Source organism: Sphingobacterium sp. NPDC055431, assembly GCF_053644255.1.
In genome coordinates this window covers 1-57,671 of sequence record NZ_JBSHLH010000004.1, presented here as the reverse complement: position 1 = coordinate 57,671, position 57,671 = coordinate 1, and the positions used below count along the sequence as shown (strand labels likewise).

Genomic DNA, 57,671 nt, shown 5'->3' with positions numbered 1-57,671 from the left:
TCATTGATCATCATTGTGGGCATGGTAATGGTCACTTTTGGTGATAAATCAATCAGTCAAAACTAATTTAATTAAGATGGACGCAGAAGAAAAACAACCAGAAGTATGGATGCGAGGTCCAATCCCTCAAGTTCCAGCTTTGCTTCAACCTGTCGCACATGCCATATTGCAGGTCAATGAAGATATCCAAAAAATTGACTCAGACAAATATGAAAAACAATTATGGATCAAGCCTTATGGCATGGCATCAATTGCATTTCATTTACAGCATATAGCCGGAGTAATAGATCGATTGATGACCTATTCGCGGGGGGAATCCTTAAATGAAGAGCAATTTGATTACCTCGGTCAAGAGGGGCAACGAAATGACAACCTATGTTTGGAAGACTTAAAGGGTAATTTGGTAAGGACTGTTGAAGTTTTTATAGCGGCATTAAAGCACATCAATCCCGACAGTCTAACCGAAGAGCGGTTCTTGGGTAGAAAAAAGATACCTACAACGCAAATGGGTCTCCTGTTCCATGCTGCAGAGCATGCACAAAGGCATTATGGACAACTATTGGTCACCCTGAATTTATTACATCATATGGACCACACTGCATAGGCATAAGCCATACTCGTAAAGGAAATCCTAAAGCCAATGATCTTGACTTTAGGATTAACTTTTGCTAATTAAGCGATCTTTTCATCAAAGAAAACGATAAACTGGGTTGGATTGAATCCAGTTCGATCTTTAATGCTCTTAGCAAATTTTCCATAGGATGAGAAGCCTGAGAGTGCAGCTAAATACGTTAATTTAAAATTTCTAGCCTCTTCCACTGTTCTTAAATAATTGTTCAAGAAATCCAGTCTTAAATTATTTACATAATTTGGGAAATCAATTTTCTTGTTTTTATTTACTACGAAGGAAAGATATTTAGAATTACATCCTATCTCCTTGGACGCAGTGGTTATAGAACAAGAAGGATTTAAATATGATTCCTGTGCTTCCCATTGAGTAAGTGCTGCCAGAATCTTATTCTCCGTGTCTGGGTTCATATACTCCTTTTTGATAGTTGGAACGTTGTCAATCATAATAGAATAGATAGTGTTAATTAATTTGATAGTTATTCGGTTTGTTATTAATATGGTGATTTACCCTATTTGGTAGTTTATTTGTTTCGTTAGAGCTTCTTCAAAGAATGTGTCCGTTGTTGTTTTTTCCTGAGTTTCTGTATCACGGTGATTTCTAATGATTTTCATGGCTTGGATTAACTCTTCCTTTAGCGCACTGTCTTTGGATTCAAAGAAAATTTCATTCAGGAACTCCAGTCCAAATTTTGTTTTAAACTCAGTAACGGCCCTAATAATGGCTTTTTTCACCTTTTTGTTGCTGGAATGGTAACAGGCGATGATATGTGATTCACTCTGTTTGTGCTTTAAACAGATCAATGTTTCAATAATTGCCAAGCGGATATCATTACAGGGTTCATTATGCAGCAAACTGGCTAATATAGCTCCACAGCCACGTTGATTAAAAAATGAAATTTCTTTAATCATAAAAATCCTGAAAGCTGTATTCGTCGAGTTCCTCACCCATCTGCTCAAGAGCGGTAAACGGCCTGCATCAGCTTTCACCATTAAAAATTGGTGAACGAGAATTTCATCCAGCGGATTAAATTCATTGATAAAACTTTCGTCCAAGAACTTATAGGGTTCGTGATTCTCAGTTTTCGAAATCTTTTGCGGCCCTTTATTATTTAACCTGTTCGGGAGGTTATGCGCTGAAATATGAAGGATCTGTTGTTGATAATTGCTCTTCAGGTCATCCAGATTCTTTTTTGCCTTAAAAATTCTATTCAGATTATTGGATACAAGTTCTAATTCCCAGAAATTAATGAGTCCGTAGGTGTTCAAAATGATATTATAGTTATTATCATTAAAAGCGACCTTTCCAATTTTAGATTTTAGGTTGGCTTGGATCAATAACTTGGATAGGAACTTTAAGCCTCTTCTGGATCCTTTTATATTATAGATCGATTCAAATTCATTTAAGACATTCTGTTCCGAGAGATTATTTCTATTCATGAGGATATCATTGATAGAACTCTCCAGTCTCTCTTTAAAGGGTCTAAATGTTTGATCATCCTGATTATATTTTGCCTCGAAAAACAGGTTTCTCAATTGATTAATAATCAGAACTAAGATTAAGGATACGAAGATTACAATTGTTAACCTTGTTAAGGAAGGATAACTCCATAATTTTGCCTGTACATATAACAGATAAAATTGAAGGTAATAACCTAGATACATATTCTTTAATATTTGTTATTAATAGTTAGTTGGCGTATTAATAGCGGAATTAGCCTGCATTTTTCATGTTAGTTAATTCCTCGTTTGTGATTAATCAAAATTACATCTAGTCCCCAAAAAAGTATGTCCCATAAAACATTTTAATTGTCTAATTGCAATAATAAGACATGTCTTAAAACTATATAACAATCTGTTTGTCAATTTATTATAAGCCTCTATTTGATTTGATTATATTAATTGTTGATTTTCAGGAAATTGAAAATTTGCACAATATTTCCAGCAAATTATTAGACTTAAATGGAGGTGGACATACGCCCTTTTGGACAATTTATGATCATTATCAAGGAATATTTAACCATGTTTCCTTGATTTATCTGTTATAAACAGCTATAATTAGTTGATTTTAGCAAAAATTTAGTCTAAAGAGCTGCAATAATTTGGTTGCTTTTTAGATTGGAAGAGATCTGTAGAAGAAATTAGGTGAAAATGGTAGATGAATACCTGTTAAAATCAAGTAATGTCCACCCCCCTAACCCCTTTTATTTGATAATATTAACCTATAAATTAAATGTGAAGTTATTCATTCACCTGCTTGCACAAGCTGTTTTAAGAAAATAACAATGAACTATTTTAGTGCTTCTGTTTTAACTCCTCAATAAATAAGGATGGTGTAGTATCCATTACGGATTTAAAGGCTAGTGTGAATTTACTATGTGATGTAAACCCAGCCATATCCGCAAGGTAAGACAGTTTATAGTCCAATAGAGCCTTGTTGGACTCTAATTGCTGAACTATATATTGGATCCTCAAATTCAATATATAATCATTGAAATGTTGATTCTTATATTTTCGTATTACATAGGATATATACTTCTGATTGCTGTTCAGTTTATTGCTCAACCAGCCTAAAGTAATATTCTTGTTCAAGAAAAAATGGTCATCTTCCAGATCATTAAGCTTCTTGACCAGTCTCGTTTCGGTTTCCAGGGATATCTGTACCTCTAAATTAGTATGCAGATCCTTCGTATGAGGTTTGCTCGGGTTGGAAATTTCAGCCAAAGGAGCCAAATCAGCATAAATATTTTCATTTTTATTTGATTTAGGTTTTACCTTGATCATATAAAAGAGAATAAATACACATATACTGATAACAATCGACCAAACCAGAATGACATTATTTCTTTTTAGGGATTTAATTTCCTGTAAGTTTTCCTTAATCAGGTTATTGCTAATGATCTCCGCGCTATTTCTTTTTTGTTCTTCGATTTGGTTGAATTTGTCAACAAATTGTATAGCTAGATCATTCCTGTCGATATTTCTTTGATATTTTGCTTCTAAAAAGTAGTATTCTTTCTTAAGGTAGAGATTATTAGACCCATTTACATAAGGAATTACGAGATCTAAATACTTCCTGGCGTTTTCCAGTTGACCCAAATGAAAATAGCTGTCAGCCAGGAATTGATAGGTAAAAGCCTTAATGATATGTTCGAAGCCATAAACTTCATCCATGACCATTTTAAGGTACGTTAGGCTTTCCTCATAATTACCCATCTCCTTGTAACATTGCGCAATTATTAAATAGTTTTTGGATCTAATTAATAAGGATCGAGGATTGTTAAAGTCAATATAACCTTTTTTGTTAACGGCTAAATTCATACATTCTAAGGCATCAACATACCTTTTCTGATTTATGTATTGATAGGCTTCTTCTTGAAGCACCCAAATATCGAGCTGGTTCCTGACCAGGCTATCATTAACAGATTTAATATTGGCCTTGGCTCTATGGATATATCGGCTGACTTCTTCATGTATACCAATATCTCTGTATATTGATGCAAGAACTAATGCGCTGCTGGCTTCAAAATCCGAAAGACCTATAAGGTCAGAAAGTCGATCTGCTTGTTTAGCATAATTAATTGCTATAGAATAGGTTCCAACGCTTTGATGAACTAAAGCTAAAAGAGATTTTGATCGGATTTTAGAAGTTTCCGAGGTTGAAATTTGTTCCAATGAATCCGCAACGCGAAGGGCTTCTTCATAATTATTGGCAAGAAATTCGGAACGAACTGCAGCATACCTTTTCTCAAACACCGTCCTTTGGGAATAAACCTGAAAAGGAAGTATCCACAGCAATAAATAGCTCAAAATCCTAATGCATCCCATATTAATTCAAATTTGGAATAACCATTTCTCTATATTCAATAGGTGTACATTTCTTTTCTAGGTTAAAATTCCTATAGAATGAAGCCCTTGAACTAAACCCGCAGCGTAATGCCAGTTCATCAATATTCATATCAAAATCTTCTTTGCTCAACTCTTTACACACTTCCTCGACACGGAGGGCATTAATAGTTTTCAAAGCATTTTGATTAAAATAATCTTTAAAAAATTGGGAAATCAAAGGTCGAGAGATTTTCAAATCTCTGGCCATAACATCAATATTAAATTCTGGACTTAAATATCTTTTCTCTTCAAGGTATTGTAGGATCTTCTCTTTATATGGTGATTCTTTTACGTTTTGATTGACCTTTAATGAATACTCTGATGTTTCATTTTTCTTGAAACTGTGATTTGACAATGGAAATCCTTGAGGCCGAACCTGAGAAACCAAGGTTCGGAATAAATAATTGTAAATCATACTAACCCCTATCATCATGATCAAATACACGGTAACTCCTGAAACAGGTTTGCCCACATCAAATTTATCAATGAAGCTTGACATGATGGTGGGGATAATAAATGCCGCTAATACCAATAGAAGTATGATAAAGTAATAGTAAAGCCTTTTGGTGTCAAGTTGTAAGAAATCAGATATATTACCTTTCAACAATACTGAAATTGGATATAAGATCCAGGATAATCCGAACATGCTGTAAAGAACAACATAATACAATTTACCGTATTGGAATCGAATAAATTCACTGGATAAAAAAATGATAAAAATGACGGACATTATCAAAAAAGGAAAACCATGGATTAGGATAGTTTTTCCAGTTACCCTTTTATATTTAAATGCCAGATATCCAAAATATAGGAAAGGTCCATAGAGCAACCCAAATGGTGCTCCTAAATCTACATATTTATAACCTGGAATGATATCACGGAAAAGGGCGGCAAAAACAGTATGGATCAGAAGGGTAATGATCAGCAAAGACAGGATTTTCTCAAACAGACCTTTTTGGGGAAGGTTGCTGTATATCTGATAGCTGAGGAGGCATATGACGATAATTGCTGAGTAGATGAAAAAAATCAACATATGCTATTTTATTAGTTTATTCCTATAATTAGATGGAGATTCTCCAACATATAATTTGAAATATTTATTAAAAGTAGTTCTGGAATCGAAACCACTTAAATCCGCCAAGAATTCAAGTTTTAAATTTCCAGAATCTGCATGGATTAAGTTGACAGCATGTTGGACTCGATAAGACGCCAACCAATCTTCAAAATTGGAATCCAGGATCATCTCTAAATAATATTCAATCTTTTCCTTTTCAATAGAAGTTTGTTTGCTTAATCGGTCCAAGGTTAAATGGGCATCAAGATATAAGTGTTCCAGTTCCATGCTCTGGGCAATCTTGTTTTTGATCAGATGTAATTCTTGGTCCTTAATATTAAAATCATATACTGATGCAAGTGATAATGCTTGTTGGTTTTCTTGACTACTGCTCAGAAATCTATTGCTGACAAGAAACCAAGTCAAAACGGCAACATTTACCAATAGGATGGCAACAATAACTAATTGCGCATGTCTGTTAGAGAAGTTGTTAGATAAATGGTTGATGTAGATAATATTGATAAAGAAAAATATGGCAAAGCCCAGTAAGGCTAGTATCTCAAGTAGAATCAGATTCCTTTCATTTAAAAACAGACTTTCTTTTTTCTTGGAAAAGATAACAATGGAAGGATATGTAAACATCGAAATCAATGTCGAAATGAAATAAACATGTTGATAGATAGATGGAATGGAAGGTTTTACCAGAAAGAAAATGGCAGCAACAATGGTAAATGGAATAAAATGAGGCAGTGCTCTGCTTAAGGTTATATTTACATCAAGTTGATCTAAATAGGCTAAATATAGAAGAGGCCCAAATATTAAGGATATTGGAAATTCAATACTTTCCATCATCATTAGGATTTGGATTATTAAACCAATACAGAACATGGTTAATAAAATCTCAAATAGGTTCTTCTTCATATACTATTTACTAAATAATACCAGATTATTCAGCTGTAAGAAATTAAATGGTAGACTAAGCCTCTACCTCTTAGATAACACTGTTAATAATTGAACAATTCACATAGCAACAGATTCAATATCAGGTACGGTTGCTTCTATTTCAGCAAATATATCTAAATATTCATACATCTATAAAATGAACCCAGAGGCCCTTTTTTTAAAGAAATAGTCTATTTTCTGTACTTAGAATTTAGTTAATGTTTTTGAGTGATTTAAATAATTAGAAATAGTTAAAATATATAAATTGGCTTCGCTTAAAAACGACCTTTATTTATGTAAAGGAAAAATAAAATAATTATCAGCGTTTAAACATCTATATGTTTTCTGATATCAATCTTGTTCATTGGTTAACTTAAGTGGCAAATGACAATTAAACAAATCACAGGCCCTTTTACTTAATTTTTTTTCTATTTCAAAGATATTCAATACAATATATAATAATTTGTTGAGATTTATGAAATTATTATTACCAAATTTTAAAGTTAAATTAAATTGGCAGGAATGGTTTAGTGAGCTGTTTATCAATGTTTAAACATTAATTCAAACTATTTAGGCTTTAGATTGTATTACAATTACATATGTTACAAAATCTAGATATACCCGATTCGGGCACTCTCATTATATCGAATCGCCTGCCAGTAAAAATTGAACGAAAAAAATCAAAACTCAAGTTCACTCCCAGCGAAGGAGGATTAGCCACTGGCCTGGGATCCTTTTATAAAGAAAATGGATCTTGGTGGATTGGCTGGCCAGGGATTATCCCCAAAAATGAAAAAGAAGAAGAATTGATCAGGCAGGAGCTTAAAAAGCTGAACCTCATCCCTATATTTCTCACAGAAAAAGAGATCAAAGGTTACTATGAGGGTTTTTCGAATGCCATTCTTTGGCCATTATGCCACTATAGACCAAGCTATGTGGAGTTGAAACAAGAGTTTTGGCTAAGTTATGTGGAAGTAAATAAAAAATTTGCCGAAGCAGCATTGCCTTTTATAGAACAAAATACGCGTGTTTGGGTCCATGATTATCAATTAATGCTAGTACCTAATTATATTAGGGAACTTAAGGAATCCTGCAGCATTGGATATTTTCACCATATCCCCTTTCCTCCTATCGAGTTATTTAAGATGCTACCATGGCGAGATGAACTATTGGAAGGACTTCTGGGTGCAGACCTGATCGGTTTTCATACCTATGAAAACGTGGATAATTTCTTGGACTCCTGTTCTGGTGTTTTAAACCTCCAAAACAATATCAACTCCCTGAAAATAAATGGAAGAAAGGTGTTGGTCGACGTATTTCCAATGGGCATTGATTATGAAAAGTATAAAAGCCAAGCCCTAGATACAGAGACGAAAGAATATAGCAAGCATCTCAAAGAACTGTACCACAATCAAAAACTAATCCTATCTGTAGATCGCTTGGATTACAGTAAAGGAATCTTACAGCGATTGACAGCCTTCGAAATTCTATTAAATGACCATCCGGAGTTACATGGACAAATTTTATTATATATGCTCATAGTTCCTTCTCGGGACCAGGTGAATCAATATAAAAAATTAAGGAATGAAATCGACAGAAAGGTTGGTAACATCAATGCGGTATATGGGAAGCCTGGTTGGCAACCAATAGCCTATTTTTATAATTCCTTACCTTTTCATGTTCTTTCAGCATTATATGTAGCGGCAGATGTATGCTGGGTAACCTCTCTTTACGATGGCATGAACCTAGTTGCGAAAGAATATATCGCGAGTAAGCAAGAAACAAAAGGGGTTTTGGTGATCAGTGAATTCGCTGGTGCTTCCAAAGAGCTATCGGATGCCTTAGTCATCAATCCTTACGCGGTACATCGGACCAGTAGAACACTTTATGATGCTATTAGCATGGAGGATGAGGAAAAGGATGAAAGGATGCACGCTAGCCAAGCCATTGTTTCAAAATTCACGGTTCATCACTGGGTCAACCTCTTTATGCAGCGTTTAGAAGAAATCAAGAATGAGCAAAGGCATGAATTAGCCAGGAAAGTCCGTGAAAAAGTTGAAAATAATATTAAATCAAGTTATAATGCAAGTAAAAAAAGATTAATACTTCTTGATTACGATGGAACTTTAGTTGGATTCAATAAGAATGCAGATAAGGCGGTTCCCACTACGGAGGTCTATGCAGTATTGGACAAATTAAGCAATGACCCACGGAACTTGGTCACCATAATTTCGGGTCGGAAATATAGCAATTTAGAAAGTTGGTTTGGAGGCCGACCATATTACTTAATTGCAGAACATGGGATCTGGAGTAATTATCCCAACCATGAATGGCATTTAGTTCCAGGGCTGAGCAATAGTTGGAAAACAGAAGTCAATCAAATCTTGCAAAGGTTTACAGACAGGACCCCTGGATCATCAATTGAAGAGAAATCCCACTCCTTGGCATGGCATTACAGGAAAGTTGAACGGGCCTTTGGGCTTAGGCAGGCACAGGAGCTTTTACAGGAATTGAGGCATTTGAACCAAGTTTTGGACCTTCAGCTAATCAACGGTGATCGTGTCATTGAAATCAAAAATAAACTTGTGAACAAAGGAAAAGCGGCCATAAACCTTGCAAATGAAATTGACCCTGATTTTATTTTATGTATCGGTGATGATGCTACCGATGAGGATATGTTTATTGCCTTACCTGAGCATAGCATTACAATAAAAGTGGGTGACAAACAATCTCACGCGAAGTATTACGTTGAAAATAATAAAGAAGTCTTACAGTTATTGGCTTCTTTAGAAAAATAAAAAGATAAAATCTATGAATAAAAGACACCTTTATAATAGTGGTATTATTGGGAACTGTAATTTTATTGCCCATGTGCACAAAAGCACAAACATCAACTGGCTATGTTGGCCAACATTTGAAGATAGTTTCATTTTTGGATGTTTACTGGATACCGAAAAAGGTGGAGAATTTAACATAAAGCTTGACGACAGTCATATTACCTCCAATCAATATTATTTAGAGAATACCAATATTTTAGTTACTGAAGTCAATGGAGAACATTCTGGTTTCCGAGTTATTGACTTTGCCCCAAGGTTTGTACAATATGATCGTTATTACAAACCACTGATGTTGATCCGAATAGTTGAGCCACTTTATGGAAATCCAGCAGTAAGAGTAAACTGTAATCCAAAAGCGAATTACGGGAAAGATGATTTTAAAAAAAACAGAGGAAGCAATCACATTCATTTTCAGCATGCAGAAGAACATATGAGATTGACAACCAACATTCCCATCAGTCATTTTTTCGATCAGGAAGAGAGCAATATTATCCTTTCCGAGAAGAAATACATGATCCTATCGTATGGAAACAGTTTTGAAGCACCATTGATACAAACAGCGGAAGAGTTTTTGATCAAGACCAAAATATATTGGAGGCGCTGGACAAAAAAAGCAAACATTCCGAACTTCTATCAGGACCATATCATTCGATCGGCTTTAGTTTTAAAATTGCACCAATACGAAGATACCGGAGCCATCATTGCTTCGAGTACCACAAGTTTACCGGAGTCACCAGGTTCGGGAAGAAATTGGGATTATCGTTATTGCTGGGTCAGGGATAGTTATTACGTATTAACAGCCCTGAGCCATATCGGAAAATTTGATGAACTCGAAGAGTTTGCCAACTACATTACCAATATCACCCAATCGGATTCTGGGAGGTTGCAACCTCTCTATGGAATACTAGGTCGTAAAGTTTTGACAGAATCGACGCTTGACTATTTGGAAGGCTATAGAGGCAATAAGCCCGTTAGGATTGGGAACCAAGCTTATGAACATATACAAAATGATGTATATGGGCAAGCCATGATCGCCATGTTACCTCTATATACGGATTATCGCTTTCCTCAAGATGAAAGAAAAGATGCAAAAAGCTGGTTGAAATATATCTTGGAGAAGATACAGATGACGATAGATGAAAAGGATGCCGGTATCTGGGAATTCAGGAACATTGCGAACCATCATGCCTATTCCAATCTATTTCAATGGGCTGGTGCCTCAGCTGCCTTAAAAATTGCGAAGCAGAACAATTACAAAGATATTGAGGAACAGGCCAAGATTTTAATGGATAAAGCCGCGGATTATATTGAAAAATGTTATGATCCAGAAATGCAGGTTTACAGGAATTCAGATGAAGGTTCAAATTTGGATGCGAGTACTTTACAGTTAATTTTAATGAATTACCTGGATCCAAGTTCAGACCGAGCAAAAAAACATTTGGAAGCTGTGGAGAAAGAGTTAAAGGGCAAGAACGGACTGTTTTACAGGTACCTGCACCAAGATGATTTTGGAAAACCTAAAACAACCTTTTTAGTGTGTGCATTTTGGTATGTGGAAGCATTGGCATGTGTAGGTCGATTGGAAGAAGCTCAGGAAACCTTTGAGCAACTACTCTCCTATGGAAATTCCTTAAAGCTATTTTCTGAGGATGTTAACGAGGAAGATGGTAGTCAATGGGGCAATTTTCCACAAGCTTATAGCCATGTGGGATTAATGAATGCGGCATATCGAATCGCGGTTAAATTGGATAAGCCAATATTTCTAATTTAATTACTTAACATTAAATTCATAAATAGCTGAAATGGTACATGTTTTGCTAAAAATAGTGAAATAACGAAAATTACTATGAAAGCATTACTTGGATTATCGGTAGCTATGGTTGCCTTAGGTTTATCGAGTTGCAGTACTGATGACTCGAAAACAACAGATGGAACAACACCAGTAACCATTAAAATTACAGATGCACCTGCGTATTATGATCAGATTATCTTAGATATCGATCATATTGAAGTTATTACAGAAGGTGGTCGTCAGGTTATTGATGTTGATATTGAGCCTTTTGATATCTTACATTATCGTGAAGGAGATTACTTGATCCTTGCCGAACATGATGTACCTTCAGGGCGATTACAAGAAGTAAGATTGGTTTTGGATGATGATAATTATATTGTGGTAGATGGTGTAAGGCAAGATTTGAAGACACCTAGTGGTCAAACTTCAGGTGTCAAAATCAAAGTTCAAGATGATTTGATTCCCCATGTAGCCTATACCCTAGCCTTGGATTTTGATGCATCAAAGTCTATACATCAGACTGGAAATGGTAAATATATGATGAAACCTGTGATCCGTGCCATTCCGGTTGCAGTATCAGGAGCTTTAACTGGTGAGATTTCGCCTATTTCTGCAATGCCTCATGTCTTTGCCATTCAAGGAACTGATACCTTAGGTACATTGGCCGGCCCAACGGGTAAATTCTATTTTCCTGGTGTTATGCAAGGAACTTATAAGCTTGTAATTGAACCGACAAATGATAATTTTAAATCAGCAATCGTCAATGATGTTGTGGTAACTACGGGGCAAACAAAAAATTTAGGGGTCATTCAATTAGAAGAAAAGTAATTGAAATAGCTCTATTAAAAAGGGATAACGTTTATGTTATCCCTTTTTTGGTTTTATAAGGAATCCGCAATGGCATCCCAAAGACCAATTCTATATTGCAAAGCTAATTTGGCAACATCAGCCATCTCTTTCCATTTCACTTCGTTGTTATCTGCCAATTCGTGGATCATCTTCATGGCTAATGGTCCATGTTCATCCCCATCCAATTCGATATGACGCTGAAAATAATATTCAATCTTCTTTAAATCCGATTCAGGGAACTGTTCCTTTAAAGAAGATAGAATTGACGTGAACATATCTGGAATCAAATCCTCTCTACCAAATGTGAATGCAGAGGCAATCTTATGGGTCTCTCCTGCTTCAATGGTATCAAAGGAAAAATTTAGGAAATCTTTAATTCTGTTGTCCAATGTACTATTATCTAAAGCATCTTTAATCTTAATTCCCGCTTGAAGGTTTTGGATCAGGTCCAATATAGGATTCACATCCGCCCCTATCCCTTTCATGGCATCGATATACATTTCAAAATGGCTTAATCGTTGACCATCAATATATTCATCTGATTCTTCAGCAAGAACAATTTCATTGATCAAATATCTGGTTATGGGTGACGGGCTTGCAAACCAAGGAATCGTGGTACAGGTTAATTTGATCTGCAATGCTTTCAACAGAGACATGAAGTCCCACACTGCATAGACATGCCCTTCGGTAAATTTCTGTAAATCGGTAACCTTTTGAATTTTATGATATAATTCGTGGTTTAGTAGATGATTTCTTTCAGCTTGAATATACTCGTTTATTGCTTGAACATTATTTTTCATGGCCCAAAGGTAGGAATAGCACCTATTTTTTAGTCCATTAAAGGAATAAATTGCAAAAAGCTTACAATTATTAGTTTGATGTTTAACTATCTTATATTTAACTTTGTGCAAAATATTAGAAAATGGCAAAGGATCATAAAGTAGTTCAAGGTTTAATCAGAGATATTATTTCGTTAAGGGTTGCGATAAAACAGTTTTACTTTCAGAAAGTTAAGGAGTTGGAATTAGATGTCACCTATGAAATGGTCCAAGTTTTAGCTGTTCTATGGCGAGAAAAAGAGCTTAATCAACAGGATATTGCAGAAGAGGTACAAAAGAGTAAGGCAAGCGTGACACCATTAATTGACAATCTCTGCAAAAGGGATCTTGTTCAAAGGGTACCTGATGCCAATGATAGGAGAAATAATAAAATTGTCCTGACAGAGAAAGGTTGGGAATACCAGTCGCATTTAGAGCCAGTTCAAAAAGAGCTCAATGAAAAAATCATGAAGAACTCCCAAATCAAAGATATTTCAGAAATCAGTAATCAATTAAGATTGATCAAAAGCGCTATTGAATAGTGTTTTTTTGGAATAATAGTTCAATATCAAACTAATTTTAATAATATATTACATTAATAGATGAGCACAGAAACAAATAAAGCAATCAATCAAAAAGAAAGAAACCGAAGGATCAAGATCTATGGTATCAATATCTTTTCCGTACTGATTGTTTTGGCAGCTATAGGTTGGGGCTTATTTAGCTATTTACAGTTAAATAACAGTGTTTTCACAGAGGATGCACAAATCGATGGACATATCAATCCTGTAAGCACAAAAGTAACCGGCTATATAAAGGAAATCCGATTTCAGGAACATCAGACAGTGCATAAAGGAGATACATTAGTGGTCTTAGAAAATGATGAATTTAAAATTCAGGTGGAAAACGCCTTGGCTGCTCTTGCTGATGCCAAGGCAGGCAAATCGGTAGTAAGAACCGAGGTCGAAATAGCAAGAAATAGCCAAAACATCGCGGATGCGAACATAGAGGAACTCAAGGCCCGCTTGGAAAATGCTGAAGTCAATTATAAGCGGTTCAAGGATCTGATGGATAAGGATGCCATAGCAGTGTATCAATTTGAACAGGTAAAAACCGAATATGAATCCCTAAAAGCAAAATATAAAGCATTGTCTGCGCTAAAGGTAAGCTCCCATTTAACTACGCAAGAAACCAGTAGGAAAACAGGGATCAATGAAGCTGCGATCTTAAGGGCCAAGGCTTCGCTTGATCTGGCCAAACTTAATTTATCCTATACCGTGATTGTAGCCCCTTATGATGGCATTTTGGCCAGGGTAAGTTTAGAAGAAGGCCAATTGGTCCAATCAGGACAGCAACTATTCAATATCGTTAGGGATCAACAGAAGTGGGTAACAGCAAATTACACCGAAAATCAGATGAAACAAATTGTCCTTGGCAAGAAAGTAAAGCTATCTGTGGATGCTATTCCCCATGTTGTTTTTGTGGGTGAGATAAAAGCTATTTCTGAAGCTACAGGTTCAAAATATTCCAGTATTCCAGTGGACAACAGTACTGGAAATTTTGTAAAAGTTCAACAACGGATACCTGTAAGGATAGAATTTTCAAAGGACAACAATGTTGAAGATTTAAAGAAACTGATGGTAGGGCTAAATGTGGTGGTTAATTCGATATAGATGAGCAATAGTTTATTTAAAGATTGGGTCCCTCAAAAGTTTAAACTAAGCATACTGCTATTAATAGCGGTTTCCTTATCCTTTTGTAGCGGGATTCCTAACAGCATCTATATCTATATCATTTCAGATCAAGCTGCAAGTTCAGCTGATCTTTCCATGGCTATGTACGCCTATTGTGCTGGCATGGTCTGTTCAATTTCCTTGATCTTTAGGCTGACCATCTATATGCCGAAGAAAAGGTTAATTATATTCTGTTTGATCTTGTTAATGGTCATTAACATAGGCTTGGCAATAAATTCAGCACCATTGATCAACGTGATGTTGATGTTTGTGTTCGGCTGTGTGAAAATCATATTAACCATGGCTTTGATATCAGAGCTGATGCCATTCTTGATGCCCACTGGGGAAAGGTATCAAATGTATGCCATCTATTATCCGATGAACCTGATCTTTCCCATATTAGGAGGATTGATAGCTGCCTATCTTGCCAAGCAACATTGGGAACTTGGCTATTACTTTCAGACCTTAATGCTTCTTATATCCTTCCTGACCGTCATTATCTGCTTTAAAACACAACATATCAAGAAGGTGCCATTGTTTCAGTACGATTGGTTGGGAACCATCTTATTAGCATCCAGTTTGCTCTGTTTTTCGTTTGTTGCAAGCTATGGTTTACAAAACAATTGGTTGACCAGCAAGAGTATCATATTGGCAATAGTGTTGACCATTGTATTTTTTATCTTATTCTTTAATCGGAATTTCAAGAAAAAGAGAAAGATTATCAGCTTTTCAGTTATTAGGAACAAAGCCACATTCTTAACTCTATTTACTGTGTTTATTTTGGGAATATTTTATTCCAATACAAGTTTGCTGAGCAATCTAATGAATGTACTTTTACCCTCAAATCCTACTAAACAAGCAGAAATCAATGCCTATGTAATTGTTGGATATTTCTTGGGGAGTTTATTGGTGTATGTATATTTCAAGCAGACCAAAAAATGTAAAGCTATCTTTTTAATTTCTGCCTCTCTCTATTTAATTTCCAATATCTTATTGTACAATCTGATCAATATCAATACCCCTTTACATTATTTAATTCTACCAATCATACTGAGAGGAATGGCTGTGATAATCTCATTTATTTCGACGGCAGTTTATCTAGCAGGTAATGTGAATGGAAAAGCCTTTTTACAGAGCATTGTTATTTTCCTTTTGATCAGGACATTTTTTGTAACTGTTTTCTGGTCCAGTGTAATCAGTAATTGGTTTAATAAATTACAATTTATCCATCAGACAAGATTGGCGGAAGTTTTTGAGTCTGGAGAAAAAGTAGATCGAACGGTATTAATAAAATTCCAAAAACAAGGAAACCTATTGGGTCTACATGACCTATATCTTTATCTATGTATCATTAACATACTGGTTATTATTATTATAGCAGTAATCCCCTATCACTCTTCCACTGTGAGACATATTTTTAACTGGGGAACAAAGAAAAATGTAAAAGAATTGATTCAGGCTACCCCGATGTCTTAATTTTATTTTCAGTTAAACTTTAGATCGCTGGGGCAGTCCATACTGAAACAAGGTTATTTATTGAATAATAATATAAGTCGTATACCAAATCAATTCTATCGTATTATGAAAAATTCCATATTCATCAGCATCCTTTTTCTAATGTTTTCTTTAACTTCTATGGGTCAGGAAATTGAAAACCATCAATTGCCTGATTCCTCTGTATTTCATCGGAACAACCTTATCTTTGATCGAATCGTACAGCAGAAATTAATGAATTTTCCATTTACCAGGGTATATCCTAGCAGTGATTATGGCATCCTAGGTTTAATGATGGTTTTATCTGATGATGGGTATTTTGGATTTTCAGATAGTAAATACCTGAAGATATTCAATCGCTTTTATAATGTAATGGGCTTGAGAGATCTTGACGGGAATGAGGCTGAAATTGAAATTGAAAGTGATGGTACCTCTTTTTTCCGGGGTTTTAATGGAAATACCATGTCAAGTTTCAAAGAGGCTTATAATCAAATGGTGATTCGTGATGAAGCTGGTGAGGTTTATCATCTGACCTTTGATTGGATGTCCAATTTAGCAGAAATACATTCTGAATCAGGGTATCAATTAACGATAAATAAAATAAAATCGGGTTTCGAAGTAAAGGATAACCAAAATAATGTGGCAGAGATAAAAAAACAAAAGTCTTCAGTTTGGGTAGCTACCTATTCTAATGGAAGAGTCTTATCGACAAAGAGAGGAATCTGGAATACCTATAATTTTATTTCAGAAGATGGCAAATCTACATTGAACATTGATATTGACCAATATACCAATAACATCAAAATAAGAAACAATGTGGGTATGTATTTAGTGATTAGCAACTCCTATAATCCTAACCTCGTAAGGGATCATCATCACGATCATTTAAGTGGTAATTAAGGATATTAAATTAACATAGAAAGGGAACGAACTCAGATGCTTGTTTCCTTTTCTATTATTTTTTGTTAAAATCTTTGCTAAAATCTGTCCTTTGGATCCGTACGGCATTCAAAATGGCCAATAATGCCACACCTACATCGGCGAAAACAGCTTCCCACATGGTTGCTACACCTCCAGCTCCCAAAATCAGAACAATAGCTTTAACAGCAAATGCCAAACCTATATTCTGCCATACAATTTTCTTCGTTTTTCTTCCGATTTTAATGGACATAGGGATCTTAATTGGTCTATCATCTTGAATAACCACATCTGCAGTTTCGATGGTGGCATCCGAGCCTAAACCTCCCATGGCGATTCCTACATCACTTAACGCAACAACAGGGGCATCATTTACACCGTCACCTACAAAGGCAACGATTCGATCTCTTGCTTTGACCTCCTTCAGTTTTTCAACCTTATCTTCTGGTAGAAGATCACCATAGGCAGAATCGATCTTCAGGTTCTTTGAAACCTCATTTACAACAGTGGATTTATCACCACTTAACATGGTCACTTTGATTCCTTCGCTATGCAGCGCATTTATGGTGTCCTGTGCACCATCCTTTATTTTATCAGCTATGCTTATATAGCCTATATACTTCCGATCGACTCCAATAGCAATGGTGGTATAAACAATTTCTTTATCTGCATTAGGATAGGAAACCTGATGCTGGTCAAGTAACTTAAAATTACCTACCAATACTTCTTTGCCATCAATTTTTGCTTTCAGTCCGTGGCCAGCAATTTCTTCAACATGATCGAGGTTGAGATGACCCTTCACCTCTCCTACATATTCATGGATTGCCGTTGCTACGGGATGTGTACTTTTGCTCTCGATTTCATTGACATACTCCAATATCTGCTCCTGATTGGCGGATGGATCGAACTTGACCTCATTGACCTTAAAAACACCTTCGGTCATGGTTCCTGTTTTATCCATAACAACATGCTTCACAGCTGCCAAGGTATCCAGGAAGTTTCCTCCTTTGACTAAAATCCCATGTCTGCTGGCGGCACCTATTCCACCAAAATAGCCCAATGGAATCGAAATAACCAAGGCACAAGGGCATGAAACGACCAAGAATATCAATGCCCTATATAGCCAATCTTGAAAAACATAGTCTGCTACAAAGAAATATGGGATCAAGGCTATTCCAATTGCCAGGAACACCACTATAGGGGTATAGATTTTAGCGAATTTTGAAATAAACAATTCAGTAGGTGCTTTTTGGGTACTGGCATGCTGAACCATTTCCAGGATCTTGCTCAGCTTACTGTCCTCATATACTGTTGTAATTTCAACTTCAGAAACGGTTTGCAGGTTTATCATTCCGGCAAGCACGGAATCGCCTTTAGCTTTAGAGTCTGGTTTGCTCTCTCCTGTCAATGCTGCGGTATTAAATGTGCCGGATGCTGTAATTAACTTACCATCTAAGGCTAATTTTTCACCGGGTTTTAATTGGACAATATCTCCCACTTTCACCAATTCAGCTTTGATCAGTTCAGTTTTTCCATTCCTAAGAACGGTCGCTTCATCGGGTCTTTGATCCAATAAAGATTTAATATTGGCTTTTGCCCTGGAAACCGCCATGGTTTGGAAAGCTTCACCAACCGAATAAAAAAGCATTACAGCGACCCCTTCCGGATATTCACCAATGGCAAAAGCTCCAATTGTTGCAATCCCCATTAAGAAAAATTCTGAGAAAAAATTACCTTTTGAAATACTTTTAAAAGCGTCTTTTAAGACAGGAAGCCCAACAGGCAAATAAGCCGCTAAATACCAGGCCAAACGCAGCCAACCTTGAAACCAAGGGAAATGGAAAACATAATCGAATAAAATTCCGGAAATCAAAAAGACAAAACTGATTATAGCAGGTCTGAAAAGTTCAAATGTACTGGCATTAGTGTCATGAGAATGATCATGCTCATGATCGTGGCCATCATCTTCAGCATGTTGATGATCCAACTTATGACTATTATTTCCTTGATGGCTCCTATGGTTTTGGGTCTGTTTAAGTAAGTCATCAGCATTGGCATTTTTATAAACCTTCACCGTCTGACTACAGATTTCGCAATTGCCATCTTTATCAAAAATATGTTTGTGATCCATAAAGTATTATCCTCTCCTAAATTTAACCTATTTAAATCTAAAAGCTTAGCTTATCAACCAAATAAACCTTGAATTTGTTTTAATAGTGCATTTTTAAAGATGTAAACAAAATGTATATAGGTTTTATTTAGGACCTATTTCCAATAATTATAAATTGCATTAGCAAAAAAACACAAAAGAAAATCATGAAATATCATCAATTATATTATTGGATTACACTATTGTTGCTATCAATATTTAATCCGTTAGATTCCTGGGCACAACCATATCTTATTCAGAGTAAGGAGGGGTATTCGAATGTAAGGGAATCAGCAGATTCAAAAGGGAAAATTCAAAACCAATTGAAGAACAATACAGTTGTGTTGATAGATCAGGTTGAAGAACAAGATCTAGCAAAAGATCAATGGATCAAGATTCTATATTATGAAAACCTGCCTTTTTCCATCGTTGAAATAAAGGATGAAAAACCGCTTAAGGCAGGATTTATCCATAATTCCCAACTATTGGCACTAAACAAACTGGAGAAGCCAAGGAAAGCAGATTTTTCCATGCAATATTTAATAAAGCCAGCAAACCTGAAGGGGAAAAAGATAGCATACTATGATGAGAACTCCACTGCCATCAAGTCAATAAATGGAATCTATTATTATCTGGCGGATTGTGGAATTCCAAATGAATTAATTGAAAAGGCGGATGCAACTATCAAAGGAACCAAAGTTTCAATACCAACAGAACTATTGTTGGGAATTGGCTCAGCTAGGCAATCTTTTGACTATTATAAACTGGGAAATGTCTATCTGGCTGTGCAAGAGATTGGAGATGGGGCTTGCACAAATCATGTCGTTTGGGTGTTTGAGAGGAATAAGTTAACCCAGCGATTTGTAGGATGGGAATATTAAGAAAAAATAAATGCCCGATTATAATTTAATCGGGCATCAATATGTTGTTCAGTAAGTATTTATAATTATTTCATTAAGCTAACGCTATAGCTTTTACCCGCATCCGTAAGGAGCACAGTAGCATTGGAATAATCTCTACTTAATAAAATGTAAAATTCTTGAAAGTTAGATTTCATTGCTAGAGTAAAGATATCAGGCAATTCAGTGCTGCCTCTGTTCGCATTATTGATCTCAAAACCGTATCTAGATTTTGTTCCATTAGCACTGGTCATCTCAATCACAGTACCTACAAACTCCATTTTAGTAAAGTAACCTTGATTCGGCTCCAACATTACTGGACCTGTACTCTCGGAAGACATTTGAGCTTCATAAGCTGTAAACACTTTACCTTTAAGATCTGATAATACTTCCTCTTTTAATTTTTCAGGAACAACTCCATTGTCCTTTTCACAAGAGATAAATAATACAGCAAACAACAATAATATACTTAACTTTTTCATACCTTATTAATATAATAATGCTCAAAAGTAGAACAAAAATTAATAACAATTTAATATTCGGACCTGCTCTACCCTACTTAAAAATAATTTGTAGCTATATGCTTGCAAAAGTTCGATTTCAAGGAATTTGGCCTAAAAAGCCACTTTTAATCTAAATTTTAATTGCTAAACTAGCTTTAGCATATTTGCTATCTCCAGCTATGGGGGTTCAATTTTTTTAAGTAAAAAAAGCCTAAGAATTAATAGAAACGAAGAATTCAGGAAAAACCTTTTCAGGCTAACGCGATTTAGCTCATGACAGGCATAAGATTTTACTAGATTTAGCGTTAATTTAACATAACAGCAATAACTAGCGTGATTATAAACTAAACTTAAAATTATATGCTAAAAATGAAAACCAAACTACAAAGCTTGACTTTTGCCCTATTTTGTGCAGTTATCTACAGCAGTTGTAGCAAAGACAGTTTCCTGGACCAACCTGACCCTGAATTGGAAAAAATTGAAATTAAGGACATTACCACTGATGCTAGAGTGACCGTAAGCATAGAAAATCCAGATGGGGCTAATGGGCAGGAAGGCTCAACCAAATTAACTGACGGTGACAGCACGACGAAGTTCCTCGCAAAAAACTTTAAGACATTAGATATCAAATTCCAATTTGATACGGCGAAGCTTGTTGCGGGCTATGATTTTACCACAGGAAATGATTTTGACGGCCGTGATCCGATGGATTGGAAGTTTTATGGGTCCAATGATGGTCAGACCTGGAAAGAACTGGATAGCCATATGGGCATGCAATTCAGAAAAAGAAGGAATACCTACAGTTTCTTTTTCAAGAATGAGGAGAAATTCACCCATTACAAATGGTCTATCTCCAAGCTTTACAATGACAATATGTTCCAAGCTTCAGAGTTCAGGCTGATCCAGATGCCACCTTCAAGTCAAAAACAGGAACCTATCCAAAAGATTGATAGCTTGACCAAAAACAATGTCTCCTTGGTTTTTATCAATCATTCCAATAAATCACAATTGGAATATCAGGAAAGATTGATGAACACTTATTTTACGGTCTATCCAAAGCTTCTCAATGATTTTAATCCGAATGCGAAAAAGAAAATGTACTTCATCATTGATCCTACTTATGATGGTGCTGCTTATGCCTGGGGTGAGGTCGTGGTTTTTGGCTTCAAATACATGGAAGGAAATCCGAAAGACGGTGATGTCGTTGTCCATGAGACCATGCACCATATACAACAGGATTATAAAGGTTCGGTACCTGGATGGCTGGTTGAAGGCATTGCAGACAATGTAAGGTATCATTATGGTATAGATGAACCTGATCCATGGACATTACAAGATTACAAACCAGAACATAACTATGATGGTAGCTATGGAATTACCGGTCGATTCCTGTTATGGATTGAGACACATAAGAACAAGAATTTTGTAAAAGAATTGAACAATGCCTTGATCAATGGCACTAACTACAATGATTTCTTTGTGCAATCGCTTGGAAAGAACATTCAAGATGTCTGGAAAGAATATGCTCAGAATCCAGCAATCTAAATTCATCACATAAAAAATGGGCTATAATTTATAGCCCATTTTTTATGCTTCTAAAGTTGTTTTTATTTGCTCAAGGAATTTATTTCTGCAATTAAATCATCAATGCTTTGGTTCAACTTTTCATGACTTACATGCTGGAGATGGTTTGCCTGGTATTTTTTCAACTGCTCAAAAAATTGTACCAAGTTGTTTTTAAACTCTTCGTATGTCAAATCTGTAGGTATGTATTTAGTTGAGGCTTCAATACGTTCTACCCGAGGGTTCTCAATTGCAGGATATTGAATCCATTTTCCTGTATGATCCAGCTTAGGGATGTACTCCTCTTGCATCCATAAAATTATTTCATCTTTTGGTTGGGATAATCTCAAAAAATAATGTCTTGAATCTGATATTTTTAAACCAAACAAATTCACTGAGTAATCATATTCCTTTAAGAAATCAGACAACATTTGGTTGTTCATCAACACCTGAATAAGATTGAGTATCTTTTCATTTTCTTTCATCATACTATCAAAATATTATGTTTTTCACTTTCCTAAATATTTCTAAAATAAGGAATCCATTAGAGAAAGCATTAATTATTATTATTTTAACTATTGATTAATTTAATTGAACTACCTTATAGACAAATAAATATATAAGGCTATGGCAAGACAACACTATTTTAAGACCATTATTATTATCCTTTTCCCTATTTTTTTGAGTTCATGTGTTAAAGAAGGTATCCTCGATGAAGATATAGAACCAAAAAATCAAGCCTCAAAATTATATGTGGGGGAAACGCTTCAATTAAAGTCGAATGATAAAAACACGAAATGGAAAAGTTCAAATAAGTATGTTGGGACCATCGACGAAGAAGGTCTCTTTACTGCCCATCATATTGGAAAAGTAAAGATAAATGCAACAAATGAAGGTAAAAAGAACAGCACTGAAATAACCGTTATCCCTAAGATAACGGATATCCCAGAGCCTGTGATTAAATTTGGTGGCTCTAAGGAACAAATCAAAGATTTAGAAAAAAGGAATTTACTGAATGACTCAGGCCCGGCTCTTTCATTTGAAACTGATTCACCTTATGTGGAATCCTTGTATTATGTCTTTCAAGGAGGAAAATGCGCTTATGCAATTGTGCGGTTTAAAAATGATCCGAGTATCGACATTGATTATATTCTGGCCTTTTTTCAAGAGCGATATGAGGCAATAGGTACGGATAAAGATGATTATTACTTCACGGACCAAAAGCGGAAAATAGTGATAGCGGTATCTACTAAGGATCAGTTTAATGGGAGGTATGCCGTATATGAGAAAAAGAAAAGTTAACAATTGCAGAATTCATGCAATATTTCTTTTCAAAATCTGTTATTAATAAGATACAATTTATCGTCAATTATTAGGACTGTACATTTTATTGGATTTCACACTAATAAAAAATTAAACACGATTCAAAAGAAAATTCATTAAAGTTAATTTATCAAGCTTCTTGTTAGCGCTATGTTAACCTCGGATTATTTGTAAATTTTTTAATAACCTTTCTACATAATTGGCACAATATTTTCATAAGCGTATCCGTAGTTGTTGAACATTTGATAATTGTTTGAATCAAGGAGCACAATTCCAAAAGGTACTTTCCTTTTTCCAATAATAATCAACTTAAAAGGATTTTTCAATATGGTAAAGAACCAAAACTTTAATAGCGAAGCAATAATTAAAGAATTAAAGAAATTAGATGAAAAACACCGGGACTATCTTGAAAAAGATGGAAAATGGTTAATTGGGGGTTTTGAATCTATTATTAGCTATGATGGCAAAATCTCAACTATTCAGGGAGAACAAGTCACTTTGAAAAAAGAAATCTATATGATGTTACCGTCTGAAATTAGAGAAGAAATCGCTCAATTTATGGACGTAGAATAAGGTATTAGCCATTCTAAAAAAACATCTGTACTTAAGAGGAAGAACAGGCTATTAAAATTATAGCCTGTTCTTCCTTTTTCTGTATTAAATGCCCATTATTTAGTGGGAATTTATCCAATCCTCTCCCCTTTCTCCTATTAATCTGTATATTTATTAACACAGATGAATTTAATATATGGAAGAAACTAAATCATTACCAATTTTAAGCCCTGAAGAAATTAGAGTATTGGGATCATTATTAGAAAAATCTAAGACTACTCCAGAATATTATCCAATGACCCTTAATGGTCTGTTGACTGCCTGTAATCAAAAAAGTTCAAGAAAGCCCGTAGTTCAATATGATGAAAATCTGGTTATCCAAGTTTTGGACGGATTGAAGAAAAAAGGATTGATTTCAACTGTTGTTGGTGGTGGTAGTCGAGTTACAAAATATAAACACAACTTGGCGATTCAATTTCCCTTATTGCCCCAAGAATTAGCAATAATCTGTCTATTATTTCTTCGAGGACCTTTAACAGCTGGTGAAATCAATAGCAATTCTGGTCGTCTATATGAATTTGAAAATCTTGATGAGGTACAGGAACTCCTACAAAAACTAAGTACCTCTGAACCTTTGTACATCAAACAATTATCAAAACGTCCAGGCCAAAAAGAAGTAAGATATATCCATCTCTTTGCAGACTTTGATGAGGATTCTTATGAGGAAGAGGCTCCCTCAAGTCCATCAACAACCAATAATACGGCAATTGCGCAGCTAGAAGAAAAAGTAGCCCAACTAGAAGAGCAACTTAATACCCTTCGGGCTGAATTTGATGAATTAATGAAGCAACTATCATAGTATGAAAAGATATTTTCTAATTTCTGCAGTTTGTCTTTTCGCCTTTCAAGCTTATTCCCAATCCTTTCAAACCCTAACTTCTGGTAACAAGGCTAGTTTTAGGGGGTTGGAAACCTATAAAAATAAGGTTGTATGGGTAAGTGGAAGCAATGGGATGGTTGGAAGATCTATTGATTCCGGCAAAAACTGGGAATGGATTTCGCCGAAAGGATATGAAAAATTTGATTTCAGGGATATTGAGGTTTTCAGTGCCAAAGAAGCAGTTATTGTCAGCGCTGGAGCACCTGCAGTAGTATTACATACGAAAGATGCTGGGAAAACTTGGACAGAAACATATAAGAATGAGGATCCTGCTATCTTTTTAGATGGAATGGACTTCAAGGGAAAAACAGGTTATATATTAGGAGATCCCATCAATGGACAATTTCAATTGCTGAAGAGTGACAATAAAGGCAAGACTTGGACTGATGTGACTGAAGAAATTCATTTGTTTGCGGAGCCCGGGGAAGCGGCATTTGCAGCAAGTGGGTCTTCTCTTCAGGTCATCAATGATTGGTTATATATTGGTACTGGAGGCACCTATTCAAGTTTGATGAAAAGAAGTGAAAAGGAAAGAAAATTGGACGTTCAGGATGTTCCTATCTGGTCTGGTTCTGCCAGTACTGGAATATTTTCCATTGATTTCCTCAATGAGCGTGTTGGTGTTGTTGTAGGTGGAAACTATACCTCAGATAAGGACAACAGCAATAACATTCTTCTGACCCATAATGCTGGATTATCATGGGATAAACCTGAAATTCCAGTTCATGGATATCGATCGTCAGTAAAATACATTAGTCCTGAAATATTGGTTGCTACAGGAACATCGGGAACTGATATTTCCAAAGATGGAGGAAAGACATGGGAAAATATTTCGACTGAAAGTTTTAATGTCATTGCCGTTTCTTTCAATAAAAAGCTTATTTATTTAGCAGGAAGTAGTGGAAATGTTGTCGGATTGACTTTATAGAAAGATTATTAAAAATCAAAGCCCGATAAATGATATCGGGCTTTTTATATGTTCAATTTTCCTTTTAGCTTACGGGCTCCAAATATTGCGCATAGCAATATCCTTCTTCACCATCTTTGGTTCTTACCAACCACCATTGATCATTGGCACGGCTAATTAAAGTAATGATTTCATCCTTCGCAGCTTTACCTACGATTGGTTGATCCGTTCCTGGACCTTTACGGATATTCAAATTGCTACTTTCCGTAATTACACGTACTTGAGAACCTGCTACAGCAGATGATACATCCACATTCATGACCACATCACCACTTAGGAAATTAGGGTCAATTTGATTGTAGATATCCCACAATTTATTTTTTACATCTGCATTTGGTGCTGTACCTTGAACATGCAAAACACCATCTTGTTCTGCGATAGCCAAATCTGTCATTCCTGAAGCCTTTGCAGTATCAATTAATACCTGATATTTCGATTGTAAACTCATATTATTTTCTATTTAACAGTTAAACCACTCATGTCTACTTTCTTCGGATTCAATGCATCCAGACCCATTTTCAGAGCTTGTACACGTGCTTGTTCCAATTCACCAGTTACCGTAATAACTCCGTCAGATACAGCGGTTTTTACCGAAGGAAAGTCTTTGGTAAAATCGGCTACTTTTGAAGTTAAGTCAGCATCATTGGTATTGATTTCAACAGGAGGCATCGTATTCACTACGATATTGTTTTGTACAGACTTTACAGCTTTGCTATCAGCAGCTTTTGCAGCATTTTCGATCTGCACTTTCTCATCTTCTGAATTTGCCGTTCCGTTTAGAGTAACCACTCCATCTTTCACATCAACGGTAATTCCAGGATTAGCCTGAACAGCAGTTTCTACTTTTGCTTTCAAGTCGGCGTCCGATATTTTGGACTTACAAGCGATTGTTCCGGTCATCAGGGTTCCGGAAACCAATGCAATAGTTAAGATTTTTTTAAGATTCATAAATCACCTTGTTTTTGTTGGTAAATAATACTTAAATCTAAACAAAAATTACTCCTAAAAAGTTTTGACAATTATTTTTTTCATTTATTGTAAATCAATCTATACAAATTCTTCAACTTTCTGTTTCTCATTACTGAAAACTGCATTTACAATCACCTCTCCATTTAAAACCATTGTAACATAACCACTTATTTTACAAACAAAAAAAACGAGCCATAAGCTCGTTAGATCTTCGTTATATATATCCTAATAAATTTTATTGATGATAATTGTTTTATTATTGAACTGAATTGATTCATTTACCTTTTTCCCAAACAAGATGCTCCCAATAGGTGACTCTTTAGAAATGACCATAAGGGTTTTCTCCTTAATTTTAACTGCGCCAATAGAGATCGCAATAAAGTAATCAAATTGGTCTGTTTGAACAATGCTACCCATTCTCACCAATTCCGAGGGATTTAAGTCTAATCCATTGATTTTATCCAGGTCAATTTCAGCCTGTTTCAGCTGATTTTGCAAGCGACTTATTTCCTGTTGGGCCATTTCCCTGGATGTTTCATATTTATCCCCCATACTACTTTTAGTATCATTCAGGATAGCATCTTGCGCTGAATCCATGGCTGATTTTATTTCTTCTACCCTATTTTTGCATTTATTAAAGCAGTATGCGACAACTTCTTCTTTATTCCAATTCATTTTTTATTGTTAAACCAACAATATACAGCAATAAATAGAATTTCTAGGAGCCTATCCTAAAATCAAAATAAAAAAAGCGCCAATAGTATTGGCGCTTTCAATTAAAAACTTAATAACCATTCTATAAATGGATTTTATTAGTTTTCTAAAGCTTTTTTAACGTTTTCTGCTTTTCTTTTGGCGTCGCCAGATAATTCTTTTGTTTTATCACCTACTTTTTCTGCAGTGTTATCGATAGCTTCGCCAGTTTTTTGACCAGCTTCTTTTGTAGCATCTACTGCATTGTTTACACCTTCTTCAATTTTATCACCAGCTTTTTTAGCTGCTTCTTTTGTTTTTTCCCATGCTGATTTTGCATCATCTAATGCTTTTTGAGCAGCTTCTTCAGCCTTTTTATCGCCACTTTTTACTGCAGCATCTAAATCAGCTTGTGCTTTTTTTACATTTTCTTCAGCTTTTGCCAATTCAGCATCTGCATTTGCTTTCATTTCATCAATTGATTCATTTGTAGTTTCAATTGAATGATCTAATTTCTCACCGATTGAAGTATCTCCATCATTGTTTTTATCCATAGATGAATTATTGTTACATGCTGACAAGGAAAGTGCACATGCAACTGCTGCTAATACTGCGATTTTTTTCATGTTTCTAATTTGTTTGTGTAATAATAGTTTATTGTAATAATTATATACTGATTGCACTTCGCAATATTTATACCAATTTTTTGAAAAATATGGCAGCCATTCCCACTATGGCTGGACATTTTTGTTTTTCAACTCCTTTTCCAAGCGGTCGACATGATCCGAGAGTTGTTTCAGCAATTTTAAATGGTTCACCTGCGAATCAAATAGCTGTTTAACCTCTTCCTCTAATAGTACATCTATTTTCTTATGCAAACTCCTGATTTCTAATTCAGCCTTTAGGTTTACCAGATAGTCATTCTCAGCCCGTTTTCTATCCTTTTCCTCCTGTCGGTTTTGGCTCATCATAATGATTGGAGCCTGTAGGGCAGCCAAACAGGACAAGACTAAATTCATCAAAATAAAAGGATAAGGGTCAAATCGGTCTTGCTTGATCATGAGCGTATTGAACAATATCCAAACGATCAAAATCCCTGTAAATATTAAAATAAAAGACCAGCTGCCTCCAAATCGTGCTACCTTATCAGAAATAAGTTGCCCCCTATTTAGGTATTCACCTGTAGGATTAATAAGGTTATCAACGATTAATTTTTCTTCCTCAAATGATTTTCGAACGATTTCATGAAGCTTTTTTAGGTTTTCATCATTTTGGTTGATCATTTCCAAAATATCCTTATTCTTTACTTGATCAAGTTTAGCCATGGTTAATGAAATAAGTAATCAAATATATGGACTAAAACCATGGAGAATTCAAATAGTTGGAAATTAATCAAAAAAAGCTCCCAAAATTGGGAGCTTTAAATAAACATATTTCAATTCAATATTTTTTAAGCTTTGGGATACACTGTTCCTTTTGCAGCCTCTAGGGTGTTCTTTAACAAACCAATAATGGTCATTAATCCGACACCTCCCGGTACTGGTGTTATCCAAGAAGATTTCGGAGCAACATGCTCAAAATCCACATCACCATAAAGTTTAAATCCTGATTTTGTTTCGGTCGAATTCTCCCTATTGATTCCCACATCGATAACAATAGCACCTTCTTTTACCATATCCGCAGTTACAAAATTCTTTTTGCCAATGGCTGCAACCACGATGTCACCTTGCAAAACCTCAGCTTTCAAGTCTTTTGTCCTACTATGTGTCAGGGTAACTGTACAATTTCCTGGATTAGAGTTTCTTGCCAAAAGGATACTCATAGGGGAGCCAACGATATTGCTCCTTCCAACAATGACTGCCTTTTTACCAGCTGTATCAATTCCGTAATGTTCCAACATCAACATGATGCCATAAGGAGTAGCAGGAATAAAACAAGGTAGATTACGTTGCATTCTACCTAGATTGATTGGATGGAACCCATCAACATCTTTGCGGTAATCGATAGCTTCAGTAACTTTTTCAGGATCAATATGTTTAGGTAAAGGCAATTGAACGATCAATCCATCAATCGATTCATCTGCATTGATCTCATTGATCTTTTCCAACAATTCTTTTTCAGTGATATCCGTATCATAACGAAGATTGGTCGAATCGAAACCAACTTGCTCACAATTTCTCATCTTGCTCGCAACATAAGTTTCACTACCACCATCGTTTCCAACTAAAATAGCTACCAAATGAGGTTTGCGGCCTAACTTCGCAGTAAGCTCTGCAGCCTCTCTTTTGATGTCTTCTTTAACCTTGGTTGATACTTCCTTACCGTCCAGTAAATTCATAATATATTATATAGGTTGATTTTCTTAATCTAATTTCAGAACCGCCATAAATGCTGATTGTGGAATCTCTACGTTTCCAACCTGACGCATACGTTTTTTACCTTTCTTCTGTTTTTCCAACAACTTACGCTTACGCGAAATATCACCACCATAACATTTTGCAGTTACATCCTTACGCAATGCAGAAATGGTTTCCCTCGCAATGATCTTTGCTCCAATCGAAGCTTGAATACGGATTTCAAACTGCTGTCTCGGTAAAAGTTCCTTCAATTTCTCACAGATCTTCTTACCAAAATCATAAGCATTGCTTCTGTGGATCAATGAAGATAATGCATCCACGGGTTCATCATTCAAACGGATATCCAATTTCACCAAGTCCGATTGTCTATAACCGATTTGATGATAATCGAATGATGCATATCCTTTAGAGATAGTCTTTAACTTATCATAGAAATCAAAAACGATCTCTCCCATTGGCATTTCAAACACCAATTCTACACGATCAGATGTCAAATAAGATTGGTTCACAATCGTACCGCGTTTCTGAATACATAGGGACATTACAGGACCAACAAACTCAGCCTTTGTAATGATATTTGCTTTAATATAGGGTTCCTCGATACTGTCCAATTTACTTGGATCAGGAAGATCCGAAGGATTGTGGACTACGATCTCCTCATGATTTTTTGACAGGTAAGCTAGGTAAGATACGTTCGGCACAGTAGTAATAACTGTCATATCGAACTCACGTTCCAAGCGTTCTTGGATGATTTCCATGTGCAGCATTCCTAAGAAACCACAACGGAAACCAAAACCTAATGCAGCTGAAGATTCAGGTTCAAACACCAACGAAGCGTCATTTAACTGCAAACGGTGCATAGACTCCCTTAGCTCTTCATAATCTTCCGTATCTACAGGATAGATACCCGCAAATACCATGGGCTTAACTTCCTCAAACCCTTGGATAGCTTGGGCACAAGGACGATCCTTCTTCGTGATGGTATCCCCTACTTTTACCTCTCTAGCTTCTTTGATCCCAGAAATAATATAACCTACATCTCCGGTCTTAATTACTTCCTTAGGCACCTGGTTTAGCTTCAAGGTACCAACCTCATCAGCGATATATTCTTTGCCCGTAGCAACAAACTTTACACGGTCTCCTTTTCTGATCTCACCATTTTCAACTTTGAAATAGGCCATAATCCCTCTGAAAGAGTTGAATACGGAGTCAAAGATCAAGGCTTGTAATGGAGCTTCAGGATCGCCAACCGGCGCAGGGATACGCTCAATGATAGCAGTTAGGATATCAGGAATACCCATTCCGGTCTTACCGGAGGCAGGGATAATTTCTTCTCTCTTTCCACCTATCAATTCAACGATCTGATCTTTTACTTCCTCCGGCATAGCTCCTGGTAAATCCATCTTGTTCAAGATGGGGATAATTTCAAGATCATGCTCTAAGGCTAAGTATAGGTTGGAAATAGTCTGTGCCTGTATACCTTGAGAAGCATCTACGATCAACAAAGCACCTTCACAGGCAGCAATCGATCTAGAAACTTCATATGAAAAATCGACGTGACCCGGGGTGTCAATCAGATTTAACACATACGTTTGTCCATCTTTGGTATACTCCATTTGGATTGCATGGCTCTTAATCGTAATCCCTCTTTCACGTTCCAAGTCCATATTGTCCAACAATTGTGCTTGCGCCTCACGTTGGGTGATGGTATTGGTATACTCTAATAATCTATCGGCCAAAGTACTTTTCCCGTGGTCGATATGTGCGATAATACAAAAATTGCGTATATGCTTCATATAGGTTATTATGCCTTCAATTTAATTCGCAAATATAATTTTTTTAAGTGAGCTTTTTAGCTATTAAAATCATCTATTTCCGAATAATTGAAACATTTACCCCATATTTTTAGCAATACCGGAATTTACTGGGATTAAAGAATTTGCTTTTGACTAGGATTGAGAAGGAAGTATGAAAACCTCTTTCGGGAACAACAGATGGAAACATGTTCCTTTTCCTATTTCACTTTCCACCTCGATTGTAATATGGAGTCGGTCGGCAATCCGCTTTACAATGGTCAGGCCTAAGCCTGTTCCCTCATAACTATTGGCATTGGACATCCGCTTAAAGGAATCATAAATGGTACTCAACTCCTCCTTCGCGATCCCTATACCGTTATCTTGGATGGTATAACGGACAAATTCATGCTTGAGGCTAGAAGAAATGGTTACAACGGGCTTTTCTACTTTTGCACTATATTTAATGGCATTCCCTATTAAATTCTGGAACAATTGGTATACAATACTTCTTTCACCATAAACTGGAAGAATATTACCATATATCACTTCAGTTCCAAGGGCATTATAGCGCAATTGACTGAAGTTCACAATTTGCTTCAGGAATTCTTCCACATACACTGGTTCCATACTGTACTGATAGTCTTTCACCTTAGAAAAATCATGAATACTCTTCAGCAGTTCAGAAATGACTTCCACGGCCTCTTTCGTGTTCTTCAGCATCTTCAGTTTCAGGTCATTTGTCATTTCCGGTCGTTGAAGGAGCATCTGGGTAGAGAGGTTAATTGCTGATAAAGGGTTTTTAAGATCATGGCTCACCGTATGGGCATAGTTATCCAGTGCCCTATTCAGGTCGATCACCTCTTTGTTCAGCTTTACGATTTCTTGAGAAAAATTCTTATTGCTCTGGATGATCAGATTCCTTAACCGCTTAATAAAATAAATCTCATTATCGCGCCAAGGGTCACAGATCCCAACGGTAGTTTGATGCCAAATATCGAGGACAGGATGTTCTTCCCTTTCAAATGAATCATTCGGTAGGTTCATTTTAATCCTAGATTCGGGTTTGGCTACCCACTTCCTCTTGAACACTTTCTCCTTCCTAAACCAAAGCACACTGCAATTCTCCTCCAACTCAACTTTAAGCGCAGCTAAGCCGACAAATCGTTCTGAATCCAACCCTAACTCTTCACCATGATTTAATATAAACTCAGCATCAAAGAAGATTGAATCCTTTGATACTCTGGAAATAAGTCCTTTAATATCTAATACTTTATCAAAACCAATGGAGATATTGTAGGTATAAAGCTTACCATTAATCAAAATAAGCATAGCATCTGCTTTGGCATAATAGCAGAGCTCTTTATCCAAACTCATTAAAGCTTCAGCAAGGTTATTTTTCAGGATTAACTTTTCCTTCAGCTGAAGCTCAAAATTCCTAATATCATCCTGAAAGTCCTTGATCTTATTCTTTTGTTCCTCTTCATAACGGTAAATAGCCATTTGAATAAAGTACACCATGGCCTCCCGTTTTAAGAGGTTTATTTTCTTTCCCTTTTTACTTTGACAAAAAATATATCCCCAAATCTTTCCATCAATCTGCAAGGATACGCTAAGGTTTGAATTGACTCCATCGCGAATGAGATAATTTGCATGGATCGGAGAAATCATCCTGATATTTGTCTGTGATAGATTGGGCTTAAAATTATCTTTAGTTACGATCTTTATGGTTTTACCATTGACCTGAGCGGTATAGCGGTGGAAATTGACCGAATGAATGTTTTTAGCATGCTTAAAAATATCCATATCAGGATAATAACAGCCTAATATTTTTTCCAAGTCTGAATTCTCAATACTTTCCGCCAATACATAGCCATCTCCATCACCGACATATTGAAAAACCCTTACCCGATCAAATCCAGAAATCTTCGAAATATAAGAACTGACTACCTTCCAGATCTTTCCTTTGCTTTCACTTAATAGCTTATCTACAATTTCAAACTTTGGAAAAAAAACATTCGAGTCCTCAAATTTCTTTTCAAACTCTAAATAGATGTTGTTATTGAATAAATAGATATTTAGATAATATGGTTCTCCTTGGATGACCAATTCCAATAAAACCCGTTCATTGGTTTCATTAATAACTTGATCAACCGCAATTTTTATACTGACTACGTATTTCGAAAAATATGCAGTTAATATCTCCCATAAATTAATTCCTAGATAAGTGGAAACAGGATTGCTTAACCAAACATCACAGTTCTCACTACCTGCAATGAGGTAATAGTCTAAATCAACAATCAATAAATAACCGAACTCCTGAATCCCTTCACTGAGATTCAATTGTTCTTCCTCAAGAATAATCCGATTATCCATTTAATTAATTCATAGTTAGTTTGTACTTTTTTCCTGGTTTGGCCAGATGTTTTTCAAACAGCAGTTAAAATTAGAAAAAAGAAATCAAGTTTAAATATATTCAAACTATATTTTTATTGATATTGAGTATCAATAAATAACAACCTTTCAATTCAAGCTCCTTAATTGTTTATTTCCAACAGGTTATCGGAAGTATGGAATGAATATGAATTCATTAAATAAAACACTCAAGTTCAAAAGTTCTCATTCCATAAACAATGCTGAAAATCTACCTAAATATTGAATTACTAAATGAATACTCAAAAGAATTCATAGCATTGAATTCTTTGCAGTAGGCTATTGCACAATAAAAAAGGAGTTGCCAAAAGACAACTCCCGAATATTTCTAAATGAGGTTGGATTATTCTGCCAAACTAGGCACTTGTACCAATTCACTAGTATCTTTATCGTAATCGATATTATCAAAGTTAAAACCAAATAGTTGGAAGAAATCATTACGGTAACCAACGATATCAGAGATCTCTTCTAAGTTTTCCGTTGTTGCCTGTTCCCAAAGTTTTGCTACCTCTTCTTGAACATCTGCTCTCATTTCAAGATCGTCAACACGGATCCTGCCTTTTTCATCTAAAGGAGTTTCTACATTATTGTATAATCTTTCAGCAAACAATCTTTGCATCTGCTCGATTGTTCCCTCATGGATTCCTTTTTCCTTCATCACTTTATACAATAATGAAATATACAAAGGAACCACTGGAATTGCAGAACTAGATTGTGTAACCAATGCTTTGTTTACAGAAACATAGGAGATACCGTGCAAATCTTTCAAAATTTCATTGATGGTTGGAACAGTTCCTTCCAAATCATCTTTAGCACGACCGATTGTACCATTTCTATAGATAGGATAAGTCAATTCAGGGCCGATATAAGAATATGCAACAGTTTTAACGCCTTCTGCTAAGACGCCTGCAGCTTTAAGGTCTTCAATCCAGAATTTCCAATCTTCACCACCCATTACAGCAACCGTATTTTTGATGTCATCATCTGAATCAACAGGTTGAATGCTTATATCTGATACAACACCAGAATGGAAATCAACAGTTTTATTGGTAAAAGCCTGATCGATTGGCTTTAATACTGAAGCATGTTGAACTCCAGTTTTTGGATGTGTACGACGTGGGGATGCCAAAGAATAGACAACCAAGTCAACCTGTCCAAGATCTTTTTTGATCAATTCAATGGTTTGCGCTTTGATCTCATCCGAGAAAGCATCGCCATTGATACTTTTTGCATATAAGCCAGCAGCATGAGCTTCTTTCTCAAAAGCAGCGCTATTGTACCAACCTGCAGTACCTAATTTGCCTTCAGATGCTGGTTTTTCAAAAAACACTCCGATAGTTGCTGCTCCTGAACCGAATGCAGCACTGATGCGTGAAGCAATCCCAAATCCGGTAGATGCACCGATTACCAATACCTTTTTAGGCCCGTTTTTAATCTCGCCTTTAGATTTTACGTAATCGATTTGGTTTTTGATATTCTCTGCCGCTCCTTCTGGATGCGCTGTCAAGCAGATAAAACCTCTAGTTCTTGGTTGAATAATCATATTGCTAAATTCTCAATTTGAATAATTTTTACAAAAGTAGTTAATTTTTCAAGTAAACTGCCCCAAAATATCCCCCTTTAATCCTTTTGTGGACCTTGCAACCTAATGCTCAGAAGGTTAATGGCACTCGTTACTGTTTTTTTATGAAATCTTGATAGAGTAAGTTAATAACTTCTTTCGACATTACAATATCTTCATTTCGATCAATCGTTGGAATGCAACCATTGGTTATCACGACAAAACCGAACTTTTTATTAGGCTCAAAAAACATGTTGCTATAAAGGCCATAGGCTGAGCCAGTATGTCCGATCATATGTTCCCCAGGAATTAATTGATAGGTTTCCAATAATGCTAAGCCATAATTTTCCTTTGGAGATAAGCCCTTTTGCATTTTTTGTGAACTTGCTTTGCTGATGATTCGCTTCTTACCTAATTTCCCATAGTTCATATGCATCTGCATATATTTACCTAGATCATGTGCCGAGATCTTCATTCCCCCAGTTGGTGAAAAAACAGGTGTACTCACTCCCATCTTATAATTCCTGATCTCCTCAGATCTTGGATAGTAAGCAGCACTTTGTTCATCATATTCACCATCTATTTTATCATACAATTTTGCAAATCGACTTTGGTCCAATGAGTCTACGCAATATCCCGCATCCAATTTTAATGGATTCAGTATTTGTTGTTTGATATAGTTATCAAATCGAATTTCAGTTAATCTCTCCAATACCGCCCCAATGATATTGAAGTTCAAGTTACAGTATTCATAATCGGTTCCTGGTTCATAACTGTTATAGGATTTCTCCCATTCTTTGTTCTTTGTGGTATCTAGAACATCAAAAGTAAAATAACCATTATAATCATTTAAACTGGAACGATGTGATAGCATCATTTCCAATGTTATTTTGGTGTCCGGAAATTTAGGATTCCTTATTTTAAATCCAGCCAGATCACTGATATCATCATCTAACGAAACCTTTCCTTGTTCTACAAGTTGCATAATTGCCGTAGAACTGAACGATTTGGAAATAGATGCAATCCTGAATAGATCATTTGTGGTTAATGGAGCTTTTGTTTCTAGGTCCTTATAGCCAAAAGCCTTTTCATAAACAGGTTTTCCATTTTTTACAACCACAATGGCCAAGCCTACGGCATCATATTTATCCGTTATTTTTTTAAGGTCAGATTCAAATGAAGCACTTTGCGCCATGGCGCCAGTGCTCATAGAGACCGCAGCAAATAGACAAAATAGGCTCTTGAACCTTTTTAGATTTATTTTCATATTAGATTATATTATTGTTAGTAGATATTTTAAGCCAAATGCGACCAACATACCAAGTCCAAAACTTAACAAAGTTCCGATCAGTACATACTCCGTAAATTTTGTATCCTTCGCATTCGTTAGGTCCCCGAACCTAAATATTGATTTAGCTGCCAGCAAAAACCCAATCCCCTCATTCAAGCCAAGCAGCACAAAGCCCAATATCATTGCTCTTTCCAAGATTCCAATAATGGTCCCGGCATCAAATAAGGTTTCTTTTCGCTTACTGTTGAACTCAACTTCCTTATTCCACTTGCTGAAAAACACACGGATCACAATTGGTATTACAAATACGATCAACAATATGGCTATGGTATAGAGCAGCACATGGTTCCAGTTCATATTTGTTAAAATATCCTGGAAGGCAGCCATATTATTAAAATAATAGACAGCAAAAATACTCGCTATATGCAAGGCTTGGTCTACCAGGAAAATTCGGACAGGATTCGAGGGCCATTTTTGTTCCCAACCTATTTTTAGGCTGTCGATAGCTAAATGTGCCGCAACCAGGAAAAGGATACTTTGCCATTTATTGCCCAGATCATTGATAAAAAATAATATCAATAGACCTGCATGCACCGCAACATGATAAAACAAATATTGAATATGTGTCCTACGTTTATCAACCCACGATTTCGGCTGAAAAACAAAATCCCCTAAAATGTGGGATATCAACATTTTAAGCAGATCAATTAACATAGGCCTTTAAATCTTTTGTGCAATAATCGATTACTTGGTTCATCTTGGAATAATTCGCTTTACTAAGTTCTGTACTCACTTGGCTCTGGTGCTTTCTCCCGATGATCTTCGTCAATTCAGTCTGGTTGGCATTGGGATAGTCCATTGCTGCCTGAACTGTTTCAGCCATATTGGGAGTCCATTGGTCCGTTAAGCGGGTTGTCAAAGTTAATATTAAATTCAAGCGCTCATCCAGATCCTTCCATTGCGATTTGAATTCCAAACTTTCCTTAGTCAGGCTATCCAATGATTGACCTGAAAAAACAAAAGCCTCTCCGCTCGACTTCTTTATATCTTTATCAATGAAATCAACCTTCCCCACTCCTATTCCTATTCGGATATCCATTCCTTCCAATTGCCTCATTTCTGACTTTAAATAAAATATCGCTTGAAAGCAGGCCTCAATAGGCACTTCGGCCTGAAAACTATCCCCACGAAAAATATCATAGGTCAGTGCATGTTTCTTGATGCCCCGCTCTAACCTCGGAAGCCATTCTTTCGCATCATGCGACCTTGAATGCACTACATCTCCTGTTAATATGACATGGTAACTCATGGCTGTCTTTTTATTAATCATCCAATATAATGATATTTCTTATTATCATCAAAATAAATGATAAACAAATTTATCATTAAAAACGATGATATTTTTAATTATCACTGAAATAAATGATAATTTTATTTATCAGCTCATTGGATAATAAATTATTGACCCTAGGGCAAAACGTAGATTAAACAATTATTTATTAAATTGTGTTCAACAAAATAAAGCTTATGGGAAACTATGCAAAAAGGCTAACGGCAAAAAGCAATTTCAAACTAAATGAACATCCCACCAGTATAAAAGATGAGATAACAAAGGATGACGCAAAGCTTGAATTAAAGGAATTAAGAAAGAAAATAGCTGCTCTTCAGGACAAAATGTATGCAGATGACCGATATTCAGTTTTGATTTGTCTGCAAGGGATGGATACTTCTGGTAAGGATTCCTTGATTCGAGAAGTCTTCAAGGAAATGAATGTACGCGGGGTAGTTGTTGAAAGCTTCAAAACACCAACAGAAATCGAACTACAACATGATTATTTATGGCGACATGAAATCAAGTTGCCAGAAAAAGGGAAATTCACGGTATTCAATCGGACCCATTACGAAAATGTATTGGTAACAAGGGTACACCCTGAATACCTTCTGAACGAAAGGATTCCTCATATCACTGATCCTCAAAATTTACCAGATGATTTTTGGGAAATGCGCTTCCAGCAAATCAACAACTTTGAAGAACGATTGACACAAAATGGTATGATTGTCTTCAAGTTCTTTTTGAATGTCAGCAAGGAGGAACAACGTGACAGACTTCTGAGCCGATTGGAGGAGGAAGAAAAAAACTGGAAATTCTCTCCTGGAGACTTAAAGGAAAGAGCACTGTGGAGTAAATATATGGAATGCTATGAGGATGCCATCAAGAATACCAGCAAAAAACATGCACCTTGGTATGTTATTCCTTCAGATTCTAAACCAATCAGTAGATTCTTGGTCGCAAAGATTATTTACGAAGTACTTTCAACATATAAGGATATCAAATACCCTGAAATGCCAGAAGAGATCGAAGAACACAAGAAAAAATACAAAGAACAGTTGGAAGCCGAATAGCTTCCAACCGTTTATCTAAAAGACGACATTGGAAAGACCGCCATCCAATGGAATGGAGGCCCCAGTCAAGAAGTTGGCATAAGGAGAAGCTAAGAAAGCTGCTAAATAACCATATTCTTCCGGTTTACCCAATCGTTTGATAGGCATACTTTCAATCCGTCGCTTTTCAATCGTCTCTAAGGAAACTCCCTCATTTTTTGCCTGATTATTCATCAGGTCATAAAGTCTATCCGTTGCAAAATAACCTGTCAAAATGGAATTGACTGTAATTCCATCTGCAGCAACCGCTTTTGAAAGTGATTTACTCCAACTGACTAAGGCGACCCGCATCGTATTGGAAAGCACTAGGCTATCCTGAGGTTCTTTCACGGTCAGGGAGGAAACATTGATAATACGTCCAAAACCTGAGGAACGCATACCTTTCAAGGCTAATTCAGAGGTATAAACAGCGTTTTTGAACAACAGATCAAAGGCCTGCTGATAATCTCCGATATTTTTATGGGAGACATCTCCTGCTGCAGGTCCATTGGTATTGTTCACCAGGATATCTACCTGATGCGCATTAAAATAAGCCGTTAAATTGGCTTGGTGCAGCTCAAAGTCCATAAAGTCGGTTTGCAGATAACCATGTTTCTGGCCATTTACCGCCGAAAGTTCCATTAAAACTTCCTTTAACTTGTCCTCATTCCTGGACATCAGGGTGACTTCAGCTCCACATGCCGCCAATTCCATGGCAATTGCTTTCCCGATTCCCGAAGTAGCACCACCAACTAAGGCCTTTTTACCAGTTAAATCAATTTGCATATCAAAATTTTTGAAAGCCTAAATATAGCCATTCAATTAGAAAAACCGACTCAGTCAATAGGAATTAATCGCCTTCGTATTTAGGATAGCCTTCTTCATCCAAATCATCGCGCTCATCTTCAGCATCTCTCGACAACTCTTCATCTTCTTTAGATACCCGTACGATGCTCTCCCCTTCGACATGCATATTGTTATCCTCTAGATTTTCCTCCTGAAGTTCATCTAATGGGGCATATTCTTCACCTACATAGGGATTCGACGAGTCATAGGTAGAGTCATCGTCTGCAGCACCTTCACTGATAGTATCATAGTCCGAAGGATGCTCCCAATCTGGATCATTATCATTGACATCCAATTCGTAGGAGGAATCTTCCTTATTATAGGTCAAGTCCTTTGGATCTTTAGGTCCTTGGTCATCATCATTCACCTTATTTTGTTTTTTGTTCTCTTCTGAATTCATAATAATTAAATATTTAAAACCTATCCTTAAAACCATCCTAACATCCCAATTGTTTGCATAAACATCATAAGATTAACGACTTTGTGACGTTGTATTAAAAGAGATAATTAGTTATATTTACCTTTAACAATTTATAAACTTCTATTATGCAAACTAAAACTGAGTACCTAATTTGGGACAAAATCGTCTCAAGTGCGAAAAGTCGTTTTGATGCTGATTTATATGCCAATAAATTCAGAAATATGAATCCAGAATTGTTTGATAAACTGATCCTACATATCATTGTTGGATTTGCTTCTGGAGAAGATCATGATAGTATTTCAACCAACCTACATAACGAACTGGAACATTTAGGGATTGATGTCCGTGAGGGCGTCATCGACACCATTGTATCGGATAAACATGTCACCTTTTCGTGTGAAATCTATGCGGCTTACCTTACTTTTTCCATGCTGGAAGATGGAGCCTTGGAAGTTGAAGTATTGGGTTATGTTACCGACCTGCTGGAAAACCCTCATATTTATTAGGATAGCAATTTTCAATGCCTTCGGTTGAATTCCGATAAACCCCGTTTATCATCCGTACTAGCTGTATCAATTTTCCTGTTTTTTATGTAACTTCGCAGTTATATGGAAACCGTTGTTAGTGGTATTAGAAGTACCGGAAAATTACACCTTGGAAATTATTATGGGGCATTGAAAAATTTCGTCAAAATGCAAGACGAATACAATTGCTTCTTTTTTATTGCAGATTTACACTCTTTAACGACTCACCCTACTCCACATGGCCTCAAAGAAACTGTACGCAATGTGGTGGTAGAATACCTTGCCGCTGGATTAGACCCCGAAAAATCAACTATATACGTTCAATCTGATGTACCTGAAGTTGCTGAACTCTATCTATACATGAATATGAACGCCTATTTAGGTGAACTGGAAAGATCTACAGCATTTAAGGATAAGGTTAGAGCAAACCCTAATAATGTCAATGCAGGTCTATTGACATATCCTGTCCTTATGGCCTGTGATATCTTGATCCACCACGGAACTAAAGTGCCTGTAGGAAAAGATCAAGAACAACATCTGGAAATGACCAGGACCTTTTCAAACAGGTTCAACCGTCTGTATGAGGTAGATTATTTCAAAGAAGCATTTGCATTCAGTTATGCAGACAAGCTCATCAAGATCCCAGGACTATCTGGCCAAGGTAAAATGGGAAAATCAAACGGTGAAGCCGATTGTATCTATCTTTCCGACGCCGAGGAAGTTATCCGTAAAAAGATTATGCGCGCGGTAACCGATGCTGGTCCTACGGAACAGAACCAAGTAAAACCTGAAGCTGTACAAAACCTCTTCGATTTGATGAATGTCGTATCTACTCCTGATACCGTTCAACACTTCGATGGATTATATAATAAAGCCGAAATCCGCTACGGTGATTTCAAAAAACAACTTGCTGAAGATATGGTAAATGCCACCAGTGAAGTGAGAGCACGAATCCAAGAAATCAGTGAGGATGATGCTTACATTGCCAAAGTCATAAAAATGGGCGCTGAAAAAGCCCAGGCAAGTGCCCAAAAAACAATGAAAGAAGTTCGTGAAATTATCGGTTTAAAAAAATTGTATTAGAATATGCATATAGCAATTGTTGGAAATATTGGAGCTGGTAAAACAACCTTAACAGAATTACTTGCCAAACACCTTAACTTTGAGCCTCAATTTGAAGCCGTAGAGAATAACCCTTACCTAGAGGATTTCTATAGCGATATGAAACGATGGGCCTTTAACCTGCAGATTTTCTTCCTAAATTCTAGATTCCGCCATATTGTGGATCTACAGAATAGAGAGATCAACATGATCCAAGATAGGACCATCTATGAGGATGCTTACATCTTTGCAGAAAACTTATATGATATGGGCTTGATGAGTGCCCGCGATTTTGAAAACTATTCCGATATTTTTCAAAGCATTGTTAACTACATCAAACCACCAGATCTTTTGATCTACCTTCGTGCATCCGTACCTACTTTGGTAAACAATATCCAAAAAAGAGGCCGTGACTACGAATCTGGAATACGTTTGGATTATCTTTCTAAGCTGAACGAGAAATACGAAAAATGGATCAATAATTATTCTGAAGGAAAACTATTGATTCTAGATAAGGATAATCTGGATTTTGCCAATAATCAGGAAGATCTCGGAAAAATTATCCAAAAAATAGAAGCCGAACTCTTCGGTTTATTTTAAGAACTAAAAAGCCGATATTCTTCGGCTTTTCTTATTTTTAATCTATGAAAGTAATTGGAATAATACCTGCTCGATACGATTCAACAAGATTTCCCGGAAAACCGCTGGTGGATATCGCCGGAATGACCATGATCCAGCGTGTTTACAACCAAGTAAAACATGCCGCCTCACTCAGCGAAGTCGTTGTCGCTACGGATGACCAAAGGATATTCGACCATGTGAAAAGTTTTGCGGGCAATGTCGTCATGACTAAAAAAGAACACCAATCTGGTACTGATCGTTGTGCTGAGGTCATCAATAACATCTCGGGTTTTGATATCGCCATCAATATTCAAGGTGATGAACCTTTTATTGATCCTCAACAGATTGATTTACTGGTTTCCTGCTTCCAAAGACCTGAAGTAGAAATTGCAACCCTTGTCCGTCCGATTCAAGAACTTACGGATCTGGAAAATGTAAATAAGCCGAAGGTGGTATTAAACCAAAAAAGCGAAGCATTGTATTTCTCTAGGCAGGCAATCCCCTATATGAGAGGTGTTGACATCAAAGAATGGCTCTCCAAAGAAACCTATTACAATCATATTGGCATCTATGGTTTTAAGGTTGAAACTTTAAAGGAATTAGCCAGGTTACCTATATCTAAACTTGAAACGACAGAATCTTTGGAACAGCTCCGCTGGTTAGATAATGGCTACAGGATCCAAACTGCGGTATCTACCCATATTAACGATGCCATCGATAGCCCCGAAGATCTACAGGATATCCTCAAAAAATATTTCAGCAAATAATAAAAAATAAGGTCAAGATTTATTCTTGACCTTTATCCTATATCTCTATTCCTCCTGCCCTTTCTATTAGATCAGAAGTATAAAATTCCTTTAATAACTAACTTCGGGCATATTAGCCAACAATTCCTGATAGTCCTGTAATTTAATCTTATTCATTTCGTCAACAACCAGGTCCAACGAATTAATTTGCTCCCTAGTCCTTATCCCGAGTACACTGCAGGCTACAGGATGATGTAATAATGGATATTTTAAAGCAAGTGCCAAATTATTCACACCTAATTTATTTGCTATCTCTGATATTTCACGTTGGATCTCCAGAACTTCATGAACGGAATAGCTCAAGTATTTCTGGGCAGCTTTTTTTAACAATAACCCTTGGGCAACAGTACCACGAGCTAATACAGAAATTCCACTATCCGCAAGTTCCTGAAAATACGCCTCTGGCCTCCGATCAAAGATACTGTACTGCATCATATCAGAAACAATATGGCTATTCTTGGCATAATTTAGGAACACCTTTGGTCTAATGGATGAAATACCGTAATAGCGGATCTTTCCCTGCTGAACCAATAATTCGAAGGCTTCAACTATTTCATCAAATGGATCCTCAATGGTACCTCCATGTAATTGATAAAGATCGAGGTAATCAGTCCTTAGACGACTTAAAGATTCATCAACAGATTTTAAGATATAGGCCTTACTTGGCGCCCAATCCCAGCCACTTCCATCCTCTTTCCACTTATTCCCGACTTTAGATGCTAAAATCCATTTATCACGATTTCCTTCAAGCAACCTGCCTATCAATTCCTCATTCTTCCCTTTGTCATAAAGGTCCGATGTATCGAGGTAATTGATACCAAGCTCTTGCGCATGCTTGATAATATAAGAATTCGTTCCATCATGACCTTGCACCAACGACATCGCGCCAAGTCCAATTTCAGATATCTTTAATTCCGATTTACCTAAGTTATTATATTGCATTCTCATTTGGGGATTTTATATCCAATAGTTCCACATCAAAGATCAAGGTACTGTATGGAGGAATTGGACCACTGCCACGTTCTCCATAGCCTAAATTATAAGGAATGAAAAATCTATATTTTGCTCCTTTTTTCATCAAGGGGATACCGATTTTCCATCCTTCAATTACATTATCCAATTCAAGGTCCAATGGCTCACCACGTTCATAGGAATTATCAAAGGTTTCTCCAGTATGGACCTTTCCAATATAATGAACCTTTACCGTATCGGTCAATGAAGGGTTCAATCCTGTTCCCTCTTTTAGGACTTCATATTGCACTCCCTCAGGAGTCACCTTTACTCCAACTTTGCTTTTATTTTTTGTCAAGAATTCTTCCGCAGATTTCTTTAATCCTGCACTCTTTTCGTCCTGGATCTTCTGTAATCCATCACGGATTATCTGCTCTCGGTCTTCATCCTTAAATAATGGATCCTTACCTTCCAGCACATCTCCTATTGCTTGTAACAATTTCGCCTTATTGATAGGCAGATCCATCCTTTTGATATAAGATCCTAAGTCTTGGCCTAAAGCATAAGACAAAGAATCGTTGGCATTTGATAAGGCCTGTGCCTGACTTTGCGAACTTATTGCTAAACAAAAAAAGATTCCTAAAATGTACTTCATTATGGTTTATGGTTTTTTATTATTTTATCGATTATCTCTGCCGTACAGTCTTGGTAATCCACGTTTACCTTAGATTTTGCATTTAACCAAGATTCAATGTCCAATTCAGATTTCTTCTTTAGACTTTTGATCACAGGTACGCCAATTTCCTCCAGAGATGCTGCATTTAAATGTTGCTCATATTGGTTCTTCATTGGAATCACCAATAATTTCTTCCCTAAATATAGGGCTTCCGCAGGAGTTTCAAATCCTGCACCACATAAAACGCCTGAAGATTCTGCCATACTCTGTACAAAAGCATCCGAATTGATAGGATTGATGGACACATTCTTTAGTCTAAATGGCTTCTTGTTATGTTTCGAAAAAACCTCCCATTTTACATCCGTAAAACGTGATAGGTGCTTTAATAAATGGGAATCATCATAAGAAGGTAAATATACGGTATAATGCCCAAGATCCTTAGGTTCCAATTCTCTTACTGACTGCCTGATTACTGGAGTGAAGATATGGGATGCATAGGACTTAAAGTGAAAACCATAGGAGATATTCGATGGAGCATAATTCTTCATGATAAATTTCCCCAACATGTCCGACTCCTCAGGTTTAGGACTCGAAGGATCAAAAGCACCGATCTGATGACTTAGTCCAATACAGTTCTTTTCCTTAAAATAACATCCCCAAGCAGAAATGGGTTCAAAATCATTGATTACCAAATCATAGTCTTCCACTGGAACAGAATTCACTTCCTTGACAAATTTCCGGACGGTTGAACTCATAAAGGTCTTCCAAAGGTCTACACCACCAGACTTGCCAAAAATAAAGCTCAATCCATGGTATCGATATTTGACTTCAAATGGCAAATCGATATCGGCTTGTATGCCACTGATTAGAACATCGACCTGACCGTATTCCCGAAGACATGGAATAATATCGATAGCTCGACATAAATGCCCATTTCCAGTCCCTTGAACAGCATATAATATTTTCATCGAATCAGTATTTGACTTCAGCAAAGTAACAAATTTCAGTTAACATGTTTCGACAAAATCTTATATATCTTAACTTAAAATTATTATTTTTCGATAAATCTCTACTAACCAACATGAAACAATGTTGTATTTTGTTCATCTCAGGAATTATTATCCTTATCCTATCTGCATGGGGTTTTAAACCGCATAAATTGATGAATCAAAATGCCATTTTCACCCTTCCTGCTGATCTCAGTGTCTTTTATAAGAAACACCACTATCAAATCCGTGAGTATGCCATCAATGCCGATAAAAGGGTTTACATTGACCCAGCGGAGTCACCACGTCACTTTATTGATCTGGATCGTTGGGATCAGCACGATTCTATCCAGATCCCATGGAATAAAGCAAAGGAAAAATATCAGGAAAAATATTTGATCAGCCGTGGAATTGTTCCTTGGCAAATCGAGAAGTCATATCGTCAATTAAAAAAAGCCTTCTTCGAAAAGGATATTGACCGAATTATTAAGATCTCTGCTGATTTAGGTCATTATGTAGCTGATGCCCATGTTCCATTACATACCAGCAGTAATTATAACGGACAGTTAACAGACCAGATTGGAATCCATGCCCTATGGGAAACCCGATTGCCTGAAAGATATAGCAACAAGTATAGTTTATATGTCGGACCGGCAGTCTATATTGATGATGTTCTGGGTTTTGCGTGGCAGGCAGTCCTTGAAAGTCATTCCCTCCTCGATTCCGTATTAAAAGTTGAAAAGGATTTGTCAAATAAACTTCCAAAAGTCCTACATCGATCCTTTATCCAGCGAGGTCAACAATTACAAACAAACTACTCCGACTTCTATGTCACAAATTATCATAATCAGTTAAATGGTATGGTCATGCGACGAATGAAAAAATCAATCCATGCCATCGGCTCAATATGGTTTACAGCTTGGGTGGATGCAGGACAGCCTGACCTTGCCAACACTCAAATCCTAGAAAACAAAATTGATAGTATAGACCTTAAGATCAATCATATCCCTAAAGGTCGAGAAGAATGGCATTAGAATATTCGTTCAACTAAACATTTTAACTAATTTTGGCAAAAATTTAATTAAAATGTCAACCAAAAAGTTATTATTCCTTTTTTGTTCTATACCTACATTCGCCTTTACACAAAGCTTGAATGATACAACCAAAATCTCAGAGGTCATCATTCAGGAAAACAGATTTCAGATTCCTTTCAATCAACATAGCCGCAATATCCAGGTCTTGACGCAAAAGGACCTTAAGAAATTACCAAGTACAAGTATCAATGAGGTCTTAAGGTACGTGTCTGGCGTAGATATCCGTCAGCGTGGTCCTTTCGGAACCCAAGCTGATATCGGCATCGATGGTGGTAGTTTCGACCAAACGCTGGTATTGATCAATGGTGTTAAATTATCTGATCCACAGACAGGTCACCACATGCTCAATATCCCTATTCCATTAGAAGCAATCGAAAGAATTGAAATCCTTCGTGGACCTGCCTCCAGGATGTATGGAATCAACGCCCTAACCGGAGCTGTCAATATTGTAACCAAACAAGTGGAACATAATTCAGTATATACCCATCTATATGCAGGGACTTCTTTTGACAAAGTGGAAGAAACGGATAAGGATGGCATCTACTATGGAACAGGTATTCAGGTTGGAGGAACTTTTTATAATAAAAGCAACCAACATCAATTATATGCCAGTAAAGAGCATAGCAATGGTCAACGATATAATACAGGATCTGATAACGAAAGAATCTATTATCAAAACAACCTAGTCATAAATTCGGACAACAGGATCCAAATGATGGCTGGCTATATGAACAACAGGTTTGGTGCAAATGGTTATTATGCAGCACCCGGGGATAAAAATTCAGAAGAGTTGGTAGAGACATTTTTATCAAGTATTTCCTCTCAACACCAGCTGAACGAAAACTGGTACCTGAATCCTAGGTTCAATTACCGCTATAATGATGATGATTATAGATACTTTAAAGATGATTTGAGCAAAGGAAGAAGCCATCACTATACACATAGCCTCTCAGGGGAATTAAATGCATACAGACAATTTAAATACGGTGATTTGGGATTAGGGATTGAATCAAGACATGAAAAGATCAATAGCTCCAACATTGGAGATCATAGTCGCAATAACCTTGGATTTTTCACTGAATTCCGTTCAACCTATTTTAGGAAGTTTATTTTCAACCTAGGGGCCTATATCAATTACAATTCTGATTACGATTGGCAGGTATTCCCTGGACTAGATATCAGTTACCTGATCAATGACAACTGGAAGATTTCGGCAAGCAGTGGGACCAGCCAAAGGATCCCAACCTTTACAGACCTGTATCTAAACCAAAGACCCGGAAATATTGGAAATCCAGATCTAAAAAGTGAAAATGCTTGGCAAAACGAAATCGGAACTTCCTATTCTAAAGGGGACCTCAGTATAAGGGCGGGCTACTTCTATCGTGATATCGATAACTTTATTGATTGGATGCGTGAAAGTACGGATGTACCTTACCAAGCAAATAATTTAGGGAACAATAAAACCCACGGAATCTTTTCCAATCTATTATACAATTACCAGATTGCCGAAAGAAAAAGCTTGAACTTCAACTTTTCCTACAGCTATTTAAACCCTTCTATTGTAAACAATTACAAGAACAGCATAATCAAATACGGAATTGAAAGCTTAAAACATCAGGCTATCGCAACTATTAGCTTCCATACCGGAAATTGGAATTTTATTACTGCAAATCGTTGGCTAGAAAGGACTTCAAACAACTCATATTTTGTGTCCGATGCCCGCATCGCATTCCAAAAATCTAAGTATACCATCTACGGCGATATCCAGAATATATTTGATGCACAATACATCGAAGTTGGAGCAGTCCCAATGCCAAGCCGCTGGGCTACATTGGGATTTAAGTATAACATTAAATTATAGATATGAGATGTGAGATATGAGATGTGAGAAATTTGGAATGAAGGCATGCTCATCGAGCAGCACCTCGGCTTGGCTAGATAACCGCCGAGATGCTACCATGCCATCGGAATAATCTTGGCCCATCCTCTTATCCTTTCCCTCCTGGTTCAAACCCAGATCTTGGCCTATCCTCCCATCCTTTCCATCCTGGTTTTAATCCAAATCTTGGCCCATCCTCTTATCCCATTAATCCTGGTTCAAAAAACAGGGCGATTATTTCTAATCGCCCTACCTTATTTTGTTTTCTAGTCTTAAAGTTGTTTCTCTAATTTATCAGTCAATACTGATTTTGGAACAGCACCGATTTGTTTGTCAACAATCTCACCATTCTTAAAGAACAACAAAGCCGGGATATTACGGATTCCATAACGAACAGAAATATCTGGATTGTTATCAACATTAACTTTACCTACCACTGCTTTACCTTCGTACTCCGTTGCAATCTCATCCACCAATGGACCTACCATACGACATGGGCCACACCATTCTGCCCAAAAGTCAATTAGTACTGGTTTATCTGATTTTAATACAACTTCATCAAAGTTGCCATCTGTAATTTCTAATGCCATTTTGATTATGTTTTTATGATTTTACAATTTAAATGAACACAAATATAAGCATTCGCTTATACATGCTATTTACTTACAACTATTATTTTTTTTATATGCTATCAATTTAATTTATATCGCACACTCTCTAAAGCTTCCAATCCATCCAAAAATTCATTGGTGATAAAAATCTTCTTACGCTTTACAGGCATTTCAATGGACAATTCATCCTGAAGATCCATGATCATAAACTTTAATTGACAGTTTGCCTCTTGTCCTTCTAATTGAGTATAACTCACTAACTCTTCTAATGTTTTGACAAATTCCTGATTTAAGATATGCAATGGAAACTGAATAGTAAAGCTTTTTGCCATCTTTTCGCGTAAATCAGATAGCAATTGGATTCCTTTCAGCTCAAATCCCCAGTTACCAACTTGTTTGAAACGCTCTTGCACCAATCCCCTGATCTGGACAAAATAGCCTTCCTGCAAATAACCTTTAAATTTCACATAATCTTCACCAAAAACCATGATCTCATAGGAGTCTGAATAATCTTCAATAATAAATGAACCAAAAGGTTTGCCCGATTTGGCAACCCTATGGTTTGCCAAGGCCACAATCCCTCCTAAAACAACCTCCTTGTTCTTGATCCGGTTAAATTCAAGTAATAGCTCCTGCTCTACTTCCGCAGCTTTCACCTTATTGATCATCTGTAGGTCTGTCACATTATTTGGACAGAAATGGCGCATTTCGAATTTATAGTTATCCAAAGGGTGACTGGTCAGATAAATTCCGATCACATCTTTTTCATATTTCAACTTCTCGATCAATCCCCATGCTGGACATGGATTCAAGGTCGGTTCAGGCAATTCAACAGCTCCACCCGCTCCAAATAAACTTACCTGCGCGGAGTTCTCATTCTCTTTAAATTTATGAGCAAATTTAATGGCCTTCTCAATCCCCGAACTACTATCGGTGTCCGAGAAAAAGTATTGTGCACGGTGGGTATCCGAAAAGGAATCAAATCCTCCAGCATAAGCCAGACTTTCGAATGCTTTCTTATTGATCATCCGAAGATCAACTCGCTTAGCTAAATCAAATATTGACTTGTATGGACCATCAGTTCTACTATTTACAATCGTTTCTACGGCTCCTGCTCCTACACCTTTCACTGCTCCAATACCAAAACGGATAGCCCCTTCATCATTTACCGTAAATTTATAATGCGACTCATTAACATCTGGACCTAAGACAGTTAAACCCATTCTCCTACACTCTTCCATAAAGAACGTTACTTGTTTGATATCGTTCATGTTATTGGAAAGTACAGCAGCCATATATTCCGCTGGATAATGTGCTTTTAGGTACGCAGTCTGATAGGCGACCCAGGCATAACAGGTGGAGTGGGATTTATTGAAGGCATAGGATGCAAATGCTTCCCAGTCAGTCCAGATCTTTTCCAAAACCTTTGCACTATGTCCATTCGCTTCTGCTTGGGCAACAAATTTAGGCTTCATCTTATCCAAGACCGCTTTTTGTTTCTTACCCATCGCCTTACGGAGAACGTCGGCATCACCTTTTGAGAATCCCGCAAGCTTCTGGGACAGAAGCATTACCTGCTCCTGGTAAACTGTAATACCGTAGGTTTCACTCAGGTATTCCTCACAGGCATCCAAGTCATAGGTGATAGGTTCAATTCCATGCTTACGTTTTACGAAACTAGGAATATATTCCATCGGACCTGGACGATATAATGCATTCATGGCAATTAAATCCGCAAAGACTGTCGGTTTTAATTCCTTCATATATTTCTGCATCCCCGGAGACTCGTATTGGAAGATACCAATGGTCTCACCCCTCTGGAACAGTTCGTAGGTCTTTACATCATCAATAGGGAAATTATCGGGATCCAAATCGATGTCATGGCTCAATTTTACGTTGATAACGGTATCCTTGATTAAGGTTAACGTTTTTAAGCCTAGAAAGTCCATCTTCAACAGACCCGCACTTTCAACGACCGAGTTGTCGAATTGGGTGACATATAGATCTGAATCCTTCGCTAAAGATACTGGAACGAAATTCGTAATATCATCCGGTGTGATGATTACCCCACAGGCATGTATACCCGTATTACGCATCGATCCTTCCAAGACCCTGGCTTGTTTGATGGTCTCCGCTTCAATACCGGCACCATCAGCCAAAGACTTCAGTTTATTGACGGCTTCCAACTCTTCACTACGCAAAACTTCCTTCAGCGCTTTGTCCTCCAGATTGAAGATCTTACTTAGTTTCAAGTTGGGAATCAATTTTGCAATTTCATTGGCATCAGAAAGTGGAAGATCCAAAACCCTGGCAGTATCCTTGATAGAAGATTTCGCTGCCATAGTTCCATAAGTAATGATCTGCGCTACTTGTGATGCTCCATATTTGTCGATTACATATTGCATTACCCGACCACGCCCCTCATCATCGAAGTCGATATCAATATCGGGCATGGAAACACGGTCAGGATTCAAGAAACGCTCAAATAGCAAATCATATAAGATGGGGTCTATATTGGTAATCCCCAAACAATAGGCAACGGCAGAACCTGCTGCTGAACCACGACCCGGACCTACTGATACTCCCATTTCACGGGCGGCAGCAATAAAGTCCTGTACGATCAAGAAATAACCAGGATACCCTGTTTTCTCAATCGTAGCCAATTCAAAATCCAATCGCTCCCGAATGGAATCGGTAATCTCAGGATATCGTTTCTCCGCACCGATATAGGTCAGGTGCCTTAAGAAGGCATTCTCACCACGCTTTCCACCATCAACCAAATCCTCTTCCGATTGGAACTGTTCAGGGATTTCAAATTTTGGAAGTAAGACATCCCTGTTCAAGGAATAAATCTCAATCTTATCCAAAACCTCCTGTATATTGATGATGGCATGTGGTGTATCTTTAAAAACCTGCTTCATTTCATCAGCAGATTTGAAATAGTATTCTTGGTTTGGTAAACCAAATCGGAATCCGCGACCTCTCCCTTTCGGTGTAGAGAGCTTTTCACCATCCTTAACACATAATAGAATATCGTGCGCGTGCGCATCAGCTTTATTGACGTAATATGTATTGTTGGTCCCGATTACCTTCACCTGATGTTTTTCTGCCAGTTGGACCAAGGTATCATTTACCCTGTTTTCGTCCTCCTGACCATGTCGCATCAATTCAATATAGAAATCCTCGCCAAACTGTTCCTTCCACCAGATCAGCGCTTCTTCTGCTTGGGCTTCACCTATATTTAAAACCTTGCTAGGAACCTCACCATTTAGGTTACCTGAAAGAACGATCAAATCTTCTTTATAGCGTTCGACAGTTTCCTTATCGATCCTCGGCACATAATAAAATCCTTCAGTATAAGCTACTGAAGCCATTTTTGCCATGTTGTGATATCCATTTTTGTTCTTGGCCAGAAAGACAATTTGATAACCATTGTCTTTTCTGCTTTTGTCTTTACGGTTCTCACATACAAAGAATTCACAACCCACAATGGGTTTGATCATCCGACCATCATAGGTCTCGCCATTTTCTTCAGCTTCCTTAATTTTTGCTTCTACATCCTTATTGTGACCTAAGGTCTTGCTAACAAAGTGAAAGGCTCCCATCATATTACCATGGTCCGTCATGGCAACTGCCGACATTTTATGCTTGGCTGCTGCTTGGATCAGGCTATCAATGGAAATTGTGGACTGTAAAACTGAAAATTGGGTATGATTATGTAAGTGGGCAAACTCAGCTGCTTCAAATTTAGCTAGAGTTTCAGGATCAATGACAACCTTTTTAACCCCCATGCTTTCCTCTTGACGGATTGCGTCAGAGGCCGCCTTCAGGTTTACATGCTTCAGTCCTACCGATTCAACAACGGAAGGATTCTCTTTTCTAAATTCTACAAAATAGCCGGTATCAACCTGTAAATCACTTGGCGTAAATACATCTTTTCTGATCAGCTCAAAAAAGCATCGCGTAGTTGCTTCCACGTCGGCTGTAGCATTGTGCGCCTCAGCAAATGGAACCCCAAACAGATAACTGTGTAATTCTGTTAGGTTAGGCAACTTATATCGGCCACCACGACCACCGGGCAGTTTCAATAGCTCTGCCGTGACTTCCGTACAGGTATCAAGGATTGGCATGGAAGCCATTGGACTATCCACCTGATAACGGTAGAATTCACAGCCCATAATATTGATATCAAAACCAATATTCTGACCTACCACAAATTTCGCCTTTGCTAATGCTTCATTGAATTTAACTAAAACATCAGTCAGGGGTATACCCTCAGATTCTGCCAATTCAGTAGAAATACCATGGATTTTTTCAGAATCATAGGGAATGTTGAAACCATCCGGCTTGATCAAATAATCCTGATGCTCAACCAGCCTTCCCATTTCATCGTGCAATTGCCAAGCAATCTGAATACACCTCGGCCAGTTATCTGTATCCGTAATTGGTGCATCCCAACGCTTTGGCAAACCCGTAGTCTCCGTATCAAAAATTATATACATCTTTCTCTTCTCCCTAAAACTTTGAACTAACAAAAATACTTAATATTATCCTAATAAACTCCCAAATTCTAGGAACTAAAATCTCCAATTCTTTAAGTAAATCTAAACTAGGATTTTAAAGGCAAAGCTCTGTTTTTAAAAAGTCATTTTGCAATTTTAGCTTTCCATATCGATCAATTAATAAATTAGCAACCTATCAAATTCCAGCAAACAAAAAACGCAGCCCATTTACTGCGGACTGCGTTTTTATATATTTTTAGAGGTTCTTTATTTCAAGATCACCACTTCTACTCTTCTGTTCTTTTGTCTTCCTTCTGGAGTTTTGTTGTCAGCAATTGGTTTGGTCTGGCCTAAACCTTTTGTTGAAATTCGAGCGTCAGATATCCCCGCATCTACCAAAAACTTCTCCACTGAAGCTGCACGCTTGTCTGACAGCCAAACATTGTACTCCGGAGTACCTGTAGCATCAGTATGTCCATCAACTCTGATCTTGGAACTGGCGTTGGAAGTCTTCAATACCTTCACCAATTTGCTCAATTCAGTTTTTGCTCCATCTGTTAAATAGGAAGAATTCGTCGGGAACAATAAATCGGATGATATGGAAACTAAAATACCTTCATTTGTCTGCTTCGCGTCCTCAAATTCTCTCTTCACATTTTTCAATCCATCATTGGTTCCATCTTGACTGACTACAGCCCCTGGGTTCACAACCAATGCTTGTTGTTTACAAGAAAATAAAGTAAGACCCGCTAAAAAAATTAAAGTTAAATAGTTGATTCGCTTCATGAGTTTTTATAAAGTTATTATTCTGTAAATATAGTGATATTACTATTAAAAATGTCACTTCTTGAAGATTCTTTGTTCCGCAGATCTGATTTCTGGAATTGCCTGATATAAGTTCCAGATCAGCCCTGTTCTGGCGTTCTCCAACAGGATGGCAAGGTTGGATTGGTTGTTGGCAATATACTCGTCAGAAACATCATCTGTCCGCAAATCCATCCATGCTCTAAAACCATATTCGGTAAAGAGGTATTCTCCAAATTGATTGTACATGGCATACATGGAACGCTTAGAACGGCTCTCATCCAAAAACATGGACGAAATCGCTATGGCAGGATTGATCCGGAAAGTACCAATACTATCTCTATATTGATAGAATCCCCAAATATCAGAATTTGAAGTACCTACGCCAATCTCATTATCCCTGCGTTTTGCCACTTGTGTATATTTTTGGAGAACTGATTTCAGGTCATACTCTCCTACCTTACTTAGATTCGGGTTGATCGTATTAAAAGGCCTGTACATATCCAATAGACTCGTGGTATAGTTTCCGAATGGAAGTTTGATACCGTACATCAGGGTATCATGCGCTGAAGCCACTTTAAATATGGAATCCTGCCCAGGAACGGAAATCAATACCTTTTCAGCATCCATCATCAGATTAACGGAATCCCCTAAATTGGATTCATGATCGGTGCCCATCCGTCGGATCGAATTTCTTCCCCTTGGCTTTTCAAATCTATATTTTAAAGCGTTGGCAAAGGCCTCAGGTGGCAAGCTTGATTTTGTGGAAGCAATGGCTAACATGTAGGCATTTAGGCCTCCATTGATACCAACCAAGGGATCAAAGGTAAAATACTCATCTACCATTTCGATTGCTGATCTTAACACCAATGGATCAGACGGCAAGGTCACTCCTCTCCAATCCAATCTTTCCCACAACTGGGTAATATCCGCGCGTAACTTATTTTCATCTGCTGCATCGGTAGTCAGGTACTGACGGATGACCAATAAGGCTTCCATCAAGGAACTCGTGGCTTGCACGTCATAACGTGGAATATCGTCTAGATATAAAGGCAGTCCTTTTCTACCATCAAAATAAGCAGGAAAGAAGCCCTTATTGTTTTGGGCCTTACCCAAAAAACCTACAATCCGTTTAACCCGACTTAGGAACAATGCTTTGCTTACAAATCCTTTCTCTACACCCACCAACATGCTCAGCATGGCACCTCCGGTTTCACGAACAGAAACCACTGCCTTATCTTTCATGCGATAGGGCATGTACATTCCTGAATTGATATCGTAATTCTCAACGAAATAATTTACGTTGGCAAGTTGGATCAGATCCAATAACTGATCTTCATTAAGCTGTTTGGGTTCTACCTCTAGCACTTCTGAAAATGGCGATTCACGGTAGTTGTAGTCCACCCAGGCAATCTTATAATAATATTTCTTATCTAAAACAGGCACATAGTCCAAGCTCCTCAGCATATAGGTTGGTCGGATGGCCACTGCTTTAAATTCTTTGTTGTCCAAGGAGCGATAGATCTTAACATAGCGGATACTAGGTGTCAAGGGAACCTGCCACTGTAGGTCCACATGCTTCCCATAAGCAGTAGCTTTGGATAATACCGCATTGGATGTCAAGGGAGCCTCTGAATATTTGGTAGGAAGGAATTCTATCTGATCCAGAAATAATTGATTGGTAACCTCACTGGAGTGATGTTGCCTAAGTATAATCCCAGAGATATTATGATCAATATTCAAGCCTGCAAATTCCTTCAGTGGAATCTTCACGCTCATCCAACTGCTATGGTTATAATCTTCGATATAATCTCCCAATGGGATAGAAACTGATTGATTCATCCCTTGTTGGATAGAAATTGAAGGTAAGTTTTCAGCTTTTGTACCAGCAGAACCTACAAAGATCTTTAGGCTCAGGATATCATCGAAGGACACCCGATAGTGAAATTTCTGCCTACTATACTTGATCAGCACATCCCAATCTCCCATTTCGGAGGAAATGTATTTTAGGGAAAGCGCATTCCCAGGAGTAAAAAATAAGCTGTCCGAAACCAAAAGGTTTTTTTGGACATTCTCCACCCAACTATCGCCCGAATAATTAACGATACTGCGGGCATAAGTTCCTTTCACCAAACTATTATCAAATACCACCTCAGGATAGGATTCAGCTTTACTGTTCAAGCCCAGAAAGCATAAAAAGAGTATAGTAAAGAGTCGAAGTTGCATAAACAAGAATTAATCTACGAAAATAGATAAAAATCGCGCCAAAAGCTATTATTATGCCCTTTTTCTGGCTTCGTGATAAAATTATTACGCACATTACAAGCACATTGCATTTTTTATCAGGATATTATTTTTCAACTTTGTTAAATCTCTCTATATTTGCAGCACGTCAAGCGAAAGTAGCTCAGTTGGTAGAGCACAACCTTGCCAAGGTTGGGGTCGCGAGTTCGAATCTCGTCTTTCGCTCAGTTGCCTAGGTG

General features: G+C 37.0%; 52 protein-coding genes and 1 tRNA gene (1 of these 53 running past the window's edge). 23 read left to right on the top strand and 30 right to left on the bottom strand.

The genetic code is table 11. The annotated features are described in order from the left end of the window. Both ACWIB3_RS05880 and ACWIB3_RS05875 read left to right on the top strand, forming a co-directional pair. A protein-coding gene (locus tag ACWIB3_RS05880; protein WP_454291150.1) for a hypothetical protein crosses the window boundary here: on the top strand, positions 1-66 show its 3' end. It extends 273 nt beyond the left edge of the window; the window shows 66 of its 339 coding nt (coding positions 274-339); its start codon lies beyond the left edge, outside the window; the stop codon is at positions 64-66. Positions 67-76: 10 nt separating this feature from the next. Further along, positions 77-604 (top strand): DinB family protein, encoded by a 528-nt coding sequence (locus ACWIB3_RS05875; protein WP_454291149.1) that lies wholly within the window; start codon positions 77-79, stop codon positions 602-604. Between the two features lie 68 nt (positions 605-672). On the opposite strand, the gene ACWIB3_RS05870 is transcribed toward ACWIB3_RS05875, so the two are convergent. The 5 genes from ACWIB3_RS05870 to ACWIB3_RS05850 all read right to left on the bottom strand — a co-directional run bounded on the left by ACWIB3_RS05870 (position 673) and on the right by ACWIB3_RS05850 (position 6,490). Next, positions 673-1,074 carry a helix-turn-helix domain-containing protein gene (locus ACWIB3_RS05870; RefSeq protein WP_185214414.1) on the bottom strand — a complete coding sequence of 134 codons (402 nt, stop codon included), beginning with the start codon at positions 1,072-1,074 and terminating at the stop codon, positions 673-675. A 60-nt stretch (positions 1,075-1,134) separates the two neighbouring features. Then, complete coding sequence (locus ACWIB3_RS05865) at positions 1,135-2,067, bottom strand: HEAT repeat domain-containing protein (protein ID WP_185214413.1); 933 nt, start codon at positions 2,065-2,067, stop codon at positions 1,135-1,137. Between the two features lie 855 nt (positions 2,068-2,922). Further along, a complete protein-coding gene (locus tag ACWIB3_RS05860) occupies positions 2,923-4,455 on the bottom strand; it encodes a hypothetical protein (protein ID WP_313259165.1) in 1,533 nt (510 codons plus the stop codon). A 1-nt stretch (position 4,456) separates the two neighbouring features. Then, positions 4,457-5,548 carry a helix-turn-helix domain-containing protein gene (locus tag ACWIB3_RS05855; RefSeq protein WP_454291148.1) on the bottom strand — a complete coding sequence of 364 codons (1,092 nt, stop codon included), beginning with the start codon at positions 5,546-5,548 and terminating at the stop codon, positions 4,457-4,459. Between the two features lie 3 nt (positions 5,549-5,551). Next, positions 5,552-6,490, bottom strand: a complete 939-nt coding sequence (locus ACWIB3_RS05850; RefSeq protein WP_454291147.1) for a helix-turn-helix domain-containing protein — start codon at positions 6,488-6,490, stop codon at positions 5,552-5,554. Between the two features lie 620 nt (positions 6,491-7,110). Between ACWIB3_RS05850 and ACWIB3_RS05845 the strand changes: the two genes are divergently transcribed. From ACWIB3_RS05845 to ACWIB3_RS05835, 3 genes are all read left to right on the top strand, one after another. Next, the gene (locus tag ACWIB3_RS05845) at positions 7,111-9,309 is read left to right on the top strand and encodes a bifunctional alpha,alpha-trehalose-phosphate synthase (UDP-forming)/trehalose-phosphatase (protein ID WP_454291146.1); all 2,199 of its coding nucleotides are present in this window, start codon (positions 7,111-7,113) and stop codon (positions 9,307-9,309) included. Between the two features lie 13 nt (positions 9,310-9,322). Then, positions 9,323-11,119 (top strand): glycoside hydrolase family 15 protein, encoded by a 1,797-nt coding sequence (locus ACWIB3_RS05840; protein ID WP_454291145.1) that lies wholly within the window; start codon positions 9,323-9,325, stop codon positions 11,117-11,119. Positions 11,120-11,194: 75 nt separating this feature from the next. Beyond that, complete coding sequence (locus tag ACWIB3_RS05835) at positions 11,195-11,968, top strand: DUF4382 domain-containing protein (RefSeq protein WP_313259155.1); 774 nt, start codon at positions 11,195-11,197, stop codon at positions 11,966-11,968. Positions 11,969-12,021: 53 nt separating this feature from the next. Here ACWIB3_RS05835 and ACWIB3_RS05830 read toward each other — a convergent pair whose 3' ends face one another. Further along, on the bottom strand, positions 12,022-12,789 hold the full coding sequence (locus ACWIB3_RS05830) for a DUF3050 domain-containing protein (protein WP_254527072.1): 768 nt from the start codon (positions 12,787-12,789) through the stop codon (positions 12,022-12,024). 122 nt (positions 12,790-12,911) lie between these two features. Between ACWIB3_RS05830 and ACWIB3_RS05825 the strand changes: the two genes are divergently transcribed. From ACWIB3_RS05825 to ACWIB3_RS05810, 4 genes are all read left to right on the top strand, one after another. Continuing rightward, on the top strand, positions 12,912-13,349 hold the full coding sequence (locus ACWIB3_RS05825; RefSeq protein WP_454291144.1) for a MarR family winged helix-turn-helix transcriptional regulator: 438 nt from the start codon (positions 12,912-12,914) through the stop codon (positions 13,347-13,349). A 60-nt stretch (positions 13,350-13,409) separates the two neighbouring features. Further along, positions 13,410-14,480, top strand: coding sequence for an HlyD family secretion protein (locus ACWIB3_RS05820; RefSeq protein ID WP_454291143.1), 1,071 nt, complete (start codon positions 13,410-13,412; stop codon positions 14,478-14,480). Continuing rightward, positions 14,481-16,016: a hypothetical protein gene (locus tag ACWIB3_RS05815; protein ID WP_454291142.1), complete on the top strand. Its 1,536-nt coding sequence runs from the start codon at positions 14,481-14,483 to the stop codon at positions 16,014-16,016. A gap of 105 nt (positions 16,017-16,121) precedes the next feature. Then, the gene (locus ACWIB3_RS05810) at positions 16,122-16,934 is read left to right on the top strand and encodes a hypothetical protein (protein ID WP_454291141.1); all 813 of its coding nucleotides are present in this window, start codon (positions 16,122-16,124) and stop codon (positions 16,932-16,934) included. 55 nt (positions 16,935-16,989) lie between these two features. On the opposite strand, the gene ACWIB3_RS05805 is transcribed toward ACWIB3_RS05810, so the two are convergent. Then, positions 16,990-19,083 (bottom strand): heavy metal translocating P-type ATPase, encoded by a 2,094-nt coding sequence (locus ACWIB3_RS05805; protein ID WP_454291140.1) that lies wholly within the window; start codon positions 19,081-19,083, stop codon positions 16,990-16,992. Positions 19,084-19,268: 185 nt separating this feature from the next. Here ACWIB3_RS05805 and ACWIB3_RS05800 point away from each other — a divergent pair, with 185 nt between their 5' ends. Next, positions 19,269-19,982: a hypothetical protein gene (locus tag ACWIB3_RS05800; RefSeq protein ID WP_313259144.1), complete on the top strand. Its 714-nt coding sequence runs from the start codon at positions 19,269-19,271 to the stop codon at positions 19,980-19,982. A 65-nt stretch (positions 19,983-20,047) separates the two neighbouring features. On the opposite strand, the gene ACWIB3_RS05795 is transcribed toward ACWIB3_RS05800, so the two are convergent. Continuing rightward, positions 20,048-20,482, bottom strand: a complete 435-nt coding sequence (locus ACWIB3_RS05795) for a hypothetical protein (protein WP_313259141.1) — start codon at positions 20,480-20,482, stop codon at positions 20,048-20,050. A 390-nt stretch (positions 20,483-20,872) separates the two neighbouring features. Here ACWIB3_RS05795 and ACWIB3_RS05790 point away from each other — a divergent pair, with 390 nt between their 5' ends. Beyond that, positions 20,873-22,048 (top strand): basic secretory protein-like protein, encoded by a 1,176-nt coding sequence (locus ACWIB3_RS05790; protein WP_454291139.1) that lies wholly within the window; start codon positions 20,873-20,875, stop codon positions 22,046-22,048. A 62-nt stretch (positions 22,049-22,110) separates the two neighbouring features. On the opposite strand, the gene ACWIB3_RS05785 is transcribed toward ACWIB3_RS05790, so the two are convergent. Further along, the gene (locus tag ACWIB3_RS05785; protein ID WP_313259137.1) at positions 22,111-22,554 is read right to left on the bottom strand and encodes a hypothetical protein; all 444 of its coding nucleotides are present in this window, start codon (positions 22,552-22,554) and stop codon (positions 22,111-22,113) included. 139 nt (positions 22,555-22,693) lie between these two features. On the opposite strand from ACWIB3_RS05785, the gene ACWIB3_RS05780 reads away from it, so the two are divergent. The 4 genes from ACWIB3_RS05780 to ACWIB3_RS05765 all read left to right on the top strand — a co-directional run bounded on the left by ACWIB3_RS05780 (position 22,694) and on the right by ACWIB3_RS05765 (position 25,809). After that, positions 22,694-23,368, top strand: coding sequence for an Ig-like domain-containing protein (locus tag ACWIB3_RS05780; protein ID WP_454291138.1), 675 nt, complete (start codon positions 22,694-22,696; stop codon positions 23,366-23,368). 348 nt (positions 23,369-23,716) lie between these two features. Next, positions 23,717-23,962 (top strand): hypothetical protein, encoded by a 246-nt coding sequence (locus ACWIB3_RS05775; RefSeq protein ID WP_185214395.1) that lies wholly within the window; start codon positions 23,717-23,719, stop codon positions 23,960-23,962. Between the two features lie 175 nt (positions 23,963-24,137). Further along, the gene (locus tag ACWIB3_RS05770; protein ID WP_454291137.1) at positions 24,138-24,800 is read left to right on the top strand and encodes a YceH family protein; all 663 of its coding nucleotides are present in this window, start codon (positions 24,138-24,140) and stop codon (positions 24,798-24,800) included. Between the two features lies 1 nt (position 24,801). Further along, positions 24,802-25,809: a WD40/YVTN/BNR-like repeat-containing protein gene (locus ACWIB3_RS05765; RefSeq protein WP_454291136.1), complete on the top strand. Its 1,008-nt coding sequence runs from the start codon at positions 24,802-24,804 to the stop codon at positions 25,807-25,809. 64 nt (positions 25,810-25,873) lie between these two features. Here the strand turns inward: ACWIB3_RS05765 and ACWIB3_RS05760 are convergent, their stop codons facing one another. The 12 genes from ACWIB3_RS05760 to ACWIB3_RS05705 form a co-directional block, all read right to left on the bottom strand. Further along, positions 25,874-26,296 carry an SH3 domain-containing protein gene (locus tag ACWIB3_RS05760; protein WP_185214392.1) on the bottom strand — a complete coding sequence of 141 codons (423 nt, stop codon included), beginning with the start codon at positions 26,294-26,296 and terminating at the stop codon, positions 25,874-25,876. 8 nt (positions 26,297-26,304) lie between these two features. Further along, positions 26,305-26,796, bottom strand: coding sequence for a BON domain-containing protein (locus tag ACWIB3_RS05755; protein WP_185214391.1), 492 nt, complete (start codon positions 26,794-26,796; stop codon positions 26,305-26,307). Between the two features lie 246 nt (positions 26,797-27,042). Continuing rightward, the gene (locus ACWIB3_RS05750; protein ID WP_454291135.1) at positions 27,043-27,492 is read right to left on the bottom strand and encodes a hypothetical protein; all 450 of its coding nucleotides are present in this window, start codon (positions 27,490-27,492) and stop codon (positions 27,043-27,045) included. Positions 27,493-27,629: 137 nt separating this feature from the next. Then, positions 27,630-28,136 carry a hypothetical protein gene (locus ACWIB3_RS05745; protein WP_454291134.1) on the bottom strand — a complete coding sequence of 169 codons (507 nt, stop codon included), beginning with the start codon at positions 28,134-28,136 and terminating at the stop codon, positions 27,630-27,632. Between the two features lie 105 nt (positions 28,137-28,241). Next, positions 28,242-28,835: a DUF1003 domain-containing protein gene (locus tag ACWIB3_RS05740; protein WP_454291133.1), complete on the bottom strand. Its 594-nt coding sequence runs from the start codon at positions 28,833-28,835 to the stop codon at positions 28,242-28,244. A 125-nt stretch (positions 28,836-28,960) separates the two neighbouring features. Beyond that, positions 28,961-29,848, bottom strand: a complete 888-nt coding sequence (locus tag ACWIB3_RS05735) for a bifunctional 5,10-methylenetetrahydrofolate dehydrogenase/5,10-methenyltetrahydrofolate cyclohydrolase (RefSeq protein WP_185216231.1) — start codon at positions 29,846-29,848, stop codon at positions 28,961-28,963. A gap of 24 nt (positions 29,849-29,872) precedes the next feature. Continuing rightward, positions 29,873-31,663 (bottom strand): translation elongation factor 4, encoded by a 1,791-nt coding sequence (gene lepA / locus ACWIB3_RS05730; protein ID WP_185214386.1) that lies wholly within the window; start codon positions 31,661-31,663, stop codon positions 29,873-29,875. A gap of 153 nt (positions 31,664-31,816) precedes the next feature. Continuing rightward, positions 31,817-34,036, bottom strand: a complete 2,220-nt coding sequence (locus ACWIB3_RS05725; RefSeq protein ID WP_454291132.1) for an ATP-binding protein — start codon at positions 34,034-34,036, stop codon at positions 31,817-31,819. Between the two features lie 400 nt (positions 34,037-34,436). After that, entirely contained in the window at positions 34,437-35,636 is a 1,200-nt protein-coding gene (gene fabV, locus ACWIB3_RS05720) for an enoyl-ACP reductase FabV (RefSeq protein ID WP_185214384.1), read from the bottom strand. A 130-nt stretch (positions 35,637-35,766) separates the two neighbouring features. After that, the gene (locus ACWIB3_RS05715) at positions 35,767-36,921 is read right to left on the bottom strand and encodes a serine hydrolase domain-containing protein (RefSeq protein ID WP_454291131.1); all 1,155 of its coding nucleotides are present in this window, start codon (positions 36,919-36,921) and stop codon (positions 35,767-35,769) included. 6 nt (positions 36,922-36,927) lie between these two features. Further along, positions 36,928-37,638: a DUF3307 domain-containing protein gene (locus ACWIB3_RS05710; RefSeq protein WP_237219460.1), complete on the bottom strand. Its 711-nt coding sequence runs from the start codon at positions 37,636-37,638 to the stop codon at positions 36,928-36,930. A 10-nt stretch (positions 37,639-37,648) separates the two neighbouring features. Next, positions 37,649-38,275: a hypothetical protein gene (locus ACWIB3_RS05705; RefSeq protein ID WP_185214382.1), complete on the bottom strand. Its 627-nt coding sequence runs from the start codon at positions 38,273-38,275 to the stop codon at positions 37,649-37,651. Between the two features lie 197 nt (positions 38,276-38,472). On the opposite strand from ACWIB3_RS05705, the gene ACWIB3_RS05700 reads away from it, so the two are divergent. Continuing rightward, positions 38,473-39,348, top strand: a complete 876-nt coding sequence (locus tag ACWIB3_RS05700) for a PPK2 family polyphosphate kinase (protein WP_254527043.1) — start codon at positions 38,473-38,475, stop codon at positions 39,346-39,348. Between the two features lie 15 nt (positions 39,349-39,363). Here ACWIB3_RS05700 and ACWIB3_RS05695 read toward each other — a convergent pair whose 3' ends face one another. Together ACWIB3_RS05695 and ACWIB3_RS05690 are read right to left on the bottom strand one after the other, a co-directional pair. Then, positions 39,364-40,152, bottom strand: coding sequence for an SDR family oxidoreductase (locus tag ACWIB3_RS05695; RefSeq protein ID WP_454291130.1), 789 nt, complete (start codon positions 40,150-40,152; stop codon positions 39,364-39,366). Positions 40,153-40,216: 64 nt separating this feature from the next. Then, positions 40,217-40,612, bottom strand: coding sequence for a hypothetical protein (locus ACWIB3_RS05690; protein ID WP_454291129.1), 396 nt, complete (start codon positions 40,610-40,612; stop codon positions 40,217-40,219). A gap of 146 nt (positions 40,613-40,758) precedes the next feature. On the opposite strand from ACWIB3_RS05690, the gene ACWIB3_RS05685 reads away from it, so the two are divergent. The 4 genes from ACWIB3_RS05685 (at position 40,759) to kdsB (ending at position 43,646) form a co-directional block, all read left to right on the top strand. Beyond that, a complete protein-coding gene (locus ACWIB3_RS05685; protein WP_185214378.1) occupies positions 40,759-41,139 on the top strand; it encodes a hypothetical protein in 381 nt (126 codons plus the stop codon). A 102-nt stretch (positions 41,140-41,241) separates the two neighbouring features. Further along, entirely contained in the window at positions 41,242-42,240 is a 999-nt protein-coding gene (gene trpS / locus ACWIB3_RS05680) for a tryptophan--tRNA ligase (RefSeq protein ID WP_185214377.1), read from the top strand. A gap of 3 nt (positions 42,241-42,243) precedes the next feature. Next, positions 42,244-42,858, top strand: coding sequence for a deoxynucleoside kinase (locus ACWIB3_RS05675; protein WP_094256336.1), 615 nt, complete (start codon positions 42,244-42,246; stop codon positions 42,856-42,858). A 44-nt stretch (positions 42,859-42,902) separates the two neighbouring features. After that, positions 42,903-43,646, top strand: coding sequence for a 3-deoxy-manno-octulosonate cytidylyltransferase (gene kdsB, locus ACWIB3_RS05670; protein WP_454291128.1), 744 nt, complete (start codon positions 42,903-42,905; stop codon positions 43,644-43,646). A gap of 90 nt (positions 43,647-43,736) precedes the next feature. On the opposite strand, the gene ACWIB3_RS05665 is transcribed toward kdsB, so the two are convergent. The 3 genes from ACWIB3_RS05665 to ACWIB3_RS05655 are packed head-to-tail and all read right to left on the bottom strand — an operon-like array spanning position 43,737 to position 46,280. Continuing rightward, positions 43,737-44,633, bottom strand: coding sequence for an aldo/keto reductase (locus ACWIB3_RS05665; protein WP_454291127.1), 897 nt, complete (start codon positions 44,631-44,633; stop codon positions 43,737-43,739). Next, on the bottom strand, positions 44,617-45,291 hold the full coding sequence (locus tag ACWIB3_RS05660; protein WP_313259107.1) for an FKBP-type peptidyl-prolyl cis-trans isomerase: 675 nt from the start codon (positions 45,289-45,291) through the stop codon (positions 44,617-44,619). The genes ACWIB3_RS05665 and ACWIB3_RS05660 overlap by 17 nt, the downstream gene beginning before the upstream one ends. Beyond that, positions 45,291-46,280: a glycosyltransferase family protein gene (locus ACWIB3_RS05655; RefSeq protein ID WP_185214374.1), complete on the bottom strand. Its 990-nt coding sequence runs from the start codon at positions 46,278-46,280 to the stop codon at positions 45,291-45,293. The genes ACWIB3_RS05660 and ACWIB3_RS05655 overlap by 1 nt, the downstream gene beginning before the upstream one ends. A 194-nt stretch (positions 46,281-46,474) precedes the next feature. Between ACWIB3_RS05655 and ACWIB3_RS05650 the strand changes: the two genes are divergently transcribed. Together ACWIB3_RS05650 and ACWIB3_RS05645 are read left to right on the top strand one after the other, a co-directional pair. Further along, positions 46,475-47,332, top strand: a complete 858-nt coding sequence (locus ACWIB3_RS05650) for a zinc dependent phospholipase C family protein (protein ID WP_313259844.1) — start codon at positions 46,475-46,477, stop codon at positions 47,330-47,332. A gap of 52 nt (positions 47,333-47,384) precedes the next feature. Beyond that, a complete protein-coding gene (locus tag ACWIB3_RS05645) occupies positions 47,385-49,253 on the top strand; it encodes a TonB-dependent receptor plug domain-containing protein (RefSeq protein ID WP_454291126.1) in 1,869 nt (622 codons plus the stop codon). A 290-nt stretch (positions 49,254-49,543) separates the two neighbouring features. Here the strand turns inward: ACWIB3_RS05645 and trxA are convergent, their stop codons facing one another. The 4 genes from trxA to ACWIB3_RS05625 form a co-directional block, all read right to left on the bottom strand. Next, entirely contained in the window at positions 49,544-49,861 is a 318-nt protein-coding gene (trxA, locus tag ACWIB3_RS05640; protein WP_093096263.1) for a thioredoxin, read from the bottom strand. A gap of 101 nt (positions 49,862-49,962) precedes the next feature. Then, positions 49,963-54,384: a DNA polymerase III subunit alpha gene (gene dnaE / locus ACWIB3_RS05635; RefSeq protein WP_454291125.1), complete on the bottom strand. Its 4,422-nt coding sequence runs from the start codon at positions 54,382-54,384 to the stop codon at positions 49,963-49,965. Between the two features lie 267 nt (positions 54,385-54,651). Further along, positions 54,652-55,170, bottom strand: a complete 519-nt coding sequence (locus ACWIB3_RS05630; protein WP_185214370.1) for an OmpA family protein — start codon at positions 55,168-55,170, stop codon at positions 54,652-54,654. A gap of 54 nt (positions 55,171-55,224) precedes the next feature. Further along, a complete protein-coding gene (locus tag ACWIB3_RS05625) occupies positions 55,225-57,414 on the bottom strand; it encodes a glucoamylase family protein (protein WP_454291124.1) in 2,190 nt (729 codons plus the stop codon). A gap of 170 nt (positions 57,415-57,584) precedes the next feature. Between ACWIB3_RS05625 and ACWIB3_RS05620 the strand changes: the two genes are divergently transcribed. Continuing rightward, a tRNA-Gly gene (locus ACWIB3_RS05620) sits at positions 57,585-57,657 on the top strand. Positions 57,658-57,671: the final 14 nt, after the last annotated feature.

Bases quoted from the DNA above. Each gene is read 5' to 3' on its own strand.
- ACWIB3_RS05875 (WP_454291149.1), top strand. From the start codon at position 77: ATGGACGCAGAAGAAAAACAACCAGAAGTATGGATGCGAGGTCCAATC.
- ACWIB3_RS05870 (WP_185214414.1), bottom strand. From the start codon at position 1,074: ATGATTGACAACGTTCCAACTATCAAAAAGGAGTATATGAACCCAGAC.
- ACWIB3_RS05865 (WP_185214413.1), bottom strand. From the start codon at position 2,067: ATGAATAGAAATAATCTCTCGGAACAGAATGTCTTAAATGAATTTGAA.
- ACWIB3_RS05860 (WP_313259165.1), bottom strand. From the start codon at position 4,455: ATGGGATGCATTAGGATTTTGAGCTATTTATTGCTGTGGATACTTCCT.
- ACWIB3_RS05855 (WP_454291148.1), bottom strand. From the start codon at position 5,548: ATGTTGATTTTTTTCATCTACTCAGCAATTATCGTCATATGCCTCCTC.
- ACWIB3_RS05850 (WP_454291147.1), bottom strand. From the start codon at position 6,490: ATGAAGAAGAACCTATTTGAGATTTTATTAACCATGTTCTGTATTGGT.
- ACWIB3_RS05845 (WP_454291146.1), top strand. From the start codon at position 7,111: ATGTTACAAAATCTAGATATACCCGATTCGGGCACTCTCATTATATCG.
- ACWIB3_RS05840 (WP_454291145.1), top strand. From the start codon at position 9,323: ATGAATAAAAGACACCTTTATAATAGTGGTATTATTGGGAACTGTAAT.
- ACWIB3_RS05835 (WP_313259155.1), top strand. From the start codon at position 11,195: ATGAAAGCATTACTTGGATTATCGGTAGCTATGGTTGCCTTAGGTTTA.
- ACWIB3_RS05830 (WP_254527072.1), bottom strand. From the start codon at position 12,789: ATGAAAAATAATGTTCAAGCAATAAACGAGTATATTCAAGCTGAAAGA.
- ACWIB3_RS05825 (WP_454291144.1), top strand. From the start codon at position 12,912: ATGGCAAAGGATCATAAAGTAGTTCAAGGTTTAATCAGAGATATTATT.
- ACWIB3_RS05820 (WP_454291143.1), top strand. From the start codon at position 13,410: ATGAGCACAGAAACAAATAAAGCAATCAATCAAAAAGAAAGAAACCGA.
- ACWIB3_RS05815 (WP_454291142.1), top strand. From the start codon at position 14,481: ATGAGCAATAGTTTATTTAAAGATTGGGTCCCTCAAAAGTTTAAACTA.
- ACWIB3_RS05810 (WP_454291141.1), top strand. From the start codon at position 16,122: ATGAAAAATTCCATATTCATCAGCATCCTTTTTCTAATGTTTTCTTTA.
- ACWIB3_RS05805 (WP_454291140.1), bottom strand. From the start codon at position 19,083: ATGGATCACAAACATATTTTTGATAAAGATGGCAATTGCGAAATCTGT.
- ACWIB3_RS05800 (WP_313259144.1), top strand. From the start codon at position 19,269: ATGAAATATCATCAATTATATTATTGGATTACACTATTGTTGCTATCA.
- ACWIB3_RS05795 (WP_313259141.1), bottom strand. From the start codon at position 20,482: ATGAAAAAGTTAAGTATATTATTGTTGTTTGCTGTATTATTTATCTCT.
- ACWIB3_RS05790 (WP_454291139.1), top strand. From the start codon at position 20,873: ATGAAAACCAAACTACAAAGCTTGACTTTTGCCCTATTTTGTGCAGTT.
- ACWIB3_RS05785 (WP_313259137.1), bottom strand. From the start codon at position 22,554: ATGATGAAAGAAAATGAAAAGATACTCAATCTTATTCAGGTGTTGATG.
- ACWIB3_RS05780 (WP_454291138.1), top strand. From the start codon at position 22,694: ATGGCAAGACAACACTATTTTAAGACCATTATTATTATCCTTTTCCCT.
- ACWIB3_RS05775 (WP_185214395.1), top strand. From the start codon at position 23,717: ATGGTAAAGAACCAAAACTTTAATAGCGAAGCAATAATTAAAGAATTA.
- ACWIB3_RS05770 (WP_454291137.1), top strand. From the start codon at position 24,138: ATGGAAGAAACTAAATCATTACCAATTTTAAGCCCTGAAGAAATTAGA.
- ACWIB3_RS05765 (WP_454291136.1), top strand. From the start codon at position 24,802: ATGAAAAGATATTTTCTAATTTCTGCAGTTTGTCTTTTCGCCTTTCAA.
- ACWIB3_RS05760 (WP_185214392.1), bottom strand. From the start codon at position 26,296: ATGAGTTTACAATCGAAATATCAGGTATTAATTGATACTGCAAAGGCT.
- ACWIB3_RS05755 (WP_185214391.1), bottom strand. From the start codon at position 26,796: ATGAATCTTAAAAAAATCTTAACTATTGCATTGGTTTCCGGAACCCTG.
- ACWIB3_RS05750 (WP_454291135.1), bottom strand. From the start codon at position 27,492: ATGAATTGGAATAAAGAAGAAGTTGTCGCATACTGCTTTAATAAATGC.
- ACWIB3_RS05745 (WP_454291134.1), bottom strand. From the start codon at position 28,136: ATGAAAAAAATCGCAGTATTAGCAGCAGTTGCATGTGCACTTTCCTTG.
- ACWIB3_RS05740 (WP_454291133.1), bottom strand. From the start codon at position 28,835: ATGGCTAAACTTGATCAAGTAAAGAATAAGGATATTTTGGAAATGATC.
- ACWIB3_RS05735 (WP_185216231.1), bottom strand. From the start codon at position 29,848: ATGAATTTACTGGACGGTAAGGAAGTATCAACCAAGGTTAAAGAAGAC.
- lepA (WP_185214386.1), bottom strand. From the start codon at position 31,663: ATGAAGCATATACGCAATTTTTGTATTATCGCACATATCGACCACGGG.
- ACWIB3_RS05725 (WP_454291132.1), bottom strand. From the start codon at position 34,036: ATGGATAATCGGATTATTCTTGAGGAAGAACAATTGAATCTCAGTGAA.
- fabV (WP_185214384.1), bottom strand. From the start codon at position 35,636: ATGATTATTCAACCAAGAACTAGAGGTTTTATCTGCTTGACAGCGCAT.
- ACWIB3_RS05715 (WP_454291131.1), bottom strand. From the start codon at position 36,921: ATGAAAATAAATCTAAAAAGGTTCAAGAGCCTATTTTGTCTATTTGCT.
- ACWIB3_RS05710 (WP_237219460.1), bottom strand. From the start codon at position 37,638: ATGTTGATATCCCACATTTTAGGGGATTTTGTTTTTCAGCCGAAATCG.
- ACWIB3_RS05705 (WP_185214382.1), bottom strand. From the start codon at position 38,275: ATGATTAATAAAAAGACAGCCATGAGTTACCATGTCATATTAACAGGA.
- ACWIB3_RS05700 (WP_254527043.1), top strand. From the start codon at position 38,473: ATGGGAAACTATGCAAAAAGGCTAACGGCAAAAAGCAATTTCAAACTA.
- ACWIB3_RS05695 (WP_454291130.1), bottom strand. From the start codon at position 40,152: ATGCAAATTGATTTAACTGGTAAAAAGGCCTTAGTTGGTGGTGCTACT.
- ACWIB3_RS05690 (WP_454291129.1), bottom strand. From the start codon at position 40,612: ATGAATTCAGAAGAGAACAAAAAACAAAATAAGGTGAATGATGATGAC.
- ACWIB3_RS05685 (WP_185214378.1), top strand. From the start codon at position 40,759: ATGCAAACTAAAACTGAGTACCTAATTTGGGACAAAATCGTCTCAAGT.
- trpS (WP_185214377.1), top strand. From the start codon at position 41,242: ATGGAAACCGTTGTTAGTGGTATTAGAAGTACCGGAAAATTACACCTT.
- ACWIB3_RS05675 (WP_094256336.1), top strand. From the start codon at position 42,244: ATGCATATAGCAATTGTTGGAAATATTGGAGCTGGTAAAACAACCTTA.
- kdsB (WP_454291128.1), top strand. From the start codon at position 42,903: ATGAAAGTAATTGGAATAATACCTGCTCGATACGATTCAACAAGATTT.
- ACWIB3_RS05665 (WP_454291127.1), bottom strand. From the start codon at position 44,633: ATGAGAATGCAATATAATAACTTAGGTAAATCGGAATTAAAGATATCT.
- ACWIB3_RS05660 (WP_313259107.1), bottom strand. From the start codon at position 45,291: ATGAAGTACATTTTAGGAATCTTTTTTTGTTTAGCAATAAGTTCGCAA.
- ACWIB3_RS05655 (WP_185214374.1), bottom strand. From the start codon at position 46,280: ATGAAAATATTATATGCTGTTCAAGGGACTGGAAATGGGCATTTATGT.
- ACWIB3_RS05650 (WP_313259844.1), top strand. From the start codon at position 46,475: ATGAATCAAAATGCCATTTTCACCCTTCCTGCTGATCTCAGTGTCTTT.
- ACWIB3_RS05645 (WP_454291126.1), top strand. From the start codon at position 47,385: ATGTCAACCAAAAAGTTATTATTCCTTTTTTGTTCTATACCTACATTC.
- trxA (WP_093096263.1), bottom strand. From the start codon at position 49,861: ATGGCATTAGAAATTACAGATGGCAACTTTGATGAAGTTGTATTAAAA.
- dnaE (WP_454291125.1), bottom strand. From the start codon at position 54,384: ATGTATATAATTTTTGATACGGAGACTACGGGTTTGCCAAAGCGTTGG.
- ACWIB3_RS05630 (WP_185214370.1), bottom strand. From the start codon at position 55,170: ATGAAGCGAATCAACTATTTAACTTTAATTTTTTTAGCGGGTCTTACT.
- ACWIB3_RS05625 (WP_454291124.1), bottom strand. From the start codon at position 57,414: ATGCAACTTCGACTCTTTACTATACTCTTTTTATGCTTTCTGGGCTTG.